This window comes from Bacillus sp. B.PNR1 (assembly GCF_030386235.1).
Classification (GTDB): Bacteria; Bacillota; Bacilli; order Bacillales; family Bacillaceae; genus Bacillus; species Bacillus stercoris.
In genome coordinates, this window is sequence record NZ_JANYMN010000004.1 from 1 (window position 1) to 57,671 (window position 57,671).

Consider the following 57,671-nt stretch of genomic DNA (forward strand, 5'->3'; position numbering starts at 1 on the left):
CACACCCGTTCCCATACCGAACACGGAAGTTAAGCTCTTCAGCGCCGATGGTAGTCGGGGGTTTCCCCCTGTGAGAGTAGGACGCCGCCAAGCTTTTATCTTAAATTACATCATCGCGGGGTGGAGCAGTTCGGTAGCTCGTCGGGCTCATAACCCGAAGGTCGCAGGTTCAAATCCTGCCCCCGCAACCAAATTATTTTGAATGAAAAAGGAGTGCCCAAAGGGTGCAACCGAAATAATACACTATATAAATATGGTCCGGTAGTTCAGTTGGTTAGAATGCCTGCCTGTCACGCAGGAGGTCGCGGGTTCGAGTCCCGTCCGGACCGCCATTAATGTAAACGAAACGATCATGTTTTCGTTTTTTTTGTGTTTTCTTTTACTGTATCTTCTGCTTGGTGTCTTAGCCAAGCTTTCTTTATATCGGCAACTTCTTGGATATTCTAGCAAAATTCGATAAACTAGGGGGAGCACATATAGGCATAACTAGGGTTGAAAGGAGGTTTTGCTTCATGGATGAATTTGATTTGATACATAGCATTACTCCACGGACCATTCACCATTCTTCCGTTGATGTAGGAATTGGTGATGATGCAGCGCTCTACACTGCGAAACACGGCGTTCAGGAAATTGTTTGTGTTGATACTATGGTAGAAGACGTGCACTTCAAATTACACTATTCCTCACCTGAAGATATCGGGTATAAGGCGTTAGCCGTTAATATAAGTGATATTGCCGCGATGGGCGGCATTCCTAAATATTATTTGGTATCAATTGCGGTACCTTCAAAATGGACTAAAGCTGAAATCAAGGCGATGTATGAAGGAATGAATGAACTGGCGAAACTATATCATATGGATCTGATTGGCGGTGATACAGTCTCTATCTCTGACAAATTAGTCGTAACTGTCACTGTGATCGGTGAAGTAGAAAAGGGAAGGGCCTGTTTACGCAGCTTGGCTAGACCGAATGATATAGTGTTTGTAACGGGTGAAATCGGTTCTTCTGCAGCAGGACTTTCTTTATTGCTGGAAGAGACTAATCTTCAAAACTCATCTGTGGAAACGGATTACTTTATCCACAGGCATAAACGGCCTCAGCCAAGAGTAAGTGTCGGCAGATTGTGCTCAAGTATGAATCGGGCGGCTTTAAATGATATTAGTGACGGATTGGCTAGTGAACTGAACGAGATTGCAGAAGCCAGCTGTGTTTCAATTGAAATTGATGAAAGCATGCTTCCAATTCATCCTGATTTGCCTAAGCTTCATCGTAATTGGAAAGAATGGGCTTTGTTTGGCGGTGAGGATTTTGAGCTGACAGGGACGGTTTCAAATGACGAGTGGGAAGTGCTGAAGCAGGAGTGCGAAACACGTCAACTGCCCATTACAAAGATTGGCCAAGTCAGGAAAAAAACAGAATCCAATGTGATCCTAAAAGCAGATAAAACATCAATGATTTTAGAGAAAAAAGGATATAATCATTTTAAATAAGACAGGTGACTCGTGTGAAGCAATTAAAGTGGAGAACCGTAAATCCTGAAGAAACAAAAGCAATTGCCAAGCTGGCTGCATCGTTTGCTAAACCGGGAGACGTCCTGACATTAGAGGGCGATTTAGGTGCAGGTAAAACGACTTTTACGAAAGGTTTTGCGGAAGGGCTGGGAATTACACGTGTTGTAAACAGTCCGACTTTTACAATTATAAAAGAATATAACGATGGCTCGCTTCCTCTTTATCATATGGATGTATATAGAATGGAAGATGAAAGTGAAGATTTGGGACTCGATGAATATTTTCACGGACAAGGTGTCTGTCTCATTGAATGGGCCCATTTAATTGAAGAACAGCTGCCGCAGGAGCGTCTGCAAATTGTCATCAAAAGAGCTGGTGATAGTGAGCGGGAAATCACCTTTACTGCTGTCGGGAATCGGTATGAAATGCTTTGTGAGGAGATAAGTAGACATGACAATATTAGCAATTGATACATCAAATTATACATTGGGCATTGCGCTGCTTCGAGGAGACACCGTTATAGCAGAATACATTACATACTTGAAAAAGAATCATTCTGTAAGAGCGATGCCTGCTGTTCATTCATTGCTGAGTGATTGTGATATGGCACCGCAGGACCTTTCTAAAATTGTCGTTGCAAAAGGCCCTGGTTCATACACAGGAGTAAGAATAGGTGTGACGCTGGCCAAAACACTTGCTTGGTCTTTAGACATTCCAATTGCTGCTGTATCAAGTCTTGAGACACTTGCGGCAAATGGCCGGCATTTTGAGGGTCTGATCTGCCCAATCTTTGATGCTAGACGGGGACAGGTGTACACAGGTCTGTATGAGTACAAAAATGGGCTTTTAGAGCAAGTTGCTCCGGATCAAAATGTGCTGCTGGCAGATTGGCTGGAGATGCTAAAAGAAAAGGACCGCCCAGTGCTGTTTTTAGGTCATGATACTTCTATTCACAAGCAGATGATCGAGGATGTGCTTGGAACAAAAGGGTTCATTGGAACTGCCGCCCAGCATAACCCGCGTCCTTCAGAATTGGCATTTCTCGGGAAGGAAAAGGAAGCAGCTGATGTTCATAGGCTTGTCCCTGATTACTTGCGGCTGGCAGAAGCTGAAGCGAAATGGATTGAAAGTCAAAAGTAGGGTGATAGGATGAAAACAAAAGCAGCGGTCAGAAATATGCGGCTTGAGGATATAGATCACGTATACGAAATCGAAGCATCCTCCTTTACGTCTCCTTGGACGAAGGATTCGTTTTATCATGAGCTGCTGGAAAACCCGTATGCTCATTATCTCGTGATTGAAAAGGACGGCCATCTAGCTGGGTATTGCGGGATTTGGATTGTGATGGACGATGCCCAAATTACAAATATAGCGATAAAACCAGAGTATCGCGGCCAGTCTTTAGGAGAAACGCTTTTTCGCTCAGCTGTTGAACTGTGCAAAGAAAAAGACGCAAGACGGCTTTCGCTTGAAGTGAGGGTTTCGAATCATCCTGCTCAAGGCTTATATAAGAAATTCGGGATGCAGCCCGGCGGAATAAGAAAGAACTATTATACTGATAACGGGGAAGATGCGTTAATTATGTGGGTGACGATAAATGAGTGAGCAAAAAGACATGTACGTATTAGGAATTGAAACAAGCTGTGACGAGACTGCGGCAGCTATTGTGAAAAATGGAAAAGAGATCATTTCAAACGTAGTAGCCTCTCAAATTGAAAGTCATAAGCGTTTTGGAGGCGTCGTTCCGGAAATAGCTTCAAGACATCATGTTGAACAAATCACTTTGGTTATAGAAGAGGCATTTCGCAAAGCTGGCATGACGTATAGGGATATTGATGCGATTGCAGTCACGGAAGGTCCGGGACTGGTGGGAGCGCTTCTTATCGGAGTGAATGCCGCTAAAGCATTGAGCTTTGCACATAACATTCCGTTAGTAGGCGTTCATCATATAGCCGGTCATATATACGCGAACCGTCTTGTAGAAGACATCGTGTTCCCGGCACTGGCATTGGTCGTTTCTGGAGGCCATACAGAACTGGTTTATATGAAGGAACATGGATCATTTGAAGTCATTGGGGAAACCCTTGATGATGCGGCAGGAGAAGCTTACGATAAAGTGGCGCGGACGATGGGTCTGCCATATCCAGGTGGACCGCAAATTGACAAGCTAGCTGAAAAAGGGAATGACAATATTCCGCTTCCTCGCGCATGGCTTGAAGAAGGCTCTTACAACTTCAGCTTTAGCGGATTGAAGTCTGCAGTGATCAATACGCTTCATAATGCGTCTCAAAAAGGGCAAGAGATTGCTCCGGAAGATTTGTCTGCCAGCTTCCAAAATAGTGTGATCGATGTCTTGGTGACCAAAACAGCACGCGCAGCAAAGGAATATGGTGTCAAACAGGTTCTTTTAGCTGGTGGAGTAGCTGCAAATAGAGGTCTCAGAGCTGCATTAGAAAAGGAATTTGCCCAGCACGAAGGGGTTTCGCTTGTCATTCCTCCGTTAGCGTTATGCACAGATAATGCGGCGATGATTGCTGCCGCTGGCACAATTGCTTTTGAAAAGGGTATTCGCGGTGCATACGATATGAATGGGCAGCCTGGCCTTGAATTGACTTCTTATCAAAGTCTCACGAGATAATAGCGTGAGACTTTTTATTTGTTATTAACAGATAATTCACAATTTATCCACATATCTGTGAGCAATTATAGAGATATAGATGGATAAAGGGCTGAAGTTACTGTTAATCAAGTGGATAAATTCAGAATATTTTGTGGATAATGTGTATAAAGCGCTTACTTCATCTGTTTATAAGGTTATTTTCTGTGGATAAAAAGCACCTCTAAAAAGAGGTGCTTGACTTTTTTAATCTTCTTCTGTGGATAGTTCTTCCCATTCGGACAAAAGGGATTCCAGCTCCTGATTGAGTTTCTCATTGTCTGCATGGATAGCTTGGACTTTTTCATGATCCTGATAGACTTCAGGATCACATAGCAATTCATCATTGCGGCTGATGTTTTCTTCAATGCTCTGAACAGTGGCTTCAATTTCTTCAATTCGACGAAGTCGTTGGCGCTCTTTCTTTTTCCATTCTTTTTCTTCCTCGTAGGAACGTTTGGAGTCAGACTTCACTGTAGCTGGCGTTGTTTCAGTTTCCTCTTGCTGATTCATTTTCTCCAATTCAAGCTGCTCTGTTTTCTTCTCTGTATAATAATCGTAATCTCCCAGATACTCCTCTATATGGCTTGAAGAAAGCTCCAGCACTCTTGTGGCGATTCTGTTAATAAAATATCTGTCATGTGAGACAAATAACAGTGTGCCTGGATAATCAATCAGCGCGTTTTCGAGAACTTCTTTGCTGTCTAAGTCCAGATGGTTTGTCGGTTCATCAAGGATGAGAAAGTTGGCTTTTTGAAGCATCAGCTTAGCTAGAGCCAATCTTGCTTTTTCGCCACCGCTCAGTGAATGGACGGGTTTCAGCACGTCATCTCCGGAGAATAAGAAATTTCCGAGACACGTTCTGATTTCTTTTTCTGGGAGCCCGGGGTACTCGTCCCACATCTCATCAAGGACACGTTTAGAGGAAGTCAGTTCAGCCTGTTCCTGATCATAATAGCCGACACTGACATTTGAGCCGAATGAGATCGTTCCTTGATCTGGTTTTAGGGTGTCTATTAATGTTTTCAGCAATGTCGATTTACCAATTCCGTTAGGGCCGACAAGCGCGGCGCTTTCTCCTCTTGTCAGCATGAATGACACTTCTGTTAAAAGCGGCGGCTGGTTTTCATAGCTGATTGTGAGATCCTGAACACGGAGGACTTCATTTCCGCTCTGTTTTGTAATATCAAAATGAAAGTTTGCGGATTTTTCATCACCAAGCGGTTTTGACATGACTTCCATTCGATCAAGCTGCTTTCTGCGGCTTTGCGCCCTTTTGGTGGTAGAGGCTCTCGCCAGATTTCTGTCTACGAAGTCTTGCAGCTTTGCGATTTCGTCCTGCTGCTTTTCGTACAGTTTAAGATCCTTTTCATACTGCGCGGCTTTTTGGTCGAGATAAGCGCTGTAGTTGCCGTGATACTTTTTGCTTTCGGCTCTTGATACCTCGTATACCTGGTTTACCACTTTGTCCAAAAAGTAGCGGTCATGCGAAACGATGAGAATGGCGCCTGAATAGCCTTGTAAATAATGCTCAAGCCAGGTAAGCGTATCAATATCCAGATGGTTTGTCGGCTCATCGAGAATGAGTAAATCAGGCTGTGTTAACAGAAGCTTACCTAAAGCCAGTCTTGTTTTTTGGCCTCCGCTGAGGCTTTGAACCTGTGTAGAATCGTCAAAATGGCTGAAGCCGAGGCCATGCAGCACAGATCTGACATCCGCTTCATATTGATAGCCGCCTTTATCTTTGAATTCCTGCTGAAGGCGGTCGTAGGTTTTCATGATGCTTTCTAATTCACCCGGGTCAGCTGCCGCCATTTTTTCTTCTATAGCCCGCATTTCCTTTTCCATTGCTTTTAAGTGGTCAAAAACAGTCAGCAGCTCTTCTTTTATGGTAAGCTTAGAATCCAAGCCAGTATGCTGGGCGAGATATCCCATTGTAATATCTTTCGGTTTAATAATTTCGCCCTTTTCATACGAAAGCTGGCCTGCGATAATTTTAAGGAGCGTGGATTTTCCGGCGCCATTTCTTCCTACAATGGCGATGCGATCACGATTTCTGACTTCCAGCTTTATATTGTTTAAAATAGTATCAGCACCAAACGATTTGGACAGCTGATTAACTTGTAAGATCATCATATTATTTCACCTCTGTTATAATAAGTTAAGTGTAGCTTATGAACCAGAAGTCAGCAAACAATACATTGGCCATATAAGACATAGAGAAGAAAATAGTGTATGATCTGTTTAAGGAGAGTTTTAATATGAATGGATTTTCTCATTTTAATGAACAAGGCAGAGCCCAGATGGTGGATATCAGCGAAAAATCTTCGACTGTCCGTACTGCGGCGGCTGTTTCAAGCGTACACATGAAGAATGAGGTGTACGAGAAAATACAGAGTCACGATATCGGCAAAGGAGATGTACTGGCTGTCGCACAGGTGGCAGGCATTATGGCCGCAAAGCAAACGTCGAATATCATTCCAATGTGCCATCCGCTTTCATTGAGCGGGGTAGATATATCGTTTGACTGGAAAATAAAAGAAGCAGAAGTTATACTTCATATAAAAGCACAGGTCAAAACGAAAGGGAGTACAGGTGTGGAAATGGAAGCGCTCACTTCTGCATCGGTGTGCGCTCTTACCGTTTACGATATGTGCAAGGCCCTTGATAAGGGAATGGTCATCGGTCCTACTTTCTTGCTTGAGAAGACAGGCGGGAAAAACGGTGACTTTAAAAGAGAACTATCCGAGTATAATTTGGAGGACCAAAAATGAATAAGGATCAATCAAAAATTCCGCAGGCGACGGCGAAACGGCTGCCGCTTTACTATCGCTTTTTAAAGAATCTGCATGCGTCAGGAAAACAGCGTGTATCATCCGCTGAACTCAGTGATGCCGTAAAGGTTGATTCTGCCACGATTCGGAGGGATTTTTCCTATTTTGGAGCTCTTGGCAAAAAAGGATACGGATATAATGTGGATTATTTGCTGTCTTTTTTTCGAAAAACGCTTGATCAGGATGAGATGACTGATGTCATTTTGATTGGTGTCGGGAACTTGGGAACGGCATTTCTTCACTATAATTTCACAAAAAATAATAACACAAAAATTTCTATGGCTTTTGATATAAATGAGAGTAAAATAGGAACTGAGGTAGGCGGCGTGCCCGTCTATAACCTTGATGACCTTGAACAACACGTAAAAGATGAATCAGTTGCCATTCTTACAGTGCCAGCAGTTGCCGCTCAATCCATTACAGACAGATTGGTTGCGTTAGGAATCAAGGGAATCCTTAATTTTACGCCGGCCCGTTTGAATGTGCCGGAACACATTCGAATTCATCATATAGATTTAGCAGTTGAGCTTCAGTCACTGGTTTATTTCTTGAAGCATTATTCAGTTTTAGAGGAAATCGAATAGAGGGAAAGGAGGAGCCCAAATATGCCGATCGGTCCTGGAAGCCTTGCTGTTATCGCAATCGTTGCTCTGATTATCTTCGGCCCCAAAAAGCTGCCTGAATTGGGCAAAGCAGCCGGAGACACACTTCGTGAATTCAAAAACGCTACTAAAGGATTAACAAGTGATGAAGAGGAAAAAAAGAAAGAAGATCAGTAAGTTAGGATGACACGAATGAAAGTGAATCAAATGTCGCTGCTGGAGCATATTGCTGAGCTTCGAAAACGGTTGCTGATTGTAGCGCTGGCGTTTGTCGTTTTCTTTATTGCTGGATTTTTTTTAGCGAAGCCGATTATTGTGTATCTGCAAGAAACAGATGAAGCGAAGCAGCTTACGCTTAACGCGTTTAACCTGACAGACCCGCTTTATGTGTTTATGCAGTTTGCGTTTATCATCGGCATCGTCCTGACCTCGCCGGTTATTCTTTATCAGCTTTGGGCTTTTGTGAGCCCGGGCCTCTATGAGAAAGAGCGCAAAGTAACGCTCAGCTACATTCCGATCTCTATTTTGCTGTTTTTAGCGGGCTTATCTTTTTCATATTATATTTTATTTCCTTTTGTTGTTGATTTTATGAAGCGGATCTCTCAGGACTTGAATGTCAATCAGGTGATCGGAATTAATGAATATTTTCATTTTCTTCTGCAGCTGACGATTCCGTTTGGACTGCTGTTTCAAATGCCGGTCATCCTCATGTTTTTGACCAGGCTCGGAATTGTGACACCGATGTTTTTAGCGAAAATCAGAAAGTATGCGTATTTTACGCTCTTGGTGATCGCTGCCCTGATTACACCGCCTGAGTTACTGTCCCATATGATGGTGACGGTCCCGCTTTTGATTTTATATGAAATCAGTATTCTGATATCGAAGACCGCTTATCGGAAAGCGCAGAAAAGCAGTGCTGCCGATCAGGACGTGTCTTCCGGGCAATAATAAAAAATCCATTTCTCGGAGAAGAGAAATGGATTTTCTTTATTTCTGGTTCTTTTTGATTTTAAATGAAAAGGCGAACATCTTAAAAGAAATGCTGATGTTGTAAGCGGCGAACACCATCAGCAGGATGGAGTAAAATGACCACATGCTGCCTGGCGAGCTTGCGGCAAGATAAGTAAAGATGCACCCTACGGCAAAGTAGATCATTCCCCAAACTACCGGGTTTCTCATAAAAATAATCCTCCAATAATCAGTTGCATTTGTGTACTCTGCTGTTCAAGGTATTTCTGAACAGGCTCAAGCTGCATGATGACAACGAATGTATTCATCATTAAATGGGCGAAAATCGGCACCCATATCCGTTTTGTTCTCGCATATAAAAAGGCAAAGGTAAAGCCCATTGCTGTATATAGAAGAAGATGCTTCAAATCAGCGTGAACAATACCGAAAATAACCGAGCTAATCAGTCCGGCAAAGAAGAAATTCGTTTTTTCGTACAGCGCCCCGAAAATGATTTTTCTGAAGATGATTTCTTCCAATATAGGCCCGATGATTGAAGAAACGATAATCATGAGTGGGACTGCCTGAATGACATCCAGAATCGCTTGTGTATTTTCTGATTCTCTTCCGATGCCAAATACATAGTATTCAATAGAGCCTGCAATTCCTTGAGAGAAAAGGGCAATGAAAAAACCGGCTATCGCCCAAAGGATAGAAAGTCCGATTGAGTCCTTCTGTCCGTTTCGCAGCGTTTCTTTCGGAACGGTTCTCAAAATGAGAAGAACAATAACGAGACAGGCGATAAAGCTGATGACGGACCATAATCCTTGTGCATGCAGCATATTTTCATCTGTAGGCTGTCCTCCGGCATAACCGAATTTAAATAACAAGGGAATCGCGATTAATGCGGAAAACTGCATGATGATATATGTCAAAATAATAAACCAATACTGTTTTCTCAAATGGTATGTACTCCTTTGTTAAGTGGGTTTCGTTCATCTACAGCTATTGTAACATAATCGGAACGGGGGTGAAAAAGCTAACGGAAAAGCGAGCGGAAAAGAATGATGTAAGCGTGAAAAATTTTTTATCTTATCACTTGAAATTGGAAGGGAGATTCTTTATTATAAGAATTGTGTTAGCACTCTTTAGTGCTGAGTGCTAAAATTACATATTCATACTATTGAGGAGGTTATTACATTGTTAAAGCCATTAGGTGATCGCGTTGTCATTGAACTCGTAGAATCTGAAGAAAAAACTGCCAGCGGAATTGTGTTGCCGGATTCTGCAAAAGAAAAACCGCAAGAAGGCAAAATCGTGGCAGCTGGTTCAGGTCGCGTGTTAGAAAGCGGAGAGCGCGTTGCTTTAGAAGTAAAAGAGGGCGACCGCATTATCTTCTCAAAATACGCAGGTACTGAAGTGAAATACGAAGGTACTGAATACTTAATCTTACGTGAAAGCGACATTTTAGCTGTTATTGGCTAATTCTTAAATAAAAACATTTAAAAATTCGAGGAGGTACTGTAAACATGGCAAAAGATATTAAGTTTAGTGAAGAAGCCCGCCGCGCAATGCTTCGCGGTGTCGATGCACTTGCTGATGCTGTAAAAGTAACTTTAGGACCAAAAGGACGCAACGTGGTTCTAGAGAAAAAATTCGGTTCTCCGTTAATCACAAATGACGGTGTAACAATCGCTAAAGAAATCGAGCTTGAAGACGCGTTTGAAAACATGGGTGCGAAGCTTGTTGCTGAAGTAGCCAGCAAAACAAACGACGTTGCCGGTGACGGTACAACAACTGCGACAGTTCTTGCGCAAGCAATGATCCGTGAAGGCCTTAAAAACGTAACAGCAGGCGCTAACCCTGTAGGCGTGCGTAAAGGTATGGAACAAGCTGTAGCGGTTGCGATCGAAAACTTAAAAGAAATTTCTAAGCCAATCGAAGGCAAAGAGTCTATCGCTCAGGTTGCTGCGATCTCTGCTGCTGATGAGGAAGTCGGAAGCCTTATCGCTGAAGCAATGGAGCGCGTAGGAAACGACGGCGTTATCACAATCGAAGAGTCTAAAGGCTTCACAACTGAGCTTGAAGTTGTTGAAGGTATGCAGTTCGACCGCGGATATGCGTCTCCTTACATGGTAACTGATTCTGATAAGATGGAAGCGGTTCTTGACAATCCTTACATCTTAATCACAGACAAAAAAATCACAAACATTCAAGAAATCCTTCCTGTGCTTGAGCAGGTTGTTCAGCAAGGCAAACCATTGCTTCTGATCGCAGAAGACGTTGAAGGCGAAGCACTTGCAACACTTGTTGTGAACAAACTTCGCGGCACATTCAACGCAGTTGCTGTTAAAGCTCCTGGCTTCGGTGACCGCCGTAAAGCAATGCTTGAAGACATCGCTGTCCTTACTGGCGGAGAAGTCATCACAGAAGATCTTGGCCTTGACCTGAAATCTACTCAAATCGCTCAATTGGGGCGCGCTTCTAAAGTTGTCGTTACTAAAGAAAACACAACAATCGTTGAAGGCGCTGGCGAAACAGACAAAATTTCTGCCCGCGTGACTCAAATCCGCGCTCAAGTGGAAGAAACAACTTCTGAATTCGACAGAGAAAAATTACAAGAGCGTCTTGCGAAACTTGCTGGCGGCGTAGCTGTCATCAAAGTCGGCGCTGCGACTGAAACTGAGCTGAAAGAGCGTAAACTTCGCATCGAAGACGCCCTGAACTCAACTCGCGCGGCTGTTGAAGAAGGCATCGTATCCGGCGGTGGTACAGCGCTTGTAAACGTATATAACAAAGTCGCTGCAGTTGAAGCTGAAGGCGATGCTCAAACAGGTATCAACATCGTGCTTCGCGCGCTTGAAGAACCAATCCGTCAAATCGCGCACAACGCTGGTCTTGAAGGATCTGTCATCGTTGAGCGCCTCAAAAACGAAGAAATCGGCGTAGGCTTCAACGCTGCAACTGGCGAATGGGTAAACATGATCGACAAAGGTATCGTTGACCCAACAAAAGTGACACGTTCTGCACTGCAAAACGCTGCGTCTGTAGCGGCTATGTTGTTAACAACTGAAGCCGTTGTCGCTGACAAGCCAGAAGAAAACGCTGGCGGCGCAGGAATGCCTGATATGGGCGGCATGGGCGGTATGGGCGGCATGATGTAATAGGGGTTTATAAATCCTGTTATATCAACGATTTGTCCAACTGATATATAAATTTGTGTGCTGCTTTGTGTGCATGGTGCACACATGCGACAAACAATAAAAAATAATACAAACGATTAGAGAAGGTCTTCCATTAGTTTATCGAACTTTTGGGAGGCCTTTTCTTCCATGTTGGTGGTCATATGAGCATAGATATTCATTGTGGTATTTATGTCGGTATACCCTAGCCGTTGTAGTATTTCTTTAATGCCTACTTCAGATTCAAGCAATAAAGATGTGTGCGTGTGCCGAAAAGAGTGAGGAGTGATATTCTTTTCAATTCCTCTGCCTTTTTTAGCAATCGTTTAAGACGGGTGTCCACTACCTTTCTTAATTGTGGGTGCCCATCTTCCCGAGCAAAAATAAATTGGTTATCCTTGAAAACAAGGCGATTTTTTAATTTAATCTCGTTTTGTTTGATCTAATGTTTTCAGCATGTTGACCAGCTTATCATTAATACGGATTATATTGTAGGATTTACGGCTTTAATGCTAAATGAAGAAATTGAAAAAGAATAGACCCGCTTCCTAGAGTATTAGGAAGAACTAAAGACACTAACGCACGTATAACAAAAGCACAAATGGAATAAACCCTACTTCCTTAATTGGAGGTAAGGGCTTTTTTGTGTTTAAAATTGACACAATGCAATAAAATATAACTATGTTTACTCTAATATGATAAAATTGACTTATTATTTTGTTTGTAGGTGATGGAAAATGCGTAATGAGGCGAAAACGGATTTGTGGGTTTACGACTTGCTTAAAGAAGCCAAAATTGATTTAGATCCACAAGGGAGCTCGATTAAATCAATCAACGAGGCTTTAAAAACAGCTTCTAAAAAAGGTACAGGGAATGTAGGGTTCCCTGAATATACAGGTGTGGTCAAAGATTTTGTTATTGTTATTGAAAATAAAGCCCGCACTTCAAATCATGAAAAAAGAACTGTAGAAAATATTTTATCTGAAGATCCTGCTTCAGTTACAAATTATGCTGTTAATGGAGCGTTATTTTACGGGAAACATATCGTGGATAAAACAAATTATAATAAAATCATCGCAATTGGTGTTTCTGGAAATGAAAAGAGGCATAAAATAAGTCCAATTTTCATTAACGAACGTGGTGATTATAAAGAACTTCCTGAAGTAGAGACATTCATATCTTTTAATGAAGATAATATCGATGAATATTATATGAGAGAAATTCTTGAAGAAGATACATATACAGAAAAAGAAACAAAAGAAATATTAAAAGATGCTGCCACTCTACATGAAGATTTGAGAAATTATGGAACGATTCAAGATAAAGATAAGCCTTTAGTTGTTTCTGGGATACTATTAGCTTTAAGAGAGATGGAGTTTGGCAACTTCTCTATTAATTCTTTAGTGGGTGATACTAATGTCACTGATGGCCAAAAAATATATAAAGCAATAGAAGATAACTTGAGCCGTTCAAATGTTTCTCCGACCACTAAAAAAGATAAAATACTTAGCCAGTTTTCAGTTATAAGAGATAATACACAAATAAATCAAATAAACTCTACTCTGGATAAAACTCCGTTGAAACATTATACAGAATTTTTATATAAAAATATCTATCAAAGTATTCGCTATAACAAAAGTGGCGAAGATTACATAGGTCGATTTTATGGGGAGTTTATGTCCTATTCAGGCGGTGACGGACAAACTTTAGGTATAATTCTTACTCCAAGACATATTACTGAATTGTTTTGTGACTTAGTTGATTTAAAACCGGATGATAAAGTTTTAGATCCTACTTGTGGTACTGGCGGTTTTTTAATTTCTTCATTGCACGTTATGCTTCAAAAAGCAGAAGATGATTATCAGAGAAATCGTATTAAAAAAGAGCAACTAATAGGAATAGAACTACAAAGTTATATGTTTACAATCGCAACTACTAATATGATTCTAAGGGGTGACGGAAAAAGCAACCTAGAAAACACAAATTTTTTAACTTCTAACCCAGCCCAACTGCAATTAAAAGGTTGTACAGTTGGCATGATGAATCCTCCGTATTCTCAAGGTTCAACAAAGAATCCAGATTTGTATGAACTATCATTTACTGAGCATTTATTAGATTCAATAGTAGAAGGTGGACGAGTAGCAATCATTGTCCCGCAAAGCTCAATGACAGGAAAAACAAAAGTAGAAAAAGAAATAAAAGAAAACATACTTAAAAACCATACTTTAGAAGGGGTTATCAATTTAAATAGAGACACTTTCTATAGTGTTGGTACTAATCCTTGTATTGCTGTCTTTACGGCTGGAGTTCCACACCACGAAGACAAGATATGCAAGTTTATTGATTTTCAAGATGATGGTTACGAAGTATCAAAACATGTTGGATTGGTTGAAACGCCTTCTGCAAAAGACAAAAAGCAAAAATTGTTGGATGTTTGGTTCAATCGTATAGAGGCCACGAATGATTTTTGTGTAGAAACCCGTGTTCAGGCTGATGATGAATGGCTACATTCTTTTTATTATTTTAATGAAGATCCCCCGAGCGAAGAGGAGTTTGAAGATACAGTAAGTGATTATTTGTCATTTCAATTAGATATGTTGCTGCATGGACGAGGCTACCTTTTTGAAGATGGTGAAAGTAATGAATGAAATAAAATGGAAGGACTTTAATATTGGAGGAGAAAATGGCTTATTTACAATCGAATCTTCCAATAGTGGGATTGATAAAAATAAACTAACTTCACTGACAGGGGAAACTCCTTATATAACTAGGACAGACCTTAACAATGGAGTAAATTTATTTATTGGTGATGACCAAAAATCACAGTATAAGAAAAACAATGGAAATGTCATTACGATAGGGCTAGATACACAAACAGTTTTTTATCAGGAAAAACCATTTTTCACAGGTCAAAACATCCAAATATTGTCTCACGAAAAGCTAACAAAAAACATTGCTTTATTTATAATTCCTTTATTAAAAATCCAACTTAAAAAATTTAACTGGGGTGGGAATGGTGCTACTTTAACAAGACTAAACAAAACTAAAATTGTACTTCCCTCAACAGCTGAAGGCAATCCTGATTGGGGATATATGGAGAATTACTCACGAAAACAACAAGAATTAAAAAAGCAAAAAATGATAAAGTTTTTAGAAAAGGAACTAAATAAAATTGGCGAGTACGAACTTGTGAAATTGAACGAAGTTAATTGGGGTACCTTTAGTATTTCGGATCTCTTTATCCTAAAACGTGGTAACCAAAATAACATGAGTAGTTTAGAAGAAGGAAATTTCCCCTTAATATCGGCACGAAAATTTAATAATGGGTACAAAGGTTTTGTGAATCGGAATGAAAAAGATTCTTTTGAAGGAAAAGTTTTAACAATAAATAATGATGGCGATGGAGGAGCTGGCATAGCATATTATCAACCTTCAGAAATGTTATTAGATACTCATGTTACAGCACTGAAACCAATTAAAGAGTTAAATGAATACTCTTCATTATTTATTGCATGTTCCATAACAAAACAAAGAGACAAGTTTGGTAATGGTTATCCAGTTAGTAACAATCGGCTAAACGCTCAACAAATAATTCTTCCATTAACAGAAAACAACCAAATCAATTTTGAGTTCATGGAGAATTATATAAAACGAATCAAAAAGAATAAGATAGAAAAGGTATTAAATTTTTTAGTGAATAATCTAGGATGAGTTGTTCGATTCACATTAGCAATAAGAAAAGATGACACCTACATATATTTACTAAGGAAGTCATCTTTTTTTGACCATTTACGGGGATGAGTTTTTGTGTGCTATTCGTTTTTGCCATATTTAATCGAAACGTATTAAAAAGTATTTAAAGGCCTTTTTAATTTCTATTTAACTTCTGTTATACCTTAAAATGAATGGACGGCATGATGTAATTAAAAGGATAAGACCCTTGATATACCAAGTTTTTTTTCGTTGATTTCATTTGAAATGTCATAGCGTTCTATCAGAAAGGCCATATTAGTTTACTCCACTGATATGGCTTTTTTGTTTATAAAAGAGAAGGTGTGAGATGTCTAGGATTGACCTCATACTTTCCTAACTACAATGTGATTTCACTTCCTTTAAGTGCCTTATCCAATGGTTCCACCTCTCCCCGAATCCCAATCCCAGGCTCCCAAGAATCAATCAAACGAATCGCTCTCTGATTAGATTCCATCGCTTTCGTTTTCTCTCCTTTACGGTTCAACAGCTGCGCCATCCCGTAAAAATAATAGATCAACTCAACCTGATTGGCGTTATGTTTGTCATAGAGCATTTGCTCAAAGGCTTCTTCCGCTTTTTCAAATTGACCACATTTCACGTAAGCGACACCCAGATTGAAATAGGCTTCTATCGTTTTTTCGCCGCCGTACGTGGAGCTGATTTCATTTGCTGCTTCGTATAATTGAATGGCTTCTTCATGATGACCTCTCGCAAAGCTTAAGTCACCGCGAACAAGCAGGACCCTATGTTGAATCGTGGGGGAAATTGGTTGATCTTCGATTTCGTTTAAAATGGTCTTTGCTTTTTCCTGTTGCCCGGCTTTTAAAAACAGCCTTGCTTTGAGTGCGTGTCCCCAAACCTTTAAATCATGGGCATCGTGAGCGTCTGATTGTTCCAGAGTCTTCAGTCCGGCCTCTATTTGCTGTAAGGCCCCGTCTAAATCATTGACTTCCATCAGTGCCCAGCCTGCTGTGTCGATTCGGAAGAACGCTTCTCGTGTGAGTTGGCCTACTTGATGGGCGACGTCGGCGGCTTTGCGTCCGTATTCGATTCGCAAGGGCAGGTTGATTCTGCTTAGAAAATGGCTGAAGCGGGTGATGAGTTCGATTAGGATTTCTTTTTGATCGGTTTCGCTTGCCCATTTGATGACCTTTAAGATGTTTGGCCATTCTTGTTTCATATGATCTAAGTTCCGTCCCAGCAGGTAGCTCCAATAGATAGAGTTGGGCTGTTCACGCTTTAAATGGGTTTCGGCATAATCAATATAATAGTGCGCCCAGCGATTGCGGGCTTCTTTTTCATATTCGTGCTGTTCGGACAAATGCTGTTCTCCGTAGGCGACAACGGTTTGGTGCGCTAAGTATTGCGTCCTGCCTTGGCGTCGTTCCGGCTGAATCAGCGCATATGACCGCATTTGTTCCATAGCGTAATGAAAACGGCGGGCGTCTAATCCGGCTGCTGCCGCCAGGCTTTTTTCATCAGGCGGCTTGCTGAAAAAGCAAAGCGCCTGCCATAGCTTTCGCGTATCTTCATTGCATCTGTCCCAGGTGCGGCCGAAGAGGAACTCAAACAATTCCAGCAGTGAGTAGCCTGCTTTTCCAAGTTCATGAATCAGCTGCTGAGCGGGTATGTCATCATCTGACATATAGGCGATGCTGAGTGCCATGGCTTTCGGGTTTCCGGCAGTCGCTGAAATGAATTCGTTTTTCAGGCCGGATGATAGATGTAACAGCTGCTCCAGCTTTTCCCGTTTAAGTGGAAGGTTGCATGTTTGTAAGCAGCGGTGCACTTCTTGCTGGAAAAATTCGTTGGCATCTGTTTGTTCAAGGCCGCTCAGCTGAATAGCTGTCATTTCTCCGAAGCTTTCCCGATAGGTTTGTTTTACGTTTTCCCGTGCAGTGAGGAGAACTTTTACGCCTTGTGGAAGGCTTGTGATAAATTCGTGAATGTCACGTTCTGCGGTATCGATGCTGTCAACGATCAGCAGGATCGGTTTTTCTCTAGTGTAATTGGCTAACGCATTGCGGACGACGAATCGTTTTTCATTGATTGATTTATCGATTTGTTCTGTGCGTCCGAGCTGATAGGCGATCGTATTTAAAAAATCGCTAAAGCTCAATCCTTTCCAATCAGCGCTAACCCAAATGATGCTGTTGAATGCGGGCCAATCTGAAGTATCGTCGACACAGGAATAGGCGGCTTCAAGAGCGACTGTGGTTTTACCCATACCGGCCCAGCCGGTAATTAAACAAACTGGTGACGGAGAAAGCATCCATTGCCGTATTGCTTCCATATCAAAGCTGCGTCCGATAAAGTGCACGGACCAGCGTGACGGTAGGTTATGCGTGATAGGCTGCTCTGTAAGCGCATTCGTTTCTTGGTTAGGTCTGTCATGAAAAAGCCGCTTTACTGCTTTTTCTATATCGTCATCATGGGGAGCTCCGAATGACCCGTCTTTTCGCAGCGTTTTTGCTTTTTTCAAACAAGACGCTGCCCATACAGGCAATGCGGGTTTGATGACTGGGATGGTGGTGGTTTCCAGCAGGTCGGTCAACCACTCAATATCGAAGTCGGTCTTTTCGAGAATGATCCAGATCATCCCGAACAGTTTTCCGTCCTCAATTCTTCCCGGAATGTAGTTTACCCCCATCTGACCGATCCAGCTTTTGATCGTGTTTGGGGAGACTCCCAGCTGGAGTGCGATTTTATCTATGTAAGACTGTCCTGTTTTTTCGTTCTTTTTCCTTCTGACTTTATAATCAGGATGAAGTTTTAGCGTTTTGACGCCAGGTGCCAGCAGTTGTGCAAATTGTTTTCGGTTTTCAAGTTCAGCCATAAGCCTGCACCTCCTATTAGTACTATTTTATCAATTCAGCGTTTTTTGTATATGAAAAAATAAAAGTACAGTGCCGCTGTCCTTTTATACAGCAGGAAAGGCTGTTGAACGTCTTGAAAAGCAGATAAAATGGGGGCAGTAACAGAGAAAACAAAAATGTATGCACTTACATTTTATTTTCTAAAGAAAGGAATTTGCCAAATGACTCACACAGTACCTCAGAACATGAAAGCGGCTGTTATGCACAGCACAAGAGAAATCAAAATCGAAACAGTGCCTGTGCCTGACATCAATCATGATGAAGTGTTGATTAAGGTGATGGCTGTCGGAATTTGCGGATCAGATCTGCATTACTATACAAATGGCCGAATCGGCAACTATGTAGTGGAAAAACCATTTATCCTAGGCCATGAATGTGCAGGTGAAATTGCCGCTGTCGGATCATCCGTCGATCAATTCAAGGTGGGAGACCGCGTCGCTGTAGAGCCGGGTGTTACGTGCGGACGCTGTGAGGCGTGCAAAGAAGGACGCTATAATCTTTGCCCGGATGTACAGTTTTTGGCTACACCGCCGGTAGACGGCGCGTTTGTCCAATATATCAAAATGCGGCAGGACTTTGTTTTCTCTATCCCAGACTCACTTTCTTATGAAGATGCTGCGTTGATTGAGCCGTTTTCTGTCGGCATTCATGCAGCGGCAAGAACGAAGCTGCAGCCCGGATCAACAATTGCGATTATGGGGATGGGACCTGTTGGGTTAATGGCCGTTGCCGCAGCTAAAGTATTTGGGGCAGGCAGAATTATCGTCACTGACTTAGAGCCACTGCGGTTAGAGGCTGCGAAAAAAATGGGAGCGACTCATGCCATTAATATCCGTGAACAGGATGCGCTTGAAGAGATTAAGACGATCACGAATGAAAAAGGCGTTGATGTTGCTTGGGAAACAGCGGGGAATCCAGCGGCACTGCAAACTGCACTGGCTTCTGTGCGCCGGGGCGGAAAATTGGCGATTGTCGGTTTGCCTTCACAAAACGAGATTCCGCTCAATGTGCCGTTTATTGCGGATAACGAGATTGATATTTACGGGATCTTCCGTTATGCCAATACGTATCCGAAGGGAATCGAATTTCTCGCTTCCGGCATTGTGGACACGAAGCATCTTATAACGGACCAATATTCACTGGAGCAGACACAAGAGGCGATGGAGCGGGCGCTTCAATTTAAGAATGAATGTTTAAAAGTGATGGTGTATCCAAATCGCTGAGTGAACAGGGAGGATCTTTGTATTCTCCCTCTTGTGTACTGGAAATGAAAACGGATTCTTGAGGTGGGAAATGATGATTGAAACGGAAAAAGTAACGGCAATGAAAGTGAAGCACCAGTCAAAATCCAGCACCGGACTGTCCTGGTTTGAACGAATCGGCTATGGATTCGGCGATATGTCGTATAATATTATCTTTCAGTTTGTAAACGCATACTTATTATTTTATTATACAGACGTCGGCGGCATTCAGCCTGCGGTGATCGCAACTTTGTTTCTTGTTGTGCGTGTGCTGGATGCTATTTTTGACCCGATCATGGGATTGATTTTAGATAAAACGAATACAAGGTGGGGAAAAGCAAGGCCATATTTGCTGTGGGTGGCATTTCCTTTTGCGCTATTCACATTCTTATGTTTCACGACGCCTCATTTCGGTGAGATCGGGAATATGGTATATGCGTACGTCACCTATATTCTGCTTGGGATGTCCTTTAGTATGCAAACAATCCCGGTGAACAGCCTAACGGGGCGGATGACGAATTCTGTGGAGGAACGGACGGTTCTGACCACAACCCGGATGATTTTGGTATATATCGGAATTCTTTTATCCATTTCCTGTGCGACACCGCTTGCAACTGCTATCGGGGGAGAGGATCAGGCGTTTGGATTTCAAATGACTGCGCTCATCTACGCGGCGGTCAGCATTGTTTTGAATCTATTCAGTTTCTTTACTGTACGGGAGCGGATTCAGCCTAAAAAGAGAAACAAACAAGGGATCAAAAAGACATTATCCGTTTTATTCCGAAATAAACCTTTGCTTATGTTAATTTCATCATTTTTGGCTTTTGCGATCGGGTTTAATATTAAGCTCAGCACGATGGTGTATTATTTTACGTATAACGTAAACCATAAAGAATTTGTGTTTATGGGAACCGTTTTATTTTTCGGAGCAGCGCTGATCAGCAATTTGTTTATTCCTTTCTTTTCTGAGAAGTGGGGCAGAAAACAAGTCATGATCATCACGGCGGCTCTATCGCTTATTTCTTATGCCGGCCTGCATTTTACGCCGTATTCATCGATAACACTCATTTTCATTTGGCTTTTTGCATCGGGATTTTTCACAACGCCTTTAAATACGCTTGCTTGGGGAATGGTTGCGGATTGTGTCGATTATGCGGAATGGAAAACCGGAATTCGCGCGGATGGTGTGGTGATTTCGAGCATGAGCTTTATTAATAAGCTGGGTGTGGCGTTAGCCGGATCATTTTCGGCCATTTATTTAGGAATCGCGGGGTATGTGGCGAATGCAGACCAGACAGTTGCGTCATTGAATGCGATTAAAAACATGAATGCTTTGATTCCGGGATTTTTCATTTTGCTTTCTATTATTCTCATCGCCTTCTATCCTTTAACGGAAAAAAGATATAAGCATATCATCTCTGAGCTGGAGCAAAGGTCTGCGAAATAAATATATGTAAAATTTTCAATATTCAATGTTGTATTTATAGCAGAAAGTAATATACTGAGACTATAATCTAGACTTTATAAATGAGTGTGATAATATGCGTAGTCAATCTGTTGTTTGTATTGGAGAATTGTTAATTGATTTCTTTTGTACCGATGTTGACGTTGATTTAATGGACGGGCGCCAATTCTTGAAAAGTGCCGGCGGTGCACCGGCGAATGTGTCAGCAGCGATTGCCAAGCTGGGTGGAGACGCCGCTTTCAGCGGAAAAGTAGGCAAGGATCCATTTGGGTATTTTCTGAAGCGCACATTGGACGCTGTACATGTCGATACCTCTATGCTGGTGATGGATGAGAAAGCGCCTACAACGCTTGCTTTTGTTTCATTAAAACAAAATGGAGAACGTGACTTTGTTTTTAATAGAGGCGCGGACGCTTTGTTTACGCTGGAGGATATTGACCAGGAAAGAGTAAACGAAGCGAAAATCCTTCATTTCGGCTCTGCAACGGCGCTGTTATCAGATCCATTTTGCTCAGCTTATTTACGGCTGATGTCGATTGCGAAGGATAATGGACAGTTTATCTCGTTTGACCCTAACTATCGTGAAGATTTATGGAAGGGAAGAGTCTCAGAGTTTGTAAGTGTCGCGAAAAAAGCGATCGCTGTAAGTGATTTTGTGAAAGTCAGTGACGAGGAGCTTGAGATTATCAGCGGTGTGAAGGATCAGGAAAAGGGAGTTGCGATCCTTCATGAGATCGGAGCCAAGATTGTCGCTGTAACCCTTGGGAAAAGCGGAACGCTTCTTTCCAATGGAAAAGACCGTGAAATCATTCCAAGCATTCCGGTGACATCAATCGACTCAACAGGAGCGGGAGATGCTTTTGTCGGTGCGGCTTTATATCAATTGGCAAACACGGGCCATATTCAATCTGTAGAAGCAGATTTTGCGAAGCTGCGTGAGATTGTGGCGTTTGCCAATAAGATCGGAGCTCTTGTGTGCACTAAAATTGGAGCGATTGATGCACTGCCAAGCATGGATGAGATTGAAGTTTCTTTGTAATCATTAAAGGTGTTTCTTGAAAGTCTTTGGACTTTTGGGAGCACCTTTTTTTATTGCTTACATTTTTGTTCAGGTAAAAAGTTGTATATTTTCCGTTTGAAATGTCATTTTTTATTAAAAAAGTGAAACTTTTAACGATAATAAATAGTATATGTAACAAGGGTTATCGAATAGCTTTAGGAGGAACGATATAATGAGTATAGTTGGAAGATTTAAAGATATTATGTCTGCGAATATCAATGCTTTATTGGACAAGGCTGAAAATCCGGAGAAAATGGTAGATCAATATTTAAGAAACATGAATAGCGATTTGGCTAAGGTTAAGGCAGAAACAGCAGCTGTTATGGCTGAGGAGCAGAGAGCAAAAAGAGAATATCACGAGTGCCAGGCGGATATGGAAAAGATGGAAAGCTATGCAATGAAGGCACTGCAAGCCGGGAATGAGGGCGATGCGAGAAAGTTCCTTGAAAGAAAAACATCTTTGGAATCAAAGCTTTCTGAGCTGCAGACGGCGAATCAAATTGCTGCAACCAATGCCGCGCAGATGAGAAAGATGCATGACAAACTGGTATCTGACATTGGAGAGCTGGAAGCACGCAAAAATATGATCAAGGCGAAGTGGGCAGTAGCGAAAACGCAAGAAAGAATGAACAAACTGGGCGCTTCTGTTTCGAGTACAAGCCAATCAATGTCTGCATTCGGCCGAATGGAGGACAAAGTAAATAAGGCGCTTGATCAGGCCAATGCAATGGCTGAACTGAACAGCGCTCCGCAGGATGATATGGCTGATCTGACTGCAAAGTATGACACTGGCGGTTCAAGCCAGGTTGATGATGAGCTTGCTGCGTTAAAAGCGAAAATGATGCTCGATAAGTAATACATAGGAGGCCGCAGCTTTCGGCTGCGGCGCCATTTTATCATAAGATGTGAGAGGGAACGGTAATGATAATATCTTATAAGTGTCCGAACTGCGGCAGTGATATGGCATTTGACAGTGAAACCGGCTCGTTATCCTGCGGCAGCTGCGGAAGACAGGACAATATTGAAAGCCTTCCGAAAGAAAACATTGCGGCGCGGTTTTCTGAAGACGAGGCAAAAGAATATCAATGTGAAAACTGCGGCGCCGTTTTGATCACGGAAGCTGAAACGACAGCAACGACGTGCAGCTTCTGCGGGGGTGCTGCAATACTTGCCGATCGTTTATCAGGACATTTGGCACCGGCAAAAGTCATCCCATTTACAATCAGCAAGCAAGAAGCCGAACAGGCATTTCGAAAGTGGTGCAAAAAAGGCCTTCTGACACCAAGAGGTTTCATGTCTGCTGATCGAATTAAAAGCATCACCGGCATGTATATTCCGTTTTGGATGTTTGATTTAAATAGTGAAGTACAAGTGAGAGCAAACTGTACCAGAGTCCACCAGTATGAAGAAGGGGATTATATATGCACAGAAACAGAGCATTTTGAAGCGTTTCGTGATATCAATCTAGATTATTTGAAAATTCCTGTTGATGCCTCAGAAAAAATGAATGATGAGTTAATGGATAAGTTGGAGCCATATTCATACGATCAGCTGAAGGACTTTCAAACGGCATATTTGGCCGGCTATATTGCGGAAAAGTACAATTATACCGATGAGGAGCTTTTTCCAAGGGCAAAAGAGAAAATAAGCAGTTATATAGATTCATACATCCATTCTACTTTTTCCGGATATACGTCAGTCAATGTGAGGGACAAACATATTCACACGAAAACTGTGAACAGCTTTTACGTTTTGCTTCCCGTTTGGATGGTCAGTTACGATTATGAAAGAGCGGAGCATATCTTTGCGATGAACGGGCAAACAGGTAAGGTCGTCGGAAAGCCGCCGATCAGTTCAGGAAAAGTAGCGGCATGGTTTAGCGGAATAGCAGGCGGGACATTTCTTGCATTGAAGCTCGTTTCATTGATGATGGGAGGCGGATTTTGATGCGGGGATTTTTAGGGAAAGCGATCTTTGTTGTGCTGGCTGTCTTCATCATGATGCCTTTACTGGGGATCGAAGCGGCAAGAGCTTCTGAATCACAGCAGCATGTGTATGACCATGCCCATCTATTATCAAAAACAGAAATCGAAAAACTTGAATCTCTCTCGGCAGAGCTGGGTGCAAAGAGAGACACTGATTTCATTATTATTACGACTAAAAGCACAAATGGTGAAGATATTGCCGATTATGCCGGCGATTTTTATGATCGTTACGGAAAAGGCAGTACAGCTATTTTAACGATTGATATGGCGGATAGAGAAGTATTCATCTCGGGCTACAAAAAAGCTGAAAAGTATTTGGACAACAACAGGCTCAACAGCATCAGAAATACGATTTCATCTGATTTATCCAATGAAAATTATTTCAAAGCTTTTGAGACATATATTAAGCTTTCCTATAAAGATATGGGCATAAAACCCGGAATAAACCCCGACAACATATTCTTCACATGGTGGTTTCAGCTGATTGCTGCCATCGCAGTCGGGGGAATTGCGGTTTCAATTATGCTTTATCAGGCGGGCGGCAAAGTAACGGTTAATGGGAATACATATATGGATCAGCGTACGTCTGATGTGATTGATCAATACGACACTTATATCAGAACGACTGTAACAAGAGAAAGAAAACCATCAAATGATAAAGACAGCGGCAGCGATGGCGGTGTGACGAAAGGCGGCACGTCATACAGTGGAAGCCGGGGCAGTTTCTAGTAGTAGAAAATAGAGAAAGGAAGAGGTAACATGTCGTTTTTCAGAAACCAATTAGCAAATGTAATAGAGTGGGAAGAATTTAGAGATGATATGATTTTTTATAAATGGAACAATCGTGAAATTAAAAAAGGGAGCCGTTTAATCATTCGTCCCGGACAGGATGCTGTCTTTTTGAACAATGGGCGGGTTGAAGGGGTTTTTCAAGATGATGGCGATTATGATATTGAATCAGAAATTATTCCATTCCTTTCAACGTTAAAGGGCTTTAAGTTTGGTTTTAACAGCGGCATGCGTGCCGAGGTGCTGTTTGTCAATACGAAGGAATTTACCGTAAGATGGGGAACAAAACAGGCGATAAATATTCCGGCAGCGGGAATGCCAGGCGGGATGCCGATTCGTGCAAACGGTACATTTAATTTCAAGGTGCAGGACTATATGAGCCTGATTGATAAAATCGCTGGCGTGAAGGATCAATATTATGTAGAGGATATTAAAACCCGTATCACTTCTATTCTGGACCAGCTTCTCATGAAGTGGATCACAAGAGAAGGGAAAGATATGTTTAATCTTCAAGCGAACGCTTTTGATATTGCGAAGGGAATTCAAGAGGACTTAGATATGCAATTAATAAGTGACGGGATGACGGTCACTGGTTTTCAAATCATGAGCTTTAATTATCCTCAAGAGGTTCAGGATATGATAACAAAGAACGCTTCCTACGGTATGGTTGGGGATGTGAACAGATACCAGCAAATATCGATGGCGGATGGAATGGCATCCGGAAAGATGAGCGGAGGCGGAGCGGCTTCGGATATGGCAGGAATGATGATGGGAATGAATATGGCCAATCAGATGATGAATCAAATGAATCAGAGTCATCAGGCACAGTCATCAGGCCCACAGTCAACTGGCAGCGGAAGTAAACCGAATTTCTGTCCAAACTGCGGAACAAAAACGGGCGAAGCCAATTTTTGTCCGAATTGCGGCCAGAAGCTTGTATAAGAATCATACAGTGAAAAGTCCCGAGTGATCAGCACTCTGGACTTTTTTATTTAGGAGAATATGCGTTATCTATTGCTTGCTCCTGAACAGGCCATTTTCGAGCACCCGCTTGGACAATTCCCAGCAGCAATTGACGACGTTCCTTTATTGAATTGACGGCAATTTGAAATGTTTGCTTAGATAAAGCCGGTATGCCTGATTGGTGAAGCTTTGAGATGTCTGGTTCCGGCGGCGCTTGTTCTGCAGGATGGATATAGGCAGTATGAACGGTGTCCAGGTAGTTTTTGATACTCGAGCGCGCTTCTTTAATGTGAAGCTGATTTGGCTGATATTGTTCAGGAATACCGTATTTGAAAATGGTTAGAGCCTCATCCAATACAGCAACAGCTATAATGGAGGATTCCTGATGCTGCGTGCTGTGGTAAAAATGAAGGATGGGGAAGGCGTTATGCTGAGCGGTCAGCTTTCCCAGCTCTGATGAGGCGGCGACAAGAAGAAAATCAATGTCGTGAAAGTCTTTGCCATTCCATGCATTATGGACGATTTCTGTTCCGTCACGCCCTAGACTTAATACACTTTGGGCAAAGGAACGCTTTTGATTCACCGCACTCAAGACGGAAATCAAATACGTGACGGAAAAAGTGATGGTAAGCAGTCCTTGAGCTGTTTCAATAACCGTGACAAGCTTCCATAGGCCTCCGTTTGGTGCGAGATCGCCATTTCCTAAAGTAAACATGACATAGCCGGAAAAATAAATTCGGTCTGACCAGGAAGCCGGTTCTTTCGATTGAACTTCCACAAGTGAATGAGGGTCGCTCGAGAAAATCAGCACCCATCCGCTCCAAAATAGAATGATCCATATCACTAACGTCAGGCATAACAGCAGTGGACCTGCCGTACTCAGAACCTTTGCGTGGTCTCCGCTGATTTTGCGGCAGCCTTTCCACAGCCAAGCAGACAGGCATCTTGTGATCGGGCCTGCACCGCTCTCTAACCATAACGTGGTCCATAAAAAATCAATCATCCCCGCTGTCAATAATAAAAGGCCTGCAATGATATAACCCTCATTCATTTTTTTTGCCTCCCTTAAGCCAGCCTTCTTTTATTTTCTTTTCTATTTCCTTTTATCTTGAGTCTGAAACAATTGACCGAATGTTTGATTTTAGATGAAGTTAACCAACACTTACCCATTTATCGATATGAACAGAAAATCACAGAGATTTTGACTTAATTCACACATTTTTCGTTCGTTTTCCCCTTGATTTAGTGATTTTCCTTTTGTTGAATAAAAAATTTTCAGAAATTTATATTGACTGAAAACGTTTTTATAATTATGATAATATCAGATATAACAAAAATGTCACTATCATATTACTATAATAGTACTATGAAGTGACTATAAGATAACAAAATAGCAAGGTTATGCTCAAAGAAATACTCATTGTTTTTTTAGCTAGAAATGAAATCGCTTCCAAGGAGGATGGAATGATAATAAGAAGGGAAGGTTATAAGGTTATTGGATAAAAACATGAAGAACTTTTTTCTGAAGCCTGTGACGAAATGTGAGGAAGACAGCAGCCCTGGAATAGGTTTTTGAAATACGCATTGATCGATTTTGAAAAAGACTGGGGGAAACAGTATGAATAAACAAGGCAATCAAATGTCATTTTTACGCACGATTATTTTAGTCTCTACTTTCGGCGGGCTTCTTTTTGGCTATGATACCGGTGTGCTCAATGGAGCTTTGCCGTATATGGGAGAGCCGGATCAGCTTAATCTCAATGCCTTCACAGAGGGCCTTGTCACCAGTTCACTTCTTTTTGGAGCCGCGCTGGGTGCTGTGTTTGGCGGCAGGATGTCTGATTTTAACGGCCGCCGCAAAAATATTTTATTCCTCGCTGTTATATTTTTTATTTCGACGATCGGGTGTACGTTTGCTCCGAATGTTACGGTCATGATCATTTCCCGTTTTGTGCTTGGTATTGCGGTAGGGGGCGCATCAGTGACGGTGCCTGCTTATTTAGCGGAAATGTCACCTGTGGAAAGCAGAGGACGGATGGTGACGCAGAACGAATTGATGATTGTATCAGGACAGCTTTTGGCCTTTGTTTTTAATGCAATCCTTGGAACAACAATGGGAGACAACTCCCATGTGTGGAGGTTCATGCTGGTCATTGCGTCGCTTCCAGCCGTGTTCCTGTTTTTCGGGATGATCAGAATGCCCGAGAGCCCCCGCTGGCTTGTTTCGAAAGGGAGAAAAGAAGATGCTTTGCGTGTATTGAAAAAAATCAGGGATGAAAAGCGGGCAGCAGCTGAGCTGCAAGAAATTGAATTCGCTTTCAAAAAAGAAGATCAGCTTGAAAAAGCAACGTTTAAAGATCTTTCAGTCCCATGGGTGCGCCGTATTGTGTTTATTGGATTAGGGATTGCGATTGTACAGCAAATTACAGGTGTTAATTCGATTATGTATTATGGGACTGAAATTCTAAGAAACTCTGGTTTCCAAACGGAAGCCGCTTTAATCGGAAACATTGCGAATGGCGTGATTTCAGTATTGGCAACATTCGTCGGAATCTGGCTGTTGGGAAGAGTGGGGCGCCGGCCGATGCTGATGACGGGCTTGATCGGTACGACAACAGCATTATTGCTGATCGGGATATTTTCACTTGTACTTCAAGGATCACCGGCACTTCCGTATGTGGTTCTGTCACTAACAGTTACATTCCTTGCTTTTCAGCAGGGGGCCATTTCACCAGTGACGTGGCTGATGCTTTCTGAGATTTTCCCGCTTCGCCTTCGCGGACTGGGAATGGGTGTCACGGTATTCTGTCTGTGGATGGTGAATTTTGCAGTCAGTTTCACTTTCCCGATATTGCTGGCCGCCATTGGGCTGTCCACAACGTTCTTTATCTTCGTTGGATTAGGCATTTGCTCTGTTCTGTTTGTGAAGAAGTTTTTACCGGAAACGAAAGGACTTTCGCTTGAGCAGCTGGAAGAAAACTTCCGCGCTTATGATCACGGCGGGGCCAATAAAGATTCTGGCGCTGAAGTGATTGGATAAAATAAAAAAGAATCCGCATACGAGCGCGGATTCTTTTTTATGCTGATTAGTTAGGTCTGACAAGGATTTTGACTTGGCTTTTCTCTTTAATAAGAGCCCCGAAGCCTTCCTCGATCAAATCATCTAACACGATTTTTTTCGTTACGAGTTTGTCGGCTGAGAAATAGCCTTCTTTCATTAATGACAATACAGCCGGGAAGATGTCGCGGTATCCGATAATTCCTTTTACTGTACGTTCCTTGATGACGATATCGTTCGGATGGATTTCAGCACCTTTTTCCCAAATGCTGACGATGACTGTTTCACCGGCAATTGTAGTGGACTGGATGGCTTGTCGCAACACCACTGGAACACCAGTGACTTCAAATGCTACGTCAACTCCGCCTCCTGTACGTTCTGCAATCTCAGCGACTACATCGTCTGTTTTAGATGGATCAACGATGATCGCGCCAAGCTCCTGAGCTTTTTGCTGGCGTTCAGGTGAAAGCTCAACAGCATAAATATCAGTAGCACCGGCAGCTTTCAGCGCTTCAATCACAAGAAGTCCGATCGGGCCGCAGCCAAATACAGCCGCTTTGTCGCCGGCTTTAAGTTTGCTTGAGCGGACAGCATATAGAGCGACTGCTGAAGGCTCAACGAGCGCACCTTGTTCGTATGATAATTCATCAGGGAGTTTGAACAAAAGCTCTTCATCTACAGAGACGTATTCAGAGAAACCGCCGCCTCCGCCGGCTAAGCCGAGGAATCCCATTTGTTCATCAAGGTTGTAGGCGCCTTGGTGGCCGTGTGTAGCAAAAATCGGTTCGACTACGACGCGGTCTCCAACTTTATAATTTTCAACGCCTTCTCCGACTTCGACAACTTCACCGGAGAATTCATGCCCCATTGTGACAGGTGCCGTTTCATTTGTTAATGGGTGCGGTTTGTCAACCGGAATAAAGATCGGGCCGCCCAGATATTCGTGTAAATCACTTCCGCAGATGCCGCACCATTTGACTTTGATCTTTACTTTTCCCGGCTCCGTTTTTGGCTCTTCGATATGTTCAATACGGATATCCTTTTGGTTATGCCATCTTGCTGCCTTCATGGATTACCACTCCTATAACTTTTGATGTGAGTAATTCCGCACCGGTCAATATGAACTGTTCACAAAATCGCCATTTTTAAAACCAAAAAAGAAATGAAATTTTTATATAATATAATCTACGTTTTTTGAAAAAAGAAACTTTGAAGAAAAAAGAGTCTCGCACACTCTTTTTTCTTTATATGAGAGTATCAATCGTTTACATAGCTATGAATTTGGTTTGAACAATACGGTAATGGTTCGTTCATATTGAATGCGACAACTACTCTATTAATAATTATAACGCTAATACCGCTATTATAATAGGATAATCTTCCATGGTTTAATTTAGCAGAGGTAACTTTTTTGACTTTGTAACATTACTGTAAGGATATTGAAATAAAAAATAGCTGGTTGATCGTGTATAATCTTCCTAGATGTTAACAAACAGGGGGACGAAATGTTGAAGAAAGTCATTTTAGCCGCTTTTATCTTAGTAGGAAGTACTTTGGGAGCTTTTAGTTTTTCATCAGATGCCAGTGCGAAACATGTGAACGGAAATATTACTTGGTATAATGGAGTCGGGAAAAAAGGCTCTTCAGGTAAGAAACTTGGACATTGGGATTGTGCGACCAAAATCGGATTTGATGTTCCTAGAAACGGGACAAAAATCAGAGCTTATGCAAAAGCGAAGCCTAAAAAGGTGATTACGGTTTATAAAAATGATGTTGGCAGAATGCCTAATGCGGTGCTTGATGTAAGCCCTAAAGCGTTTAAAGCGCTTGGATATCCATTAAGCAAAGGTAAGGTAGCGGGGCATTACAGCTATTAATTTACATATATAATCTGTAAAGCAAGAAGTCACATTCTTGCTTTTTCTATTGGTGGAGATAAAAGATGAAAAAAAGTATCATATTATTGTTAGCAGTGATAATAGCGGCAGCTGCCGCGGGGGTTGTGTTTTATGTTGCAAAGGATAAAGGCCATCAGAAGGCTGCTGATGTGACAGTCAATACCGAAAGCGGTGATGAGCTGCTGGTTTCCATTACAGATACGGATCTGCTGACAAAGTATTATGAAAATGACAAGGTGATCCATGAGGAAAAGCTGACCAGCTATCCGGCATTTGCCTTGGATCAAAAACAGCAGGTGCTCTATTATACGGGCAATAATGATCAGAATGAAATGAGGCTTTTTAGGCTGGATCTAAAGTCTAATAAAAAGACGATGCTTTATAAAGGCGCGGAGAGTGCGGACAGTTTGTTTTTATCAAAGGACCGTTCAACCATCTATTTCCGTTTAGGAAAAGCGGACGAAAGCAATTTCCGGATCGCCGCTTTTGATCTGAAAACGAAGAAGTACAAAAACATTTATCCTGCCGCTAATGATCAGGATGACACCGTCAGCAGCTTCTTTTATAACCCAAAAAACGATTCATTTGCATTGCTTCATTATTCTGTAGAAGAAGACTACAAGAAAACAGATGAAGCAAATGAAAAGGGCATCGACCCTGAACCAACAACGATTCATTTTGCGGAAGGCCGACAAAATAAATTTAATGAGCTTAAAAGCCTAAACCAATTTATCAGCGATATTGCTGTTTCTGATGATGATAAACGTATTTTATTTACATCATATACGCAGAGAGGGACGGAGCAAACCGCTGCTATTCAGATGCTTAATGCGGATACGAAAAAGTATGAAAACATCATCTCAAATCAAAAATCATTTAAGCTGTTAATTGACGCACAGCCTCAGTTCTCTAAGGATGGAAAGAACATTTATTTTCTTGCCGAAGCCAAGGGGGCTAAAAAGCTGAAGGACGAAACAGGGCGTGAAGCTAAAGTGCGGACGATTTATTCCTATAACCTTGAAAATAAGACCTTCAAAAAAGTATGGGAAAATCCGAACGGCATCATTAACAGCTTTTCTGTGATCAACTAATGAAAACCACTCGGCTTAGGCTGAGTGGTTTTTTTAATGGACGAGGTGCAGGGCTAATGATCCGAGCCATTTTAAAAAATGGATTAGAGGTATCGACAAAAACAGAAGTTCAACATAAGAGTTCATTGCAAGGTTCAGCTTTTTGAACGCAGCTCTTTTTTGCAGGTCTTTTTGCTGCTGGTTTGAGATCACGTTATCACTCCTTTTGTATCCATATTATACCATTAAAACAAACAAAAAAGCCCTAAACGTTTACAGTTTTGGGCTTCTTTCCTTTTGGCCTCTTGCCATGAGAGGCTTTATTCTGAAATATAGAATTTTGTCTCCGTTCGGGGTTTGTTTGCTTGAAGGAGACTGCGTTTGTTATAGGGAAGAACTAGCTTGTTTTCGTTTGGCTGTTATTTTGGAGATTCACTAATGAACGGATGCCGTCGACCATTTTACTTCCGCACAAAGGGCACAATGGCGTATCACTGCTGGCGAAGTTCTTTCTGGTCCAGCCGTTACAGTCTTCTTTTGTGCATTCCCAAGTACTCACATCTTCTTTTGGCAGCGGTTCTTGATTACGTTTGTTATAGTAAGACATAAAGTCACTTCTTCCCTCATGTATTTTACTGCACATTTCTTATTGTCTCATACTTTTCCCTAATCTCCTAATTCCTTTTTCTTTATGACTTTCCAGTCAGCCCATCTAAAAAGGAGAGGAGTGTGCTGTTAAAAGCGCCGGGCTCTTCTAAAAACGGGCAATGGCTGCTTTTAGAAAAGGTGACGAGTGTCGAGTTTGGAATGTGGCTGCGCAGGTGTTCCCCAGCTGCGGTAGAGAAAAATTTCCGGTCTTCCCCGAAGCACAGCAATGTTGGCACACTAATGTTTTGAAGAGTGCCGCGGTAATCAGCAGCCGTTTGGTTAAATAAAATCGTGCTTGAAATGGCGGCAGGCTGTTTGAGGATTTCTGCCAGCATCCATTCTGTTTCTGTTTCGGCAGGCGGCTCTGCGAACATATTCTGGATGAAGCTTTCGTAGAATGGCAGCGGGTCAGCCTGAATGGCGTGCATCGCTGTTTTTAAACCGTCAAAATCAAATGGGCCGTGTTCCCAGCCCTCCCATTGATAGTCGGAAGCAGATTGATCAATGATGACAGCAGCTTGTATGTTATCATTCCCAAATTGATGGAGATAATCCCATACGACAAAGGCCCCCATTGACCAGCCGGCAAGAACGACATGATCAAGCTCCATTGCGTTTAGAAATTCCCTTACGTCACGGGCGTATTGGGAAATGGTGTGTCCATGAAGCACTTTGTCAGATTCGCCGTGTCCTCTAAGATCAAGACGAATACATTGATAATTGGCAGAAAGCGCCGAAAATTGTTTGTGGAAAAATTGTCCGCTCATCAGCACCCCATGTATAAACAGGATCGGTGTCCCGCTCCCATGTGTTTCATAGTAAAGGCGTGTCTGATCTTCTAATGTGATGTATGGCATATTTCTCCTCCCTTAGTTTCCGTCATGAGTATGACTAGCTGCTGTTGCGCTTGAATGGCTGTTCAACCATTTCATTGTATACATCAATGAAAGTATGACATGTTTGTTTTGCCTCATGCTGAAAATGAATGTCCAGAATAGAAACAACAGTAAAACGGTGTATGTATTGAGTGTTGTGAAGCTGCCGATGTTTGATTTAATATCGCTGCTCAAATCATAAAAGCGCTGAAAAGCAAACTCTCTTTTATTCACAATATATGCAGAGGAAATGAGTATTAATATCTGATCGTGTGAAACTTTTCATTTTCATTTTGATTTTCATTCAGCATAAATGGAAATTTTTTGTGTAGATGGTGTTCAGAAAAAAGCAGCTCCTTTTGCAGTTTATACGTAATACGATAAATTGAGGCAAAGGTTTCATAAAGAAAAAAACTTGCCAGCTAGAGGCAAGTTTGTCGGGTTATTTGTTGGGATCAGTTATATCCATCGGTCTCATCATGTCGTAGTCCTCATGTTCAAGAATATGGCAGTGCCATACGTATCGTCCGCTGTACGGCCCGAATGTCGCCGCGATTCTCAGGACTTCACCCGCATGCGCTTGAATGGTGTCTTTCCATCCCTTTTCACTTGGCGGCGGCGGGATAGCCGGACCCGTATAGGACAATTCCCCGCTTTCTTGATAACGGGCGATATCAAACGGACGCCGGTCTAATACACGGAAGGAGACCAGATGCAGGTGAATCGGATGTGTTCCGCGTGTCGGGTTGATAATGGACCATATTTCAGTTGTGCCGGCTTTTGGTGCTTCTGTGACAGGATCGTGCCAGCGTTTGTTATTAAGCAGAAGGACGGGTCTGCCGTATTCGTCCTGGGTTCCTGCCAGTTTTAGTGTTCTGATGTTTTGTATTCTTTCATGCTGTACGGAAGGGTATGAGGCGAGGTACTTCGGCTTTCTGCTTTCGTCTTGTTGCGCTAATGGTTTTGTGACTCTGAATTGCATGATATTCGCATCTGTTTCAGGATTGACGTCACCGCCGCAGCCCGCGCTGTTTGCCAAAATGATCGATTCTCCTTCATACGCTGTGAAGTCAATGATGATATCGTAACGTTCAGCAGGCGCAAGACTGAAAGAATTCAATTTAACAGATCGCGGCAGGAGTCCTCCATCTGAACCGACCTGAATAAACTCTCCGCCATTATCGAGTGACAGATTATAGGTTCTGGTATTGGAGGCGTTGATGACGCGGAATCGGTATTTCCTCGGCTCGACTTCCAAGTATGGCCATACCTTCCCGTTGACGAGTATGGTTTCTCCGCAAAAAGCCGGAACGATTGAAGGATTAGGCAGTGACGGAGAAGGGTTTTCCGGTGCGCTCGGATAAAACAAAGAACCGTCCTCATTGATCGTGCGGTCTGTGATAAGAAGCGGCACATCGTATTCGCCTGAAGGCAGCTTTAAGCGTTTTTCCTTTGGATCATGAATGATATAAGCGCCGACAAGTCCGGCATAGACATTTAGCCTGGTGAGCGCCATGGCGTGATCGTGATACCACAATATAGCCCCGCGCTGCTGATTAGGATAATGATAAACCTCTCTTTTGAAATAAGGTCCTGTTTGTTCAAAGTCTTTGGAAAACCAAGCCTCCGGATATCCGTCGCTGTCATCTGGCGTGACGCCGCCGTGTAAATGAACAACAGTCTTTACTTCGGGTTCTTCATGCTGGCTGTCACTGTGATGAATGGTGTGATCAACCGGAAGGAAATGCGTGGAAGGAAGATTATTCATCCATTTCACATATACATTTTCATTTCTTTTAACCTCAATGGTAGGGCCCGGAAATAAGCCGTTGTAGCCCCACAGGCGGGTCGGAGGGAGATCGCGGTGAAGCTGATAAGTGCATTCCTCCATGGTGACTTCGTAGTATGTTTTTTCTTTTGATTGCTGCACTGGCTTTAGTGTATCTGGGATTGGGAGAGCATCCACAAATTTTTCAAGTGTCATTTTCATCTGTCCTTATCTAAATTTTCCAAATTGGTATTATAGTTAATGACAATAAGGACGTGATGGTTACAAAAAATCTTCGTGCTGAAGACTGCCTAATGAAGAAAATAACAAAATCCTAAACGGCAGGCCGTTTAGGATTTGATCAGCGTTAAGGCAGGATATCGGGCTGCTGCTGTGTGACTGGCTTTGCAGCTACTTTCTCGCCCACCTTGCGTTTTCTGAACACAAGGTAAGAAATCAGAACGATTCCCGTGATGACACCTGTCAGCAGAAGCTCATCTCGCATGGAATCAATAAACGCCATGGACACTAAAATTCCACAGATGGCGATGATGGTCAAGTAAGTGAGGAAAGGGAAAAGCCACATTTTGATTTTCAAAGCTTCCGGGTTTGTTTTTTCGAGTTTTTTCCGCATTCTCAGCTGGGAAACAGCGATGACAAGGTAGACGAGCAAAGCGATTGCGCCTGATGAGTTGACTAAAAATAGAAAGACAGTATCCGGTGAGAAATAGTTCATTACGACCGCGATATAAGAGAAAAATGTTCCGGCTACAATAGCTTGTACGGGAACGCCTTTTTTGCTCAATTTCATAAAACGGCGCGGCGCCTCGTTTCTTTCTGCAAGTGAATATAGCATTCTGGATGTGGTGTACAAACCTGAATTCAGGCAAGAGAGTACGGCTGTGAGGACGATAAAGTTCATGATCTGTGCGGCTGCCGGCACTCCTATATGCTCAAGTACAGCGACGAAAGGGCTTTCTAAAATATTTGCTGAATTCCAAGGCAAGAGCGCCACAACAACGGCGATTGAGCCCACGTAAAAGACGATGATGCGCCATACAACGGATCTGGTTGCTTTTGTCACAGATTCGATCGGGTTGGATGTTTCTCCTGCTGCAATGGCAACGATTTCAGTTCCCATAAAAGAGAAGATGACAACGACAATGCCGAGCAGTACAGTGCTGATGCCTTCCGGGAAAAACCCGCCTTTGCCTGTAATATTCGAAAAGCCGACTGGCTCACTGCCCGGTGCAAAGCCAAAAATAAAGGCAAAACCAACGATTAGAAAAGCAATGATGGTCACAACTTTAATGAGGGAGAACCAATACTCAAACTCACCGAAAGACTTAACGGAGTAGACGTTTGTCAGGGTGAGCACAATCGTCAAAATCAAACTTGTCAGCCAGAGCGGAATATCATGGAACCAGTATTGAATAATGCCAGCGCCGGCAATGGCTTCGATCGCGATAACGATCACCCAGAAAAACCAGTACAGCCAGCCGATTGTAAATCCTGCCCACGGTCCGATGGCGTCGTGAGCGTATTGAGAAAACGATCCGCTCGTCGGGTTTACGGCAGACATCTCACCGAGCATTCTCATAATAAAAATCACCAATAATCCGGCCAACGCGTAAGAAACAATCGCACCGGGACCGGTCGAGTGAATCACTGAACCGCTGCCTACAAATAGCCCGGCACCGATGACGCCGGCGATCGAAATCATTGTCATATGGCGCGTCTTTAATTCTTTTTTTAATCCTGGTTGAGACTGGTTCATAAGTTACCTCCTTTAAGAATGAAATCATTACTGAATATTATGATAATTGAAACTCTATCATAAATATACAGTTTGTCGAAAATTCATGTGAGAAAATATAACGTTTTATTTCAAATTTGTAGTTATTTGTTTGCGCTTTCATAAAATATAGGAATGAATATTTCGTTTATAATTCACTTTTGCAAGTTTGTTTGATATTTCCAATTCTAAGGATCGCTAATGTGTAGATTTTCATTAGGTTTAAAGGGCTTTTTAGAGTCACAATAAATTGGATTAGAGAAAAAGTGTTCCATCATCACTATTTTTCTGTGGCAGGTGAATCATGTTTCTGTAGACCCACTGCGGTTCAGCTTTGTATGATAATCATAGGAAAACGTGAGTGGAGAGGAGGTTTTTGTATGGAGAGATATGATGAATTGAAAAAAGGCGAATCCGGGGCGCTGGTCAGTATTGCCGCGTATCTTGTCCTTTCTGCGATTAAACTGATCATCGGTTATTTTTTTCACTCGGAAGCACTTACGGCAGACGGGTTAAATAACACAACTGACATTATTGCTTCTGTTGCTGTTCTGATCGGCCTGCGCATCTCTCAAAAACCTCCTGACGAAGATCATCCATACGGCCACTTTCGGGCGGAAACGATTGCATCGCTTATCGCCTCCTTTATTATGATGGTTGTCGGTTTGCAAGTGCTGTTCAATGCCGGAGAATCTATTTTTTCTGCTAAGCAAGAGACGCCGGATATGATCGCGGCTTGGACGGCAGCAGGCGGGGCAGTACTGATGCTGATCGTTTACCAGTACAATAAAAGGCTGGCCAAAAAGGTAAAGAGCCAGGCGCTCCTTGCTGCGGCTGCTGATAATAAATCAGATGCGTTCGTCAGTATCGGCACGTTTATCGGCATTGTGTCTGCTCAATTCCATCTGGCTTGGATTGATACGGTCACTGCGTTTGTGATCGGTCTTCTCATTTGCAAGACCGCATGGGATATTTTTAAAGAGTCATCTCACTCTTTGACAGATGGATTCGATACAAAGGACATTTCAGCTTATAAACAGACGATTGAAAAAATCTCCGGTGTGAGCCGTTTAAAAGACATAAAAGCAAGATACTTGGGCAGTACGGTTCATGTTGATGTGGTGGTTGAGGTATCGGCAGATTTAAATATTACGGAAAGCCACGATATAGCCAATGAAATTGAGCGGAGGATGAAGGAGGAGCATGCGATTGACTATTCACATGTTCATATGGAGCCTTTGGAACAAAAATAATGGAGCTTCCTGTCACAGGAAGCTTTTTTGCGTGATTTGTCCTGCTTGGTTGGAAACAATTTGCTAGAATCGTTTTTTTATACAAATCTCTTTTTGTGGTAAAGTTAGGTTACGATATGATGAATTTTGTAGATAAATAGGAGGAAAAGAATGGCATATCAAGAAGACCTGCATCCTTTGCTGGGGAAAGCAGTTGAACATATTAATAGAGTAATGGTTGGAAAACGAGACATCGCCATACTCAGCTTGGCAGCACTTCTTGCCAAAGGGCATGTGCTGCTTGAGGATGTACCCGGAGTCGGAAAAACGATGATGGTCCGCGCGCTGGCGAAGTCAATTGGCGCCGATTTCAAAAGAATCCAATTCACACCGGATTTGCTGCCATCTGATGTAACAGGGGTATCTATCTATAATGCAAAAACGATGGAATTTGAATATCGTCCCGGTCCGATTATGGGAAATATCGTGCTGGCCGATGAAATCAACCGTACTTCTCCGAAGACACAGTCGGCTTTGCTTGAAGCGATGGAAGAGGGAAGCGTAACGGTAGATGGCCATACGATGCCGCTTGCCGCTCCGTTTTTTGTGATGGCAACGCAAAACCCGGTCGAATATGAAGGGACCTATCCTTTGCCGGAAGCCCAGCTTGACCGTTTTTTATTCAAACTTCGGATGGGTTATCCGTCCTTTAATGAAGAGCTTGATGTCTTATCTCTTCAGGAAAAAAGCCATCCGATTGAGACGCTTGAGCCGGTTATTACTAGAGAAGATTTCATCCGTTTGCAGCTGGAAGTGCAAAATGTCCGTGCTGATGACAGTATTAAAGAATATATCGTTGAAATCGTGCAGAAAACGAGACAGCATCCCTCTGTTCAATTAGGTGTCAGTCCGCGCGGCTCAATCGCTCTCATGAAAGCGGCACAGGCCTACGCGCTGCTGCATCATCGCGACTATGTCATCCCGGATGATATTCAATATTTAGCTCCTTTCACGCTGCCGCACCGGATGATGCTTCATCCTGAGGCGAAATTTGAAGGGATTCAGGCAGAAGCGATCGTAGGGGAGATCATGTCAGCTGTGAAGGTGCCGGTTCAAAGGTCGTCGGTCCGCTGATGAATAAGAATTGGCAATGGCTTGTATATGGTTGGAAGCTGATAATATTAACTTTATTGACGGCTGCTGTTTTTTCTTATGCGATGTTTCAGGGCGGCTTTGTCAGCTGGTTTTTATTTTACGCGTTTTTCCCTTTTGTCTTGTATGCCGGGCTGCTGGCATTGTATCCGCTCCGCTCATTTCAGGCTTCACGGCAGATGGATAAAACACAATTGCATGCGGGGGACAGGCTGGGCGTGACGATTACGCTGAGACGGAAGCTGCCGTTTCCCCTGATGTATATGGTGATTGAAGATTGCCTGCCAGAAGGAATTGAGTCCTTGAAGCGAGACGAAGCCGCGGCCAAACGGCTCGTTTTTCCTTGGTTTAAACGGAGTATGACGATGTCGTATGAATTAGCTCGGGTACCGCGCGGAGAGCATCACTTTCATGCTGTCAGGGTGCGAACCGGAGATGTTCTTGGATTGATTGAAAAAACAGCATTTTTTGAGCTGGGGGATATCCTGTTTGTTTATCCATCCTTTCAGCGTTTTTCCTATCAGGTGAATGAGAGGCATCAGGAAGACGGTGTAAGCGGTTCTTCTCCTATTCATCAGCACCATTCCTCAGTCGCAGCAAGTGTGCGGAATTATCAGCCGGGAGACCGGTTTGCTGCATTAGATTGGAAGACTTCTGCACGGCGGAGCCAGCTGATGACGAAGGAATTTGAACCTTCCCGAAGCAAAAATCTGTTTCTTCTGATGGACCGTTTTCCCTCTGAAGCATTCGAAGAGGTCGTTTCAGCGACTGCTTCAATCCTTTATTCTGTTTTGAAAAACGGAGCGGGCGCAGGATTGGCTTCCGTCGGAAAGGAAAAAAACATTTTCCCCATTCAGGAAGGGGATCAGCATTTTAAGCACATGCTTCGGCATTTAGCAGTGGTTCATTGTGATGCGGCTGACCCGATAAGCCGATATGTACGGGAGGAGCTGGGAAAGCCATCTGTTCGCCAAGCCGATCAAGTGGTCGTCACGGGACAGGTAACGGAAGATCTGCTGCACCTCGCAGAAATCGGAGGCGGCCGGGTTACGGTGATACTGGCAAAAGAGAAAGATGCTGAGCTTTCTCAAGCTGAAAATATCGTGATTGAACGCATGATGAAACGCCAAATCAGAGTTCAGGTCATGAGGGGCGGACGAGTTTCGCGTGTTGTTTAGAAAGAGAGGTGACGGGTTCACATGCCGCACGATGATCAGAAGGGAAGCCGTTTGAGCTTGCTGTTATTTTATTTTCTGGCTTTTTTATTGCTGTGGGAGTGGCTCAGGCCGCTCAACAGTTTTACTGAAACGAAACATACGGGGTTTTTTATTGTCTTTATCGGCTTGACGTTTCTGCTGACTTTTTTTCGGATGAGGTGGTTTGTCACCGTTCCTTTTTGTATCTTATTTACATTGCTCTCGATACACATCCTGTTTTATCAAGGATCTATATTCGACTTGAGCTGGATCAGCTCTTTTTTGCAGGATGTCTATCTGAATATCACGCTGATTCAATCAGGGCAATGGAATGACATGATTCCTTCTTTTCGAACCCTGCTGTTTTTTGTACTGCTGTGGCTGCTGGTCTATCTTCTGCATTATTGGGTGATTTACCAGAGAAGAATTTTGTTTTTCTTTATGATGACAGTAGCGTATATTACGATTCTTGATACCTTTACGCCATATGATGCCACTTTTGCCGTCATCCGTATCGTGCTGATCGGCTTCTTTATGCTGGGCCTTTTATACTTAGAACGCATTAAGCTGATGGAAAGAATCACACTGCCAAAAACATCTGTCCTGAAATGGTTTCTTCCTTTATCTTTATTGGTTTTGGCTGCAGTGGGATTCGGACTAGCCGCTCCAAAATCAGATCCGGCCTGGCCTGATCCGGTGCCTTTTCTTAAAAAAATCACTCATCAAGACCGCGTGTCTGCAGGAGAAAGCAAAATCGGATACGGGAATCATGATGAATCACTCGGCGGCCCGTTCCAGCAGGATGCTACACCCGTTTTTACATGGCAGGGAAAAGAGCGGACGTATTTCCGTGTGGAAACGAAGGATACGTATACCGGGAAAGGCTGGGTTGAAACAGACACAGGCATGTCATATCAGCTTAGCGGAGGAAAAGTGGAAAATCTGTGGTTTGACCATAAAGTGGCAACAGAGCGCCGCACAGTCCGTGTAAAGGTTGATAAGCACTATGGGTACAACCATTTGATGTATCCGATTGGTGCGGTCACCATTCAGCCAAAGCAGGCTGTCTCACTTGAAATGAACGGTAACACGGAGCAGATTTCTCCGATCAGTGAACAAGCCGGTGAAATCAGAAATATGGGGAATTATAAAGTAGCGTACAATTCCCCGGTCTATAAGCTGGATGAACTGAGAAAGGTAAAAGTGAGAAAAAACAGTGAGGAGTACACATTCAGCGATCGCTACATGCAGCTTCCAGATTCACTGCCAGAGCGGGTGAGAACCCTTGCGATCAAACTGACTCAGGATCACGACAATATGTTTGATAAAGTGAAAGCGGTTGAGGACTATTTAGGGTCAAATGCGTTCACATATGAAACAGAAAAAGTGACCATTCCTAAGAATGATGAGGATTATGTCGATCAATTTCTGTTTGAAACGAAAATGGGTTATTGTGATAACTTTTCTTCCGCCATGGTGGTGCTCTTGCGCTCGGCCGGTATTCCGGCCCGCTGGGTAAAGGGTTATACGTCCGGCGAATACAAAGAAGCAGGAAACAAAAATGGCAGCATCTACGAAGTGACAAATAACAATGCCCATTCCTGGGTAGAGGTGTATTTCCCAGAACAGGGCTGGGTTACATTTGAGCCGACTAAAGGGTTTACTAATCCGGCTCAATTTACTTCTTCTGAAACAAAGGACTCCGGCAGCGATAACAGCAGCTCGACGAAGAAAACAAAAGAGAAACAGAAAGAAGAGAAAAAACAGCCGCAAAAAGGGGTAAAGCCAAAGGAAAAACGGGAGCCAGCTGTTTCTAAAAAGCCGTCCGCTTCGCATACAAATGCCGGTGCAGGCTGGTATGCAGCGTTTATGGTTCTTGCAGTCCTCCTGGTGGCAGCGGTATTGCTGTATGCTTTCCGTTCGTTATGGATTCCTGTTTTCGCTGTGAGGAGATTGAAGCGGCGCAGCGATCAGCACGCCTTTTTTGAGGCATATGGCGCACTGCTGAAACAACTGAAGAGAAAAGGACTGCCAAAACGAGACAGTGAAACGCTGCGTGATTATGCGAAACGAATCGATGAAAAATACGACATAGAAGACATGTCAAAGCTGACATTAAGCTATGAAAGGGCGCTTTACAGAAATGAAGATTCTTCGGCGCTATGGAATGATTCGAGAGAGTTATGGGAAAATTTAATTAAAAGAAGATGGTCTTGACCACTTATCGACGTGTTGTTAGAATTAGTGAATATTATCGGAGTCTGGGAGCGAGTTGGCCTGACTCCGGCAAACGGCCTTGCCAAAGAGGGCGGAGCGAGCTTCATATCTGTCCTCGTTTTTTTCTGTGTCAAAAAACTTAGAGGAGATTAGGTGACAACCATGACAAAGTTAGTGAATGAAATGATTCTTGTCCTTGATTTCGGCAGTCAGTATAACCAGCTGATTACACGCCGTATCCGTGAATTCGGTGTATACAGCGAGTTGCATCCACATACATTGACGGCTGAAGAAATTAAAAAAATGAATCCAAAAGGAATTATTTTATCCGGCGGTCCAAACAGTGTGTATGATGAAAACTCTTTCCGCTGTGACGAGAAAATCTTCGAGCTTGATATTCCTGTATTGGGAATTTGCTACGGCATGCAGCTGATGACTCATTACCTTGGCGGTAAAGTTGAAGCGGCAAGCCAGCGTGAATACGGAAAAGCAAACATCCACATCGAAGGCACACCTGATTTGTTCAGAGATCTTCCGAATGAACAAGTGGTTTGGATGAGCCACGGCGATTTGGTTGTAGAAGTTCCTGAAGGCTTCACTGTTGACGCGACAAGCCATCACTGCCCGAACTCAGCAATGAGCAAAGCAGACAAAAAATGGTACGGCGTTCAGTTCCACCCAGAAGTGCGCCACTCTGAATACGGCAATGATCTTCTGAAAAACTTTGTATTCGGTGTTTGCGAATGCGAAGGCGAATGGTCAATGGAGAACTTTATCGAAATCGAAATGCAAAAAATCCGTGAAACAGTCGGAGACAAACAGGTTCTTTGCGCGCTAAGCGGCGGCGTTGATTCCTCTGTTGTTGCTGTTTTGATTCATAAAGCGATCGGCGACCAGCTGACTTGTATCTTTGTAGACCATGGTCTTCTCCGTAAAGGCGAAGCTGAGGGTGTTATGAAAACATTCAGCGAAGGCTTTAACATGAACGTGATTAAAGTAGACGCACAAGATCGATTCTTAGATAAACTAAAAGGCGTTTCTGATCCTGAGCAAAAACGCAAAATCATCGGTAATGAATTCATTTACGTATTCGATGATGAAGCGGACAAGCTCAAAGGCATCGACTACCTTGCACAAGGTACGCTTTACACAGATATCATCGAGAGCGGTACCGCAACGGCGCAAACGATCAAATCTCACCACAATGTCGGCGGGCTTCCTGAAGACATGCAGTTTGAGCTGATCGAGCCGTTAAACACGCTCTTCAAAGACGAAGTGCGCGCGCTTGGCACAGAGCTCGGCATTCCGGATGAAATCGTGTGGCGCCAGCCGTTCCCAGGACCGGGACTCGGAATCCGCGTTCTTGGCGAAGTAACAGAAGAAAAACTAGAAATCGTTCGTGAATCAGATGCAATCTTGCGTGAAGAAATTGCAAATCACGGCTTAGAGCGTGATATCTGGCAATACTTCACGGTTCTTCCTGACATCCGCAGCGTTGGTGTTATGGGTGACGCAAGAACATATGATTACACAATCGGAATCCGCGCCGTTACATCAATCGACGGCATGACATCTGACTGGGCGCGTATCCCGTGGGATGTGCTTGAAGTCATTTCGACACGTATCGTAAACGAAGTGAAGCACATTAACCGCGTGGTGTACGATATTACAAGCAAGCCGCCTGCGACAATTGAGTGGGAATAAGTAAATAACAATGAGAAAAACGTCCCTTTTTCAAAAGGGGCGTTTTTTTGTTAACTTTTTGAAACCGTTTCGGCAGTTTTCGTATCTAACAACATAGGAGGTGGATAAGGTGAAGGAAGAAAGATTGATTACAAAGGCGAGAAAAGGAAATGCTCGGGCCTTTGAAAAGCTTATGCTGGCACATCAGGAAACTTTATATAAAACCGCTTATCTTTATTTAAGAAATAAAGAAGATGCACTTGATGCTGTACAGGAAACAGCTTATAAAGCTTTTATCAGTATAGAAAAACTAAAAGAACCAAAGTATTTTTTAACGTGGCTTACTCGAATATTGATTCATACCATTTTTGCCATGAATAAAAAGAAAGGAGATTTGGTTCCGTTTGAGAAACATCATGATGCTGGAACCAATCAAGCAAATATTGAGGAATACATAGACTTGCGAAATGCGATTGATTTACTTGATGAACATGTTCAGCTCACGATACAGCTCTATTATTTTCAAGATTATTCGATTTCAATGATAGCTGAACAAACAGGAATGGCAGAAGGCACAATTAAAACCCATTTACATAGAGCGAGAAAAGCATTGAAACAGGAGCTGGAAAAGGAGGATCAAAACAAATGGACAAACACCAAATGAAGCAGATATTTGATGACATTGAAGTGCCTAAGACAGCGCTAAAAAAAGCAATACATCAAGCTGTTGTTCGTGCTGAAAATGAGAGTAACACAAGGCGCCGTTTTAAATGGGCACGAACTATTACAAATGGAATCGCTGTTGCTGCTGTGGTAGGTATACTGTATTTAACGTCCGGTCTTTTTCTGCCTTCTGTAAACAAAGCGATGGGGAGCATACCCATTGTCGGCCAAATTTATAAGGAGTTTCAAGATAAAGTTGGTCTATCATTATTTAAAAGCAATCTGGTCACAGCTTTGAATGAAAAAGCTGAGTCAAGGGGAATCACTGTTTCGGTAAACAGCTCGTATTACGATGCCGGGCAGCTTGTGTATAACTTTACTGTTGATAACCTCCAGTCTGATGAAAAAGAGCTCAGTTATAATGTGAGTAAAGCGAGTTTTAACAATAATTTTTCAATCAACTACGATTCCTTAATGCTCAAAAAATTAAATAACAAACAATATGCTGGTCAATTAAGGCTTTATACAAAAGGGACAGAAATAAAAAATGGGGATACCGTGCCTTTTGTGATTACTCATATCAATGAAATACAGGGAAATTGGAGATTCAAACTGCCTATTACCAAAAAGAATGCTAGTTATTTAGAAAGCTCGAAAGTGGTATCAGTGCAACACAATCGTTATCAATTTTCCAATATTCAAGTGGAGAACGGAAAGCTCGGATCTGTCCTTCAATTTACAATCGATTATCAAGGCGTAGCAAAGCATGATACGGTTGAAATTAACGAAGTCAAAGATGATTTAGGGAACACATATGAGATGACAGCGTCAAACATCCAACTTGGAGACCGCAAAAAAGTAAACGAGAGAACGGTAAGAGCAAAAGGACAAACACAGTTAGAATCACCAATTAATCCAAAGGCAAAAAAGCTAACATTAATAGCAAACAATAAATCTGAGGCAGAGGACAGTGAAATCGTCCCGCTAAATGCAGAGATGCCGTTTCATATTTCAGAAACAAACCATCAAAACATAGGGATTGAAATCAATAACATTAACCAAAAAGGGAGGAAAGTATTGGTTCATTATCGCTTCACTGGAATTGATACCTCAAGCATGAATGAAAATGACTTAGTGAATATCGGTGAAACGATTGGCCTTGGTGATTCGAAAAAAATGCAATCTTGGCTTGATCCAGTGGGTGATTATGAAGAAGGTTATTATTTGAAAGCAAATATAGCTAAAGTGAAAAATATGAACAAAGCGGAAATGGTGTCTACTTTTGAACTTGATGATGATTATAATGATAAGCTGTCTTTAAAGCATTTTGAGTTTAATGAGTACGGCTTGTATATTGATAAGAGCGTTTTAAATCACCTGATTCAACAAAAGCCAATCTCGTTTACTGTACCAGTTCATCAGGTGAGTCAGCCTACCGAAAAAAAATAATCATAAGTCGAAAAGCCGTATGTTGTCATACATACGGTTTTTATCATTGTTACCAATTTAGTCAATAGACGAATAAACCAATTTTTTTAATAAGTAATGTTCGTTATTTATATTGTCATTTCAAAATGAACTTGGTACAATAGACACAGAAATCAAATAAGATGAATTCGTATAATCGCGGGGATATGGCTCGCAAGTTTCTACCAAGCTACCGTAAATGGCTTGACTACGTAAACATTTCTTTCGTTTGATATAAATAAAACACGTTTATTTATTCGAACTGAAATCCGTCTGTAGTCAAGCGTCCCAAAATTATTGGGGCGTTTTTTATTTGGCGATTTCAGGGCAGGATAAATAGCAAAGAGTGAAGGGAGTCAAATAGCTTGAAAAAGTATTTTCAGTTTGATGAGCTGGGCACCAGCTATCGCAATGAAATCATTGGCGGATTAACGACTTTTTTGTCTATGGCATATATTTTGTTCGTCAATCCGATTACGCTTGCTTTGGACAGCGTGAAAGATTTTCCGGAGGCGCTGAGAATTGACCAAGGTGCGGTCTTTACGGCGACAGCGCTGGCGTCTGCAGCAGGATGTATCTTAATGGGATTAATAGCGAGATATCCGATCGCCATCGCGCCCGGTATGGGGCTGAATGCGTTTTTTGCGTTTTCTGTTGTCCTTGGTATGGGCATTTCATGGCAGGCAGCTTTGTCTGGTGTTTTTATTTCAGGTCTTATTTTCGTTGCTCTTTCTTTAACAGGTTTTCGTGAAAAAATCATCAACGCCATTCCGCCTGAGCTGAAATTGGCAGTCGGTGCGGGGATCGGCCTGTTTATTACATTCGTTGGCTTACAAGGATCAGGAATCATTACTGCAAATCCTTCTACGCTCGTCACGATCGGAAACATTCACAGCGGTCCTGTGCTGTTAACCATTTTCGGTGTGATTGTAACAGTTATTTTAATGGTGCTTCGCGTGAACGCAGGCGTGTTTATCGGGATGCTGTTAACAGCGGTTGCCGGCATGATTTTCGGTTTGGTTCCGGTTCCGACTCAGATCATCGGAAGTGTGCCGAGCCTTGCGCCGACTTTCGGACAAGCGTGGATTCACCTTCCTGATATTTTCTCCGTACAAATGCTGATCGTTATTTTAACATTCTTGTTTGTCGGATTTTTTGATACAGCTGGTACACTTGTTGCTGTGGCAACACAAGCTGGTTTAATGAAGGAAAACAAATTGCCGCGTGCGGGGCGTGCGCTTTTAGCTGATTCATCTTCTATTGTGATCGGTGCCGTGCTTGGTACGTCTACAACAACTTCTTACGTGGAATCAAGCTCAGGTGTCGCTGCGGGTGCCCGTTCAGGATTTGCCGCAATTGTAACAGGGATTCTCTTTTTACTGGCTACGTTTTTCTCGCCGCTCCTATCGGTCGTCACGTCAAATGTAACAGCGCCGGCGCTTATTATTGTTGGTGCATTGATGGTGGCGCCGCTTGGCAAAATCGCTTGGGATAAGTTCGAGGTGGCCGTTCCTGCTTTCCTTACCATGATCATGATGCCGTTAACGTACAGCATTGCAACTGGCATTGCCATCGGATTTATTTTCTATCCGATTACGATGGTGTGCAAAGGAAAAGCCAAAGAGGTTCATCCAATCATGTACGGGCTGTTTGTTGTATTTGTCCTGTACTTTATCTTCTTAAAATAAGGAATGAAAAACCAGCTGCCGGTGCAGCTGGTTTTTTTGTTGCAAAAGATAAAACCATTTCATACGATATACCGTCATGTAGATGTGAAGCCATGCTTTACTTAAATGGAAATGACTTGACTGTTCAGGAAGGCTTCGGTACCTTATATAAGTGTTTTATTTTCTTGCTGAATGGTATTCCGCCGTATTTTTTTGATAGGAGTTGCTGACATGACGGAAGAAAGAAAAGAAACGTTTGAAGAAGAAATTAACCAGAGTGAAAGAATAGATGCAGATGAAGAACCGCTATCGAGAATGTCCAGAAAGGCAAGCCGCCAAAGCAAGCAGAAGCAAAAACAAAAGCAGAAACCGCGCCAGGAACGCGGTGAATCGGCTGTTAAAGACAAGCTTGCGTCTGTATGGGCAGCCATCAACAGATACTGCGGTTTTGCATTCTCGATTTTAAAATCACCGGCGAAAACCGTCATAGCGGATGGTTTTTCTCATTATAAGTACGGTCTGATTTCAATGCTTATATTCAGTGTGATCTTTTCAATTGGGAACTGGTTTCAGTTAAAGGCGAGCTGGAACCGGCCGCTCGGTTTCGGAGAACGCCATCATGCTTTCTATGACGGGTTTTTAGTTGTTCTAGTGTATTTGCTGATCTTTTTCGCGGTAATGGTCTTTGCTATATGGGCTGTCTCCCGCTACATGATGAAGCAGAAGGTGACGTTCAGAGAAGCGGCTGCCGTATTGGGTTCATTGCTTGTACCGGTGATAGCTGTTTCAATTATATGGCTGATCTTTGCGATCGTGAATATCCCAATGCTGACAGTTCTGTTTACGGTGCTGATCCTGTTTTCCATCTTTTTTATCATCGCGCTGTATGTACAGCGGGTGTACCAGGCGGCAGAAGATGCACCGATTGATTATATCTATTGTGTATTGGCTGTGGTGGGGATAGCGCTGCTATTTATGGCAGTGACTTGGCCATTTATTTCTGAATATTTCACGGCATCGCTGATTCCGCTTTAATGAAAAAACCGGCTCAAAGCAGCCGGTTTTTTCATGTCACACTTTTTACAAATATATCTAAAAAACATAGTTGATTTGTAGGATTAACCCGTGTATGATGGGGAAAATGCTGTAAACGTCCAGCGCAAAAACCTTTATATTGAAGGAGGATGATGGACATGGCTGAAGTACTTCGCCGCGCAATTAATCAAAAGAAGCAATTTTTAAAAACCAAATTACTGCTCTCGGAATTTTATCAGGGAAGAGGGGAACAGCTGGCCCACTACACGCTTAGTGAGCTTGAGAAAGAATACAAGTCCCTTCTGAAAATGAAAAAAGAGATCTGACAATAGATGAGAAGAGGTGAGTCTGCTGAAAAGCGGGCTTTTTTTGATTTTGAAAAGGTGAGAAAGCGGGTAAACTACTACTGTTTAACCTCATAAAGCGTGTCGAAATATTTTCCTTAGGCTTTGGGCCTCGGCTCATTGTAAACGACTCATTTCTCTAGTAGAATATGAATGCTTTATGCAAGCTGAAGAGTAGGGGGATGAAATAAAATGATGCAAACCATCTTATCAAATGGGATAGCCATGGTTCTCATAATTCTCATTATTAATATTGTCTATGTGTCATTTTTTACGATAAGAATGATATTAACGCTGAAAGGACAGCGTTATTTAGCGGCCGGCATCAGCACGATTGAAATACTGGTTTATGTGACAGGGCTGAGTCTTGTGCTTGACAACCTAGACCAGATTCAAAACGTGATCGCGTACGCGCTCGGTTACGGTCTTGGCGTGATTGTCGGCATGAAAATAGAAGAAAAATTGGCGCTTGGCTATATTATGGTCAACGTCATTACGAAGGAGCTCGATCTTGATCTTCCGAAGCAGCTCCGTGAAAAAGGCTACGGCGTGACAAATTGGGTGGCCGGCGGACTCGAAGGTGACCGTACAGCCCTTCAGATTCTGACGCCTAGAAGATATGAACTCCAGCTATATGATACGATTAAAACACTTGATTCAAAGGCCTTTATTATTGCGTACGAACCAAAAACAATCCACGGGGGCTTCTGGGTCAAAGCGGTGAAGAAGAGGAGAATTAAAGAATAATGGCAAAGCCGAAGAAGAAAAAGTTTGAAGTGACAGAGCAGCAAACGATTGATGCGGTGCTTCAGCAAATGAAAGAAGAAGGTTATCTGCCTGTAAGGCGAATGGAAGAGCCTATTTTTATGGAAAAAAAGGAAAATGGGTCAATTCAGATCGTTCCGTGCGGGAAAAAAATCGTATTTGAAGGGAAATTGATCTAAAACACGAACATTAGTAGAATGAATTTTTGTATTGTTCGATAATATCGTTGACATTATCCATGTCCGTTGTTAAGATAAACATGAAATCAAAACACGACCTCATATAATCTTGGGAATATGGCCCATAAGTTTCTACCCGGCAACCGTAAATTGCCGGACTATGCAGGAAAGTGATCGATAAAACTGACATGGATATATCGCAGAAGCGAACGACTGACGATACATGTACCATGCCCGGTTTGTATTGCTTCCTCATAAGTGCAATGCAAATTCGGGTATTTTTTATTTTCTGAAAACTAAAGCATTAGAAGGTGGGAACAGAATGCAGCCGCTAGTAGGAATCATCATGGGAAGCACTTCCGATTGGGAGACAATGAAACACGCATGCGACATACTTGACGAACTTAATGTTCCGTACGAAAAAAAGGTCGTTTCCGCTCACCGGACGCCTGATTTTATGTTTGAATACGCTGAAACCGCCAGAGAAAGAGGCATCAAGGTGATCATCGCCGGCGCCGGTGGAGCGGCGCATCTGCCTGGGATGACGGCGGCGAAAACAACGCTTCCGGTCATTGGAGTGCCGGTTCAGTCCAAGGCGCTGAACGGCATGGATTCACTGCTATCCATCGTCCAAATGCCTGGAGGCGTACCTGTTGCGACGACAGCCATAGGCAAAGCGGGCGCAGTGAACGCAGGCCTGTTAGCGGCGCAAATTTTGTCAGCTTTTGACGAAGATCTTGCCCGTAAGCTGGATGAGAGAAGAGAAAATACAAAACAGACGGTGTTAGAAAGCAGTGATCAGCTTGTCTAAACAAATCATCTATCCGGGAGCTGTAATCGGCATAATCGGCGGCGGCCAGCTTGGGAAAATGATGGCTGTATCCGCCAAACAAATGGGGTATAAAGTCGCGGTCGTTGATCCTGTGAAAGATTCGCCGTGCGGGCAGGTTGCGGATGTCGAAATTACCGCTCATTATAATGACCGTGAAGCGATTCGACAATTGGCTGAAATCAGCGATATCATCACATATGAGTTTGAAAACATTGACTATGATGCGCTGCATTGGCTGAAAGACCATGCATATCTCCCGCAAGGAAGTGAGCTGCTGCTCATTACCCAAAACCGTGAAACAGAGAAAAAAGCAATCCAAGCCGCGGGCTGTGAAGTCGCCCCGTACAGCATCGTCAAAACACAGAATGAATTGAAACAGGCGGTACAGGAGCTCGGGTTACCCGCAGTGCTGAAAACATGCCGCGGCGGGTACGACGGCAAAGGCCAATTTGTGATAAAAGAAGAGGCGCAAATGGAGCAGGCAGCCGCTCTTTTAGAACACGGAACCTGTATTCTTGAAAGCTGGGTTTCTTTTAAAATGGAATTGTCAGTGATTGTCGTCAGATCGGTAAACGGAGAAGTTTCAACATTTCCGGCAGCTGAAAACATTCACCACAACAATATTCTTTTCCAAAGCATTGTGCCTGCACGGGCCGGGGAAGGGATTCAGCAGAAGGCTGCTGAGCTGGCCGTTAAGCTTGCTGATGAGCTCAATCTTGTCGGGCCGCTTGCTGTTGAGATGTTCCTGACAGAGGACGGAGAGCTTTTGGTTAATGAACTGGCGCCAAGACCGCACAATTCTGGGCATTATACGCTGGACCTTTGCGAGACGAGCCAGTTTGAACAGCATATCAGGGCGGTATGCGGGCTCCCGCTTGGCAAGACAGATTTGCTGAAGCCGGGCATGATGGTGAATCTTCTCGGCAATGAAGTAAAGCTTGTTGAGGAAGACCCGGATCTTTTAAAAGAGGCAAAGCTATATATATATGGAAAACATGAAATCAAAAAAGGCCGCAAAATGGGGCATATTACATTTATGAAGCAGCCTGAAGACGAATGGATTCAGGAGATCACAAATAAATGGATGAATAGAGACGGAGGACAAGCAGAATGATCGAACGTTATTCAAGACCTGAAATGTCTGCGATTTGGACGGACGAAAACAGATTTCAAGCATGGCTGGAGGTAGAGATTCTTGCCTGTGAAGCGTGGGCGGAGCTTGGCGTCATTCCGAAAGAAGATGTAAAAGTTATGCGTGAGAACGCGTCATTTGACATCAACCGCATTTTAGAAATCGAAAAGGACACGCGTCATGACGTTGTCGCTTTTACACGCGCCGTTTCCGAATCACTGGGCGAAGAAAGAAAATGGGTGCACTACGGCTTAACGTCAACTGATGTTGTTGATACGGCTCTTTCCTACTTATTAAAACAGGCAAACGATATTCTGCTCAAGGATCTTGAGAGATTTGTTGACATTATTAAAGAAAAAGCAAAAGAACATAAATACACAGTCATGATGGGGCGCACACACGGCGTACACGCTGAGCCTACAACATTCGGCTTAAAACTTGCGCTTTGGCATGAAGAAATGAAACGTAATCTTGAGCGTTTTAAACAAGCCAAAGCAGGCATCGAGGTTGGAAAGATTTCCGGCGCTGTCGGCACATATGCGAACATTGATCCATTTGTTGAGCAATATGTCTGTGAGAAGCTCGGATTGAAAGCAGCACCAATTTCAACTCAAACCCTTCAGCGTGACCGTCATGCTGACTATATGGCAACACTTGCTTTAATCGCGACAAGCATCGAGAAATTCGCTGTGGAAATCCGCGGATTGCAAAAGAGTGAAACACGTGAAGTTGAGGAATTTTTCGCGAAAGGGCAAAAGGGTTCATCTGCAATGCCGCATAAACGAAATCCGATCGGCTCTGAAAACATGACAGGCATGGCGCGCGTGATCCGCGGCTACATGATGACAGCTTACGAAAATGTTCCATTATGGCATGAGCGCGATATTTCTCATTCTTCAGCAGAACGGATTATTCTTCCGGATGCGACAATTGCGCTGAACTATATGCTGAACCGCTTCTCCAACATCGTGAAAAACTTAACGGTCTTCCCGGAAAACATGAAGCGCAACATGGACCGCACTCTAGGCCTTATCTATTCTCAGCGTGTGCTGCTTGCTTTGATCGACACAGGCCTGACACGTGAAGAAGCCTATGATACTGTTCAGCCGAAAGCAATGGAAGCGTGGGAAAAACAAGTGCCGTTCCGTGAGCTTGTGGAAGCGGAAGAGAAAATTACGTCACGTCTTTCTCCGGAAAAAATTGCTGACTGCTTTGATTACAACTACCATCTGAAAAATGTTGATCTGATCTTTGAACGTTTAGGTTTAGCATAGAAGAAGCTTTTAGCGGCTTCTTCTATGCCGCCGCAGTTTGAAAATTCCCAACATTCGGGTTAGGAGGCCTTCCGTGAATATTGTGAAGAATGAACTTTTATATGAAGGAAAAGCAAAAAAGATCTACAAAACCGATGACGAAAACACGCTGTATGTTGTGTATAAAGACTCCGCCACTGCCTTTAACGGCGAGAAAAAAGCAGAAATCAGCGGAAAAGGACGCTTAAATAACGAGATTTCAAGCTTGATTTTCAAACATCTTCATACAAAGGGCATTAACAATCACTTTATCGAGCGCATTTCGGAAACGGAGCAGCTCATTCAAAAGGTAACGATCGTGCCGCTTGAAGTCGTCGTCAGAAATGTTGTGGCAGGAAGCATGTCCAAACGTCTCGGCATTCCAGAAGGCACGGAACTTGAACAGCCGATTATCGAGTTTTACTACAAGGATGACGCCCTGGGTGATCCGCTCATCACCGAAGATCATATTTGGCTTTTGAAGGCGGCGACTCCTGAGCAGGTAGAGACCATTAAGTCCATTACAAAAACAGTAAATGAAGAGCTTCAAAGCATTTTCGACGATTGTCATGTCAGATTAATAGATTTCAAGCTTGAATTCGGTTTAGATGCAGAAGGGCAAGTGCTTTTGGCGGATGAAATTTCTCCTGACACATGCCGCTTGTGGGATAAAGAAACAAACGAAAAGCTGGACAAAGATTTATTCAGACGCAATCTGGGAAGCTTAACCGACGCATACGAAGAGATTTTCAAAAGACTGGGAGGCATTCATCATGTATAAAGTAAAAGTTTATGTCAGCTTAAAAGAAAGTGTACTAGATCCACAAGGGAGCGCTGTCCAGCATGCCTTGCACAGTATGACTTACAACGAAGTTCAAGATGTGCGCATCGGGAAATACATGGAGCTTACCATTGAAAAATCTGACCGTGATCTTGACGTGCTAGTGAAAGAAATGTGCGAAAAACTTCTTGCAAATACAGTGATTGAAGATTACAGATATGAAGTTGAGGAGGTAGTCGCACAGTGAAATTTGCGGTGATTGTGTTACCCGGCTCCAACTGTGATATCGATATGTATCATGCTGTAAAGGATGAGCTCGGCCATGAAGTGGAATATGTCTGGCATGAGGAAACAAGTCTTGACGGCTTCGACGGCGTGTTAATTCCGGGAGGATTTTCTTACGGCGATTACTTAAGATGCGGCGCCATCGCCCGATTTGCGAATATTATGCCAGCTGTCAAACAGGCGGCGGCTGAAGGAAAACCTGTTCTTGGCGTCTGCAACGGATTCCAGATTTTACAGGAGCTTGGGCTTCTGCCAGGCGCAATGAGACGCAACAAAGATTTGAAGTTCATTTGCCGTCCGGTTGAATTGATTGTGCAGAACGACGAAACATTATTCACAGCTTCCTACGAAAAGGGACAATCGATTACAATCCCGGTTGCCCATGGTGAAGGGAATTTCTACTGTGATGACGAGACGCTTGCTTCATTAAAGGAAAACAATCAAATTGCTTTCACATACGGCTCTAATATTAATGGAAGTGTCAGCGACATTGCCGGTGTCGTGAATGAGAAAGGCAATGTATTAGGCATGATGCCTCACCCTGAACGCGCGGTCGATGAACTGCTTGGAAGCGCCGACGGTCTTAAATTGTTCCAGTCTATCGTGAAAAATTGGAGGGAAACTCATGTCACTACTGCTTGAACCAAGTAAAGAACAAATAAAAGAAGAGAAACTGTATCAGCAAATGGGTGTCAGTGATGATGAGTTTGCATTGATAGAATCCATTCTTGGAAGATTGCCGAACTACACTGAAATCGGAATTTTTTCTGTCATGTGGTCTGAGCATTGCAGCTACAAAAACTCAAAGCCGATTTTGCGTAAATTCCCGACAAGCGGCGAGCGTGTGCTGCAGGGGCCGGGGGAAGGCGCCGGAATCGTTGATATCGGTGATAACCAAGCGGTTGTCTTCAAAATTGAATCACATAACCACCCATCAGCTCTAGAGCCTTACCAAGGCGCTGCCACTGGCGTAGGCGGAATCATCCGTGACGTATTCTCGATGGGTGCCCGTCCAATCGCTGTATTGAACTCTCTTCGATTTGGTGAACTGACTTCACCGCGAGTGAAGTACTTGTTTGAAGAAGTAGTAGCGGGTATCGCCGGATACGGCAACTGTATCGGCATCCCGACAGTCGGCGGAGAGGTGCAATTTGACAGCAGCTATGAAGGAAATCCGCTTGTCAATGCCATGTGCGTCGGTTTAATCAATCATGAAGACATCAAAAAAGGCCAGGCGAAGGGTGTCGGCAATACCGTAATGTACGTAGGAGCGAAAACCGGGCGTGACGGAATCCACGGCGCTACGTTTGCTTCTGAAGAGATGTCAGACTCATCTGAAGAAAAGCGTTCTGCTGTCCAAGTCGGCGATCCGTTTATGGAGAAGCTTTTGCTTGAAGCGTGTCTGGAAGTCATCCAATGCGACGCCTTAGTCGGCATTCAGGATATGGGAGCTGCCGGTTTAACAAGCTCAAGTGCAGAAATGGCAAGTAAAGCCGGCTCTGGTATTGAAATGAACCTTGACCTGATTCCTCAGCGCGAAACAGGCATGAGCGCGTATGAAATGATGCTTTCTGAATCACAGGAACGGATGCTTTTGGTCATCGAGCGCGGACGTGAGCAAGAAATCATCGATATTTTTGATAAGTACGATCTTGAAGCGGTTTCTGTCGGACGTGTGACAGATGATAAAATGCTTCGCCTGACACACAAAGGAGAGGTTGTGTGCGAGCTGCCTGTTGATGCCTTGGCAGAAGAAGCACCGGTTTACCATAAACCTTCTCAAGAGCCTGCTTACTATCGCGAGTTTTTGGAAACGGACGTTCCTGCCCCGCAAATTGAAGATGCGAATGAAACGCTGAAGGCGCTTCTTCAGCAGCCGACGATTGCGAGCAAAGAGTGGGTTTACGACCAGTATGACTACATGGTGCGCACGAATACAGTTGTCGCTCCCGGGTCTGATGCTGGTGTTCTCAGAATCCGCGGAACGAAAAAAGCGCTGGCGATGACGACAGACTGTAACGCGCGTTATCTCTATCTTGATCCTGAAGTCGGCGGGAAAATTGCTGTTGCTGAAGCGGCGCGCAATATCATTTGCTCAGGCGCAGAACCGCTTGCGGTCACGGATAACCTTAACTTCGGAAATCCGGAGAAGCCGGAAATCTTCTGGCAGATCGAAAAAGCGGCTGACGGCATCAGCGAGGCGTGCAATGTTCTCAGCACACCGGTTATCGGCGGAAACGTATCGCTTTATAACGAATCAAACGGCACGGCGATCTACCCGACACCTGTTATTGGCATGGTCGGCTTAATTGAAGATACAGCACACATTACAACACAGCATTTCAAACAAGCGGGTGATCTTGTGTACGTGATCGGCGAAACAAAACCAGAGTTTGCCGGAAGCGAGCTGCAAAAAATGACAGAAGGCCGCATTTACGGCAAAGCGCCGCAAATCGATCTTGATGTAGAGCTGTCACGCCAAAGAGCACTGCTTGACTCAATTAAAAAAGGCCTCGTTCAATCTGCGCATGATGTGTCTGAAGGCGGCCTAGGCGTAGCGATTGCGGAAAGTGTCATGACGACGGAAAACCTTGGCGCTAACGTAACTGTTGCAGGGAAAGCAGCGTTATTATTCTCTGAATCTCAATCCCGCTTCGTTGTTTCAGTGAAAAAAGTACACCAAGCAGCGTTTGAAGCAGCTGTAAAAGATGCGGTTCATATTGGTGAGGTAACGGCTGACGGAATTCTGGCGATTCAAAACCAAGACGGAAA

55 protein-coding genes, 2 tRNA genes, 1 rRNA gene and 2 riboswitches (1 of these 60 running past the window's edge) are annotated in these 57,671 nt (G+C 43.1%); of the genes, 45 read left to right on the forward strand and 13 right to left on the reverse strand.

The window, feature by feature from the left end:
* From rrf to tsaD, 8 genes are all read left to right on the forward strand, one after another.
* Nucleotides 1-93: ribosomal RNA gene (gene rrf / locus NZD81_RS18945) — 5S ribosomal RNA — on the forward strand; the annotation flags it as partial.
* A gap of 21 nt (nt 94-114) precedes the next feature.
* Nucleotides 115-191: transfer RNA gene (locus NZD81_RS18950), tRNA-Met, on the forward strand.
* A 64-nt stretch (nt 192-255) separates the two neighbouring features.
* Nucleotides 256-332: transfer RNA gene (locus NZD81_RS18955), tRNA-Asp, on the forward strand.
* Nucleotides 333-512: 180 nt separating this feature from the next.
* Complete coding sequence (gene thiL, locus NZD81_RS18960) at nt 513-1,490, forward strand: thiamine-phosphate kinase (protein ID WP_282374027.1); 978 nt, start codon at nt 513-515, stop codon at nt 1,488-1,490.
* Nucleotides 1,491-1,504: 14 nt separating this feature from the next.
* A complete protein-coding gene (gene tsaE / locus NZD81_RS18965) occupies nt 1,505-1,981 on the forward strand; it encodes a tRNA (adenosine(37)-N6)-threonylcarbamoyltransferase complex ATPase subunit type 1 TsaE (RefSeq protein ID WP_069149068.1) in 477 nt (158 codons plus the stop codon).
* Nucleotides 1,962-2,651, forward strand: coding sequence for a tRNA (adenosine(37)-N6)-threonylcarbamoyltransferase complex dimerization subunit type 1 TsaB (gene tsaB / locus NZD81_RS18970; protein WP_243572485.1), 690 nt, complete (start codon nt 1,962-1,964; stop codon nt 2,649-2,651). The genes tsaE and tsaB overlap by 20 nt, the downstream gene beginning before the upstream one ends.
* Before the next feature lie 9 nt (nt 2,652-2,660).
* Entirely contained in the window at nt 2,661-3,116 is a 456-nt protein-coding gene (rimI, locus tag NZD81_RS18975) for a ribosomal protein S18-alanine N-acetyltransferase (protein WP_003243019.1), read from the forward strand.
* Entirely contained in the window at nt 3,109-4,149 is a 1,041-nt protein-coding gene (gene tsaD, locus NZD81_RS18980) for a tRNA (adenosine(37)-N6)-threonylcarbamoyltransferase complex transferase subunit TsaD (RefSeq protein ID WP_014663007.1), read from the forward strand. The genes rimI and tsaD overlap by 8 nt, the downstream gene beginning before the upstream one ends.
* Before the next feature lie 225 nt (nt 4,150-4,374).
* On the opposite strand, the gene NZD81_RS18985 is transcribed toward tsaD, so the two are convergent.
* Nucleotides 4,375-6,303: an ABC-F family ATP-binding cassette domain-containing protein gene (locus NZD81_RS18985; protein WP_282374028.1), complete on the reverse strand. Its 1,929-nt coding sequence runs from the start codon at nt 6,301-6,303 to the stop codon at nt 4,375-4,377.
* A 125-nt stretch (nt 6,304-6,428) separates the two neighbouring features.
* On the opposite strand from NZD81_RS18985, the gene moaC reads away from it, so the two are divergent.
* Genes moaC through tatC form a run of 4 tightly spaced genes read left to right on the forward strand, consistent with a single transcriptional unit; the run spans nt 6,429 to nt 8,551 of the window.
* Entirely contained in the window at nt 6,429-6,941 is a 513-nt protein-coding gene (moaC, locus tag NZD81_RS18990; RefSeq protein WP_003243499.1) for a cyclic pyranopterin monophosphate synthase MoaC, read from the forward strand.
* Entirely contained in the window at nt 6,938-7,585 is a 648-nt protein-coding gene (locus NZD81_RS18995) for a redox-sensing transcriptional repressor Rex (RefSeq protein WP_003234073.1), read from the forward strand. Before moaC ends, NZD81_RS18995 begins: the two co-directional genes overlap by 4 nt.
* A 21-nt stretch (nt 7,586-7,606) precedes the next feature.
* Complete coding sequence (gene tatAY, locus NZD81_RS19000) at nt 7,607-7,780, forward strand: sec-independent protein translocase protein TatAY (RefSeq protein WP_003234072.1); 174 nt, start codon at nt 7,607-7,609, stop codon at nt 7,778-7,780.
* A gap of 6 nt (nt 7,781-7,786) precedes the next feature.
* Complete coding sequence (gene tatC / locus NZD81_RS19005) at nt 7,787-8,551, forward strand: twin-arginine translocase subunit TatC (protein ID WP_080478173.1); 765 nt, start codon at nt 7,787-7,789, stop codon at nt 8,549-8,551.
* A 39-nt stretch (nt 8,552-8,590) separates the two neighbouring features.
* Here tatC and NZD81_RS19010 read toward each other — a convergent pair whose 3' ends face one another.
* Both NZD81_RS19010 and NZD81_RS19015 read right to left on the reverse strand, forming a co-directional pair.
* Nucleotides 8,591-8,782, reverse strand: a complete 192-nt coding sequence (locus tag NZD81_RS19010; RefSeq protein ID WP_003225680.1) for a YdiK family protein — start codon at nt 8,780-8,782, stop codon at nt 8,591-8,593.
* A complete protein-coding gene (locus NZD81_RS19015) occupies nt 8,779-9,513 on the reverse strand; it encodes a CPBP family intramembrane glutamic endopeptidase (protein ID WP_014663011.1) in 735 nt (244 codons plus the stop codon). Before NZD81_RS19015 ends, NZD81_RS19010 begins: the two co-directional genes overlap by 4 nt.
* A gap of 238 nt (nt 9,514-9,751) precedes the next feature.
* On the opposite strand from NZD81_RS19015, the gene groES reads away from it, so the two are divergent.
* Nucleotides 9,752-10,036: a co-chaperone GroES gene (groES, locus tag NZD81_RS19020; protein WP_003155970.1), complete on the forward strand. Its 285-nt coding sequence runs from the start codon at nt 9,752-9,754 to the stop codon at nt 10,034-10,036.
* A 44-nt stretch (nt 10,037-10,080) separates the two neighbouring features.
* Nucleotides 10,081-11,715, forward strand: coding sequence for a chaperonin GroEL (gene groL / locus NZD81_RS19025; RefSeq protein ID WP_069840090.1), 1,635 nt, complete (start codon nt 10,081-10,083; stop codon nt 11,713-11,715).
* A 116-nt stretch (nt 11,716-11,831) separates the two neighbouring features.
* On the opposite strand, the gene NZD81_RS19030 is transcribed toward groL, so the two are convergent.
* Nucleotides 11,832-12,056: a tyrosine-type recombinase/integrase gene (locus tag NZD81_RS19030; RefSeq protein WP_345774689.1), complete on the reverse strand. Its 225-nt coding sequence runs from the start codon at nt 12,054-12,056 to the stop codon at nt 11,832-11,834.
* Between the two features lie 414 nt (nt 12,057-12,470).
* Between NZD81_RS19030 and NZD81_RS19035 the strand changes: the two genes are divergently transcribed.
* Complete coding sequence (locus NZD81_RS19035) at nt 12,471-14,381, forward strand: HsdM family class I SAM-dependent methyltransferase (RefSeq protein ID WP_282374029.1); 1,911 nt, start codon at nt 12,471-12,473, stop codon at nt 14,379-14,381.
* Nucleotides 14,362-15,444 carry a restriction endonuclease subunit S gene (locus NZD81_RS19040; protein ID WP_282374333.1) on the forward strand — a complete coding sequence of 361 codons (1,083 nt, stop codon included), beginning with the start codon at nt 14,362-14,364 and terminating at the stop codon, nt 15,442-15,444. The genes NZD81_RS19035 and NZD81_RS19040 overlap by 20 nt, the downstream gene beginning before the upstream one ends.
* A gap of 379 nt (nt 15,445-15,823) precedes the next feature.
* Here the strand turns inward: NZD81_RS19040 and NZD81_RS19045 are convergent, their stop codons facing one another.
* A complete protein-coding gene (locus NZD81_RS19045) occupies nt 15,824-18,322 on the reverse strand; it encodes a tetratricopeptide repeat protein (protein ID WP_282374030.1) in 2,499 nt (832 codons plus the stop codon).
* Nucleotides 18,323-18,523: 201 nt separating this feature from the next.
* On the opposite strand from NZD81_RS19045, the gene gutB reads away from it, so the two are divergent.
* The 7 genes from gutB (at nt 18,524) to NZD81_RS19080 (ending at nt 25,844) form a co-directional block, all read left to right on the forward strand.
* A complete protein-coding gene (gutB, locus tag NZD81_RS19050) occupies nt 18,524-19,585 on the forward strand; it encodes a sorbitol dehydrogenase (RefSeq protein WP_289861048.1) in 1,062 nt (353 codons plus the stop codon).
* A 73-nt stretch (nt 19,586-19,658) separates the two neighbouring features.
* Nucleotides 19,659-21,050, forward strand: coding sequence for an MFS transporter (locus tag NZD81_RS19055; RefSeq protein ID WP_282374031.1), 1,392 nt, complete (start codon nt 19,659-19,661; stop codon nt 21,048-21,050).
* Nucleotides 21,051-21,144: 94 nt separating this feature from the next.
* Nucleotides 21,145-22,107 carry a carbohydrate kinase family protein gene (locus NZD81_RS19060; RefSeq protein ID WP_289861049.1) on the forward strand — a complete coding sequence of 321 codons (963 nt, stop codon included), beginning with the start codon at nt 21,145-21,147 and terminating at the stop codon, nt 22,105-22,107.
* Nucleotides 22,108-22,300: 193 nt separating this feature from the next.
* The gene (locus tag NZD81_RS19065; RefSeq protein WP_282374033.1) at nt 22,301-22,984 is read left to right on the forward strand and encodes a PspA/IM30 family protein; all 684 of its coding nucleotides are present in this window, start codon (nt 22,301-22,303) and stop codon (nt 22,982-22,984) included.
* Nucleotides 22,985-23,049: 65 nt separating this feature from the next.
* Complete coding sequence (locus NZD81_RS19070) at nt 23,050-24,075, forward strand: TFIIB-type zinc ribbon-containing protein (protein WP_172641231.1); 1,026 nt, start codon at nt 23,050-23,052, stop codon at nt 24,073-24,075.
* Nucleotides 24,075-24,842 (forward strand): TPM domain-containing protein, encoded by a 768-nt coding sequence (locus NZD81_RS19075; RefSeq protein ID WP_172641230.1) that lies wholly within the window; start codon nt 24,075-24,077, stop codon nt 24,840-24,842. The genes NZD81_RS19070 and NZD81_RS19075 overlap by 1 nt, the downstream gene beginning before the upstream one ends.
* A gap of 30 nt (nt 24,843-24,872) precedes the next feature.
* Nucleotides 24,873-25,844 carry an SPFH domain-containing protein gene (locus tag NZD81_RS19080; protein ID WP_136654956.1) on the forward strand — a complete coding sequence of 324 codons (972 nt, stop codon included), beginning with the start codon at nt 24,873-24,875 and terminating at the stop codon, nt 25,842-25,844.
* Between the two features lie 46 nt (nt 25,845-25,890).
* Here NZD81_RS19080 and NZD81_RS19085 read toward each other — a convergent pair whose 3' ends face one another.
* A complete protein-coding gene (locus NZD81_RS19085) occupies nt 25,891-26,916 on the reverse strand; it encodes a potassium channel family protein (RefSeq protein ID WP_134975882.1) in 1,026 nt (341 codons plus the stop codon).
* Nucleotides 26,917-27,483: 567 nt separating this feature from the next.
* Between NZD81_RS19085 and iolT the strand changes: the two genes are divergently transcribed.
* Nucleotides 27,484-28,905, forward strand: a complete 1,422-nt coding sequence (iolT, locus tag NZD81_RS19090) for a myo-inositol transporter IolT (RefSeq protein ID WP_147772987.1) — start codon at nt 27,484-27,486, stop codon at nt 28,903-28,905.
* A 46-nt stretch (nt 28,906-28,951) separates the two neighbouring features.
* On the opposite strand, the gene bdhA is transcribed toward iolT, so the two are convergent.
* Nucleotides 28,952-29,992, reverse strand: coding sequence for a (R,R)-butanediol dehydrogenase (gene bdhA, locus NZD81_RS19095; RefSeq protein ID WP_282374034.1), 1,041 nt, complete (start codon nt 29,990-29,992; stop codon nt 28,952-28,954).
* Between the two features lie 436 nt (nt 29,993-30,428).
* Here bdhA and walM point away from each other — a divergent pair, with 436 nt between their 5' ends.
* Nucleotides 30,429-30,800: a cell wall metabolism protein WalM gene (gene walM / locus NZD81_RS19100; RefSeq protein WP_003234013.1), complete on the forward strand. Its 372-nt coding sequence runs from the start codon at nt 30,429-30,431 to the stop codon at nt 30,798-30,800.
* A 65-nt stretch (nt 30,801-30,865) separates the two neighbouring features.
* Nucleotides 30,866-31,912, forward strand: coding sequence for a PD40 domain-containing protein (locus NZD81_RS19105; RefSeq protein WP_069149082.1), 1,047 nt, complete (start codon nt 30,866-30,868; stop codon nt 31,910-31,912).
* A gap of 33 nt (nt 31,913-31,945) precedes the next feature.
* Here NZD81_RS19105 and NZD81_RS19110 read toward each other — a convergent pair whose 3' ends face one another.
* The 6 genes from NZD81_RS19110 to gabP form a co-directional block, all read right to left on the reverse strand.
* The gene (locus NZD81_RS19110) at nt 31,946-32,104 is read right to left on the reverse strand and encodes a hypothetical protein (protein ID WP_134975879.1); all 159 of its coding nucleotides are present in this window, start codon (nt 32,102-32,104) and stop codon (nt 31,946-31,948) included.
* A gap of 184 nt (nt 32,105-32,288) precedes the next feature.
* Complete coding sequence (locus NZD81_RS19115) at nt 32,289-32,498, reverse strand: cold-shock protein (protein WP_003234008.1); 210 nt, start codon at nt 32,496-32,498, stop codon at nt 32,289-32,291.
* Between the two features lie 82 nt (nt 32,499-32,580).
* Complete coding sequence (locus tag NZD81_RS19120; RefSeq protein WP_251199282.1) at nt 32,581-33,396, reverse strand: alpha/beta fold hydrolase; 816 nt, start codon at nt 33,394-33,396, stop codon at nt 32,581-32,583.
* 12 nt (nt 33,397-33,408) lie between these two features.
* On the reverse strand, nt 33,409-33,648 hold the full coding sequence (locus tag NZD81_RS19125; RefSeq protein WP_176720967.1) for a hypothetical protein: 240 nt from the start codon (nt 33,646-33,648) through the stop codon (nt 33,409-33,411).
* A gap of 208 nt (nt 33,649-33,856) precedes the next feature.
* Nucleotides 33,857-35,398: an outer spore coat copper-dependent laccase CotA gene (gene cotA, locus NZD81_RS19130; RefSeq protein WP_282374035.1), complete on the reverse strand. Its 1,542-nt coding sequence runs from the start codon at nt 35,396-35,398 to the stop codon at nt 33,857-33,859.
* A gap of 151 nt (nt 35,399-35,549) precedes the next feature.
* A complete protein-coding gene (gabP, locus tag NZD81_RS19135) occupies nt 35,550-36,959 on the reverse strand; it encodes a GABA permease (RefSeq protein WP_014663046.1) in 1,410 nt (469 codons plus the stop codon).
* Nucleotides 36,960-37,357: 398 nt separating this feature from the next.
* Here gabP and mneS point away from each other — a divergent pair, with 398 nt between their 5' ends.
* From mneS to purL, 19 genes are all read left to right on the forward strand, one after another.
* Entirely contained in the window at nt 37,358-38,230 is an 873-nt protein-coding gene (gene mneS / locus NZD81_RS19140; protein ID WP_134975878.1) for a manganese transporter MneS, read from the forward strand.
* A 150-nt stretch (nt 38,231-38,380) separates the two neighbouring features.
* Nucleotides 38,381-39,343 carry an AAA family ATPase gene (locus NZD81_RS19145; protein ID WP_282374036.1) on the forward strand — a complete coding sequence of 321 codons (963 nt, stop codon included), beginning with the start codon at nt 38,381-38,383 and terminating at the stop codon, nt 39,341-39,343.
* Nucleotides 39,343-40,539, forward strand: a complete 1,197-nt coding sequence (locus NZD81_RS19150; protein WP_282374037.1) for a DUF58 domain-containing protein — start codon at nt 39,343-39,345, stop codon at nt 40,537-40,539. The genes NZD81_RS19145 and NZD81_RS19150 overlap by 1 nt, the downstream gene beginning before the upstream one ends.
* A gap of 21 nt (nt 40,540-40,560) precedes the next feature.
* The gene (locus NZD81_RS19155) at nt 40,561-42,774 is read left to right on the forward strand and encodes a transglutaminase TgpA family protein (protein WP_282374038.1); all 2,214 of its coding nucleotides are present in this window, start codon (nt 40,561-40,563) and stop codon (nt 42,772-42,774) included.
* A 162-nt stretch (nt 42,775-42,936) separates the two neighbouring features.
* On the forward strand, nt 42,937-44,478 hold the full coding sequence (gene guaA, locus NZD81_RS19160) for a glutamine-hydrolyzing GMP synthase (protein WP_024571783.1): 1,542 nt from the start codon (nt 42,937-42,939) through the stop codon (nt 44,476-44,478).
* Between the two features lie 109 nt (nt 44,479-44,587).
* The gene (locus tag NZD81_RS19165; RefSeq protein ID WP_017695646.1) at nt 44,588-45,121 is read left to right on the forward strand and encodes a sigma-70 family RNA polymerase sigma factor; all 534 of its coding nucleotides are present in this window, start codon (nt 44,588-44,590) and stop codon (nt 45,119-45,121) included.
* Nucleotides 45,103-46,569, forward strand: a complete 1,467-nt coding sequence (locus NZD81_RS19170; protein ID WP_289861050.1) for a DUF4179 domain-containing protein — start codon at nt 45,103-45,105, stop codon at nt 46,567-46,569. Before NZD81_RS19165 ends, NZD81_RS19170 begins: the two co-directional genes overlap by 19 nt.
* A 147-nt stretch (nt 46,570-46,716) precedes the next feature.
* Nucleotides 46,717-46,818, forward strand: a riboswitch (purine riboswitch).
* Between the two features lie 134 nt (nt 46,819-46,952).
* The gene (pbuG, locus tag NZD81_RS19175) at nt 46,953-48,275 is read left to right on the forward strand and encodes a hypoxanthine/guanine permease PbuG (protein ID WP_040083966.1); all 1,323 of its coding nucleotides are present in this window, start codon (nt 46,953-46,955) and stop codon (nt 48,273-48,275) included.
* 210 nt (nt 48,276-48,485) lie between these two features.
* Complete coding sequence (locus NZD81_RS19180) at nt 48,486-49,289, forward strand: hypothetical protein (protein ID WP_014663055.1); 804 nt, start codon at nt 48,486-48,488, stop codon at nt 49,287-49,289.
* Nucleotides 49,290-49,447: 158 nt separating this feature from the next.
* Nucleotides 49,448-49,615 carry a Fur-regulated basic protein FbpA gene (locus NZD81_RS19185; RefSeq protein WP_014663056.1) on the forward strand — a complete coding sequence of 56 codons (168 nt, stop codon included), beginning with the start codon at nt 49,448-49,450 and terminating at the stop codon, nt 49,613-49,615.
* A 210-nt stretch (nt 49,616-49,825) separates the two neighbouring features.
* Nucleotides 49,826-50,380 carry a DUF2179 domain-containing protein gene (locus NZD81_RS19190; RefSeq protein ID WP_009966729.1) on the forward strand — a complete coding sequence of 185 codons (555 nt, stop codon included), beginning with the start codon at nt 49,826-49,828 and terminating at the stop codon, nt 50,378-50,380.
* On the forward strand, nt 50,380-50,577 hold the full coding sequence (locus NZD81_RS19195; RefSeq protein ID WP_003219403.1) for an NETI motif-containing protein: 198 nt from the start codon (nt 50,380-50,382) through the stop codon (nt 50,575-50,577). Before NZD81_RS19190 ends, NZD81_RS19195 begins: the two co-directional genes overlap by 1 nt.
* 79 nt (nt 50,578-50,656) lie before the next feature.
* Nucleotides 50,657-50,758, forward strand: a riboswitch (purine riboswitch).
* Between the two features lie 141 nt (nt 50,759-50,899).
* Nucleotides 50,900-51,388, forward strand: a complete 489-nt coding sequence (purE, locus tag NZD81_RS19200; protein WP_014663058.1) for a 5-(carboxyamino)imidazole ribonucleotide mutase — start codon at nt 50,900-50,902, stop codon at nt 51,386-51,388.
* Nucleotides 51,381-52,523 carry a 5-(carboxyamino)imidazole ribonucleotide synthase gene (gene purK, locus NZD81_RS19205; protein WP_134975876.1) on the forward strand — a complete coding sequence of 381 codons (1,143 nt, stop codon included), beginning with the start codon at nt 51,381-51,383 and terminating at the stop codon, nt 52,521-52,523. Before purE ends, purK begins: the two co-directional genes overlap by 8 nt.
* The gene (gene purB, locus NZD81_RS19210) at nt 52,520-53,815 is read left to right on the forward strand and encodes an adenylosuccinate lyase (RefSeq protein WP_003233955.1); all 1,296 of its coding nucleotides are present in this window, start codon (nt 52,520-52,522) and stop codon (nt 53,813-53,815) included. The genes purK and purB overlap by 4 nt, the downstream gene beginning before the upstream one ends.
* Nucleotides 53,816-53,888: 73 nt before the next feature.
* Complete coding sequence (gene purC / locus NZD81_RS19215) at nt 53,889-54,614, forward strand: phosphoribosylaminoimidazolesuccinocarboxamide synthase (protein ID WP_014663061.1); 726 nt, start codon at nt 53,889-53,891, stop codon at nt 54,612-54,614.
* A complete protein-coding gene (gene purS, locus NZD81_RS19220) occupies nt 54,607-54,861 on the forward strand; it encodes a phosphoribosylformylglycinamidine synthase subunit PurS (protein ID WP_003219409.1) in 255 nt (84 codons plus the stop codon). The genes purC and purS overlap by 8 nt, the downstream gene beginning before the upstream one ends.
* Nucleotides 54,858-55,541, forward strand: coding sequence for a phosphoribosylformylglycinamidine synthase subunit PurQ (gene purQ, locus NZD81_RS19225; RefSeq protein WP_014663062.1), 684 nt, complete (start codon nt 54,858-54,860; stop codon nt 55,539-55,541). The genes purS and purQ overlap by 4 nt, the downstream gene beginning before the upstream one ends.
* Nucleotides 55,525-57,671 carry the 5' portion of a phosphoribosylformylglycinamidine synthase subunit PurL gene (purL, locus tag NZD81_RS19230; RefSeq protein WP_289861057.1) on the forward strand. It continues 82 nt past the right edge of the window, so the window shows 2,147 of its 2,229 coding nt (coding positions 1-2,147); its start codon is at nt 55,525-55,527; its stop codon lies beyond the right edge, outside the window. Before purQ ends, purL begins: the two co-directional genes overlap by 17 nt.

Coding starts and splice junctions, on each gene's coding strand:
- thiL (WP_282374027.1), top strand. CDS start 513: ATGGATGAATTTGATTTGATACATAGCATTACTCCACGGACCATTCAC.
- tsaB (WP_243572485.1), top strand. CDS start 1,962: ATGACAATATTAGCAATTGATACATCAAATTATACATTGGGCATTGCG.
- rimI (WP_003243019.1), top strand. CDS start 2,661: ATGAAAACAAAAGCAGCGGTCAGAAATATGCGGCTTGAGGATATAGAT.
- tsaD (WP_014663007.1), top strand. CDS start 3,109: ATGAGTGAGCAAAAAGACATGTACGTATTAGGAATTGAAACAAGCTGT.
- NZD81_RS18985 (WP_282374028.1), bottom strand. CDS start 6,303: ATGATGATCTTACAAGTTAATCAGCTGTCCAAATCGTTTGGTGCTGAT.
- moaC (WP_003243499.1), top strand. CDS start 6,429: ATGAATGGATTTTCTCATTTTAATGAACAAGGCAGAGCCCAGATGGTG.
- NZD81_RS18995 (WP_003234073.1), top strand. CDS start 6,938: ATGAATAAGGATCAATCAAAAATTCCGCAGGCGACGGCGAAACGGCTG.
- tatAY (WP_003234072.1), top strand. CDS start 7,607: ATGCCGATCGGTCCTGGAAGCCTTGCTGTTATCGCAATCGTTGCTCTG.
- tatC (WP_080478173.1), top strand. CDS start 7,787: ATGACACGAATGAAAGTGAATCAAATGTCGCTGCTGGAGCATATTGCT.
- NZD81_RS19010 (WP_003225680.1), bottom strand. CDS start 8,782: ATGAGAAACCCGGTAGTTTGGGGAATGATCTACTTTGCCGTAGGGTGC.
- groL (WP_069840090.1), top strand. CDS start 10,081: ATGGCAAAAGATATTAAGTTTAGTGAAGAAGCCCGCCGCGCAATGCTT.
- NZD81_RS19035 (WP_282374029.1), top strand. CDS start 12,471: ATGCGTAATGAGGCGAAAACGGATTTGTGGGTTTACGACTTGCTTAAA.
- NZD81_RS19040 (WP_282374333.1), top strand. CDS start 14,362: ATGGTGAAAGTAATGAATGAAATAAAATGGAAGGACTTTAATATTGGA.
- NZD81_RS19045 (WP_282374030.1), bottom strand. CDS start 18,322: ATGGCTGAACTTGAAAACCGAAAACAATTTGCACAACTGCTGGCACCT.
- gutB (WP_289861048.1), top strand. CDS start 18,524: ATGACTCACACAGTACCTCAGAACATGAAAGCGGCTGTTATGCACAGC.
- NZD81_RS19055 (WP_282374031.1), top strand. CDS start 19,659: ATGATTGAAACGGAAAAAGTAACGGCAATGAAAGTGAAGCACCAGTCA.
- NZD81_RS19060 (WP_289861049.1), top strand. CDS start 21,145: ATGCGTAGTCAATCTGTTGTTTGTATTGGAGAATTGTTAATTGATTTC.
- NZD81_RS19065 (WP_282374033.1), top strand. CDS start 22,301: ATGAGTATAGTTGGAAGATTTAAAGATATTATGTCTGCGAATATCAAT.
- NZD81_RS19070 (WP_172641231.1), top strand. CDS start 23,050: ATGATAATATCTTATAAGTGTCCGAACTGCGGCAGTGATATGGCATTT.
- NZD81_RS19075 (WP_172641230.1), top strand. CDS start 24,075: ATGCGGGGATTTTTAGGGAAAGCGATCTTTGTTGTGCTGGCTGTCTTC.
- NZD81_RS19080 (WP_136654956.1), top strand. CDS start 24,873: ATGTCGTTTTTCAGAAACCAATTAGCAAATGTAATAGAGTGGGAAGAA.
- NZD81_RS19085 (WP_134975882.1), bottom strand. CDS start 26,916: ATGAATGAGGGTTATATCATTGCAGGCCTTTTATTATTGACAGCGGGG.
- iolT (WP_147772987.1), top strand. CDS start 27,484: ATGAATAAACAAGGCAATCAAATGTCATTTTTACGCACGATTATTTTA.
- bdhA (WP_282374034.1), bottom strand. CDS start 29,992: ATGAAGGCAGCAAGATGGCATAACCAAAAGGATATCCGTATTGAACAT.
- walM (WP_003234013.1), top strand. CDS start 30,429: ATGTTGAAGAAAGTCATTTTAGCCGCTTTTATCTTAGTAGGAAGTACT.
- NZD81_RS19105 (WP_069149082.1), top strand. CDS start 30,866: ATGAAAAAAAGTATCATATTATTGTTAGCAGTGATAATAGCGGCAGCT.
- NZD81_RS19115 (WP_003234008.1), bottom strand. CDS start 32,498: ATGTCTTACTATAACAAACGTAATCAAGAACCGCTGCCAAAAGAAGAT.
- NZD81_RS19120 (WP_251199282.1), bottom strand. CDS start 33,396: ATGCCATACATCACATTAGAAGATCAGACACGCCTTTACTATGAAACA.
- cotA (WP_282374035.1), bottom strand. CDS start 35,398: ATGACACTTGAAAAATTTGTGGATGCTCTCCCAATCCCAGATACACTA.
- gabP (WP_014663046.1), bottom strand. CDS start 36,959: ATGAACCAGTCTCAACCAGGATTAAAAAAAGAATTAAAGACGCGCCAT.
- mneS (WP_134975878.1), top strand. CDS start 37,358: ATGGAGAGATATGATGAATTGAAAAAAGGCGAATCCGGGGCGCTGGTC.
- NZD81_RS19145 (WP_282374036.1), top strand. CDS start 38,381: ATGGCATATCAAGAAGACCTGCATCCTTTGCTGGGGAAAGCAGTTGAA.
- NZD81_RS19150 (WP_282374037.1), top strand. CDS start 39,343: ATGAATAAGAATTGGCAATGGCTTGTATATGGTTGGAAGCTGATAATA.
- NZD81_RS19155 (WP_282374038.1), top strand. CDS start 40,561: ATGCCGCACGATGATCAGAAGGGAAGCCGTTTGAGCTTGCTGTTATTT.
- guaA (WP_024571783.1), top strand. CDS start 42,937: ATGACAAAGTTAGTGAATGAAATGATTCTTGTCCTTGATTTCGGCAGT.
- NZD81_RS19170 (WP_289861050.1), top strand. CDS start 45,103: ATGGACAAACACCAAATGAAGCAGATATTTGATGACATTGAAGTGCCT.
- NZD81_RS19180 (WP_014663055.1), top strand. CDS start 48,486: ATGACGGAAGAAAGAAAAGAAACGTTTGAAGAAGAAATTAACCAGAGT.
- NZD81_RS19185 (WP_014663056.1), top strand. CDS start 49,448: ATGGCTGAAGTACTTCGCCGCGCAATTAATCAAAAGAAGCAATTTTTA.
- NZD81_RS19190 (WP_009966729.1), top strand. CDS start 49,826: ATGATGCAAACCATCTTATCAAATGGGATAGCCATGGTTCTCATAATT.
- NZD81_RS19195 (WP_003219403.1), top strand. CDS start 50,380: ATGGCAAAGCCGAAGAAGAAAAAGTTTGAAGTGACAGAGCAGCAAACG.
- purE (WP_014663058.1), top strand. CDS start 50,900: ATGCAGCCGCTAGTAGGAATCATCATGGGAAGCACTTCCGATTGGGAG.
- purB (WP_003233955.1), top strand. CDS start 52,520: ATGATCGAACGTTATTCAAGACCTGAAATGTCTGCGATTTGGACGGAC.
- purS (WP_003219409.1), top strand. CDS start 54,607: ATGTATAAAGTAAAAGTTTATGTCAGCTTAAAAGAAAGTGTACTAGAT.